This is a genomic window from Pseudomonas sp. S34 (assembly GCF_009866745.1).
Lineage (GTDB): Bacteria > Pseudomonadota > Gammaproteobacteria > Pseudomonadales > Pseudomonadaceae > Aquipseudomonas > Aquipseudomonas jessenii.
Genome location: NZ_CP019398.1, coordinates 4,562,869 through 4,620,539, shown reverse-complemented (window position 1 = coordinate 4,620,539; position 57,671 = coordinate 4,562,869). Strand labels below are relative to the sequence as shown.

General features: G+C 55.2%; 49 protein-coding genes and 6 pseudogenes (2 of these 55 only partly in view). 40 read left to right on the top strand and 15 right to left on the bottom strand.

The window, feature by feature from the left end; translation table 11 throughout:
* The 8 genes from rfbB to PspS34_RS20480 all read left to right on the top strand — a co-directional run.
* A protein-coding gene (gene rfbB, locus PspS34_RS20515) for a dTDP-glucose 4,6-dehydratase (protein ID WP_159390325.1) crosses the window boundary here: on the top strand, positions 1-863 show its 3' portion. The gene continues 214 nt to the left of window position 1, outside the view; the window shows 863 of its 1,077 coding nt (coding positions 215-1,077); its start codon lies beyond the left edge, outside the window; it ends in the stop codon at positions 861-863.
* The gene (gene rfbD / locus PspS34_RS20510) at positions 860-1,753 is read left to right on the top strand and encodes a dTDP-4-dehydrorhamnose reductase (protein ID WP_159390324.1); all 894 of its coding nucleotides are present in this window, start codon (positions 860-862) and stop codon (positions 1,751-1,753) included. The genes rfbB and rfbD overlap by 4 nt, the downstream gene beginning before the upstream one ends.
* The gene (gene rfbA, locus PspS34_RS20505; RefSeq protein ID WP_159390323.1) at positions 1,750-2,640 is read left to right on the top strand and encodes a glucose-1-phosphate thymidylyltransferase RfbA; all 891 of its coding nucleotides are present in this window, start codon (positions 1,750-1,752) and stop codon (positions 2,638-2,640) included. Before rfbD ends, rfbA begins: the two co-directional genes overlap by 4 nt.
* A gap of 171 nt (positions 2,641-2,811) precedes the next feature.
* Positions 2,812-3,861, top strand: a complete 1,050-nt coding sequence (locus PspS34_RS20500) for a Wzz/FepE/Etk N-terminal domain-containing protein (RefSeq protein WP_159390322.1) — start codon at positions 2,812-2,814, stop codon at positions 3,859-3,861.
* A 760-nt stretch (positions 3,862-4,621) separates the two neighbouring features.
* A complete protein-coding gene (locus tag PspS34_RS20495) occupies positions 4,622-5,767 on the top strand; it encodes a hypothetical protein (RefSeq protein WP_159390321.1) in 1,146 nt (381 codons plus the stop codon).
* Between the two features lie 414 nt (positions 5,768-6,181).
* Complete coding sequence (locus PspS34_RS20490; RefSeq protein WP_159390320.1) at positions 6,182-6,895, top strand: glycosyltransferase; 714 nt, start codon at positions 6,182-6,184, stop codon at positions 6,893-6,895.
* A gap of 15 nt (positions 6,896-6,910) precedes the next feature.
* Complete coding sequence (locus PspS34_RS20485) at positions 6,911-7,945, top strand: polysaccharide biosynthesis protein (RefSeq protein WP_159390319.1); 1,035 nt, start codon at positions 6,911-6,913, stop codon at positions 7,943-7,945.
* Positions 7,946-7,948: 3 nt separating this feature from the next.
* On the top strand, positions 7,949-9,067 hold the full coding sequence (locus tag PspS34_RS20480; protein WP_159390318.1) for an NAD-dependent epimerase/dehydratase family protein: 1,119 nt from the start codon (positions 7,949-7,951) through the stop codon (positions 9,065-9,067).
* 5 nt (positions 9,068-9,072) lie between these two features.
* On the opposite strand, the pseudogene PspS34_RS20475 reads toward PspS34_RS20480, so the two are convergent.
* Positions 9,073-9,246: pseudogene (locus tag PspS34_RS20475) on the bottom strand (transposase); the annotation flags it as partial.
* 85 nt (positions 9,247-9,331) lie between these two features.
* On the opposite strand from PspS34_RS20475, the gene tnpB reads away from it, so the two are divergent.
* The 3 genes and pseudogenes from tnpB to PspS34_RS20460 all read left to right on the top strand — a co-directional run bounded on the left by tnpB (position 9,332) and on the right by PspS34_RS20460 (position 11,549).
* Complete coding sequence (gene tnpB / locus PspS34_RS20470; protein ID WP_238786587.1) at positions 9,332-9,559, top strand: IS66 family insertion sequence element accessory protein TnpB; 228 nt, start codon at positions 9,332-9,334, stop codon at positions 9,557-9,559.
* A gap of 150 nt (positions 9,560-9,709) precedes the next feature.
* Positions 9,710-11,221: pseudogene (locus PspS34_RS20465) on the top strand (IS66 family transposase).
* Between the two features lie 67 nt (positions 11,222-11,288).
* Complete coding sequence (locus PspS34_RS20460) at positions 11,289-11,549, top strand: DUF6429 family protein (protein WP_159390317.1); 261 nt, start codon at positions 11,289-11,291, stop codon at positions 11,547-11,549.
* 47 nt (positions 11,550-11,596) lie between these two features.
* Here PspS34_RS20460 and PspS34_RS20455 read toward each other — a convergent pair.
* Both PspS34_RS20455 and PspS34_RS20450 read right to left on the bottom strand, forming a co-directional pair.
* Positions 11,597-11,803, bottom strand: a pseudogene (locus PspS34_RS20455) (transposase); the annotation flags it as partial.
* 285 nt (positions 11,804-12,088) lie between these two features.
* Entirely contained in the window at positions 12,089-15,073 is a 2,985-nt protein-coding gene (locus PspS34_RS20450) for a glycoside hydrolase family 78 protein (protein WP_159390316.1), read from the bottom strand.
* Between the two features lie 92 nt (positions 15,074-15,165).
* Here PspS34_RS20450 and PspS34_RS20445 point away from each other — a divergent pair, with 92 nt between their 5' ends.
* Positions 15,166-15,399 carry an IS3 family transposase gene (locus PspS34_RS20445; protein WP_275113812.1) on the top strand — a complete coding sequence of 78 codons (234 nt, stop codon included), beginning with the start codon at positions 15,166-15,168 and terminating at the stop codon, positions 15,397-15,399.
* Positions 15,400-15,598: 199 nt separating this feature from the next.
* On the opposite strand, the gene PspS34_RS20440 is transcribed toward PspS34_RS20445, so the two are convergent.
* A protein-coding gene (locus PspS34_RS20440; RefSeq protein WP_159390314.1) for an IS5 family transposase occupies positions 15,599-16,452 on the bottom strand; the annotation gives its coding sequence in 2 pieces (ribosomal slippage) (positions 15,599-16,108 and positions 16,111-16,452; 852 coding nt in all).
* Between the two features lie 89 nt (positions 16,453-16,541).
* Positions 16,542-16,709: pseudogene (locus tag PspS34_RS20435) on the bottom strand (integrase core domain-containing protein); the annotation flags it as partial.
* Positions 16,710-17,278: 569 nt separating this feature from the next.
* On the opposite strand from PspS34_RS20435, the pseudogene PspS34_RS28710 reads away from it, so the two are divergent.
* From PspS34_RS28710 to fabF, 16 genes and pseudogenes are all read left to right on the top strand, one after another.
* Positions 17,279-17,605, top strand: a pseudogene (locus PspS34_RS28710) (MBL fold metallo-hydrolase); the annotation flags it as partial.
* A gap of 295 nt (positions 17,606-17,900) precedes the next feature.
* On the top strand, positions 17,901-18,992 hold the full coding sequence (locus PspS34_RS20420; protein ID WP_159390312.1) for an EpsG family protein: 1,092 nt from the start codon (positions 17,901-17,903) through the stop codon (positions 18,990-18,992).
* A gap of 148 nt (positions 18,993-19,140) precedes the next feature.
* A pseudogene (locus tag PspS34_RS20415) lies at positions 19,141-19,987 on the top strand (IS5 family transposase).
* 285 nt (positions 19,988-20,272) lie between these two features.
* The gene (wecB, locus tag PspS34_RS20410) at positions 20,273-21,403 is read left to right on the top strand and encodes a UDP-N-acetylglucosamine 2-epimerase (non-hydrolyzing) (protein WP_159390311.1); all 1,131 of its coding nucleotides are present in this window, start codon (positions 20,273-20,275) and stop codon (positions 21,401-21,403) included.
* Between the two features lie 5 nt (positions 21,404-21,408).
* Entirely contained in the window at positions 21,409-22,629 is a 1,221-nt protein-coding gene (locus PspS34_RS20405; protein WP_159390310.1) for a glycosyltransferase family 4 protein, read from the top strand.
* A 47-nt stretch (positions 22,630-22,676) separates the two neighbouring features.
* Positions 22,677-23,273, top strand: a complete 597-nt coding sequence (locus PspS34_RS20400; protein ID WP_159390309.1) for a sugar transferase — start codon at positions 22,677-22,679, stop codon at positions 23,271-23,273.
* The gene (locus PspS34_RS20395; RefSeq protein WP_159390308.1) at positions 23,270-23,896 is read left to right on the top strand and encodes an acetyltransferase; all 627 of its coding nucleotides are present in this window, start codon (positions 23,270-23,272) and stop codon (positions 23,894-23,896) included. The genes PspS34_RS20400 and PspS34_RS20395 overlap by 4 nt, the downstream gene beginning before the upstream one ends.
* Positions 23,897-23,982: 86 nt before the next feature.
* Positions 23,983-25,161, top strand: a complete 1,179-nt coding sequence (locus PspS34_RS20390) for a DegT/DnrJ/EryC1/StrS aminotransferase family protein (RefSeq protein ID WP_159390307.1) — start codon at positions 23,983-23,985, stop codon at positions 25,159-25,161.
* A gap of 314 nt (positions 25,162-25,475) precedes the next feature.
* On the top strand, positions 25,476-27,470 hold the full coding sequence (locus tag PspS34_RS20385; RefSeq protein WP_159390306.1) for a nucleoside-diphosphate sugar epimerase/dehydratase: 1,995 nt from the start codon (positions 25,476-25,478) through the stop codon (positions 27,468-27,470).
* Positions 27,471-27,704: 234 nt separating this feature from the next.
* On the top strand, positions 27,705-28,958 hold the full coding sequence (locus PspS34_RS20380) for a glycosyltransferase family 4 protein (protein ID WP_159390305.1): 1,254 nt from the start codon (positions 27,705-27,707) through the stop codon (positions 28,956-28,958).
* Positions 28,958-29,917, top strand: a complete 960-nt coding sequence (locus PspS34_RS20375; RefSeq protein WP_159390304.1) for an SDR family oxidoreductase — start codon at positions 28,958-28,960, stop codon at positions 29,915-29,917. Before PspS34_RS20380 ends, PspS34_RS20375 begins: the two co-directional genes overlap by 1 nt.
* A gap of 2 nt (positions 29,918-29,919) precedes the next feature.
* Positions 29,920-30,957, top strand: a complete 1,038-nt coding sequence (locus tag PspS34_RS20370) for a glycosyltransferase family 4 protein (protein ID WP_159390303.1) — start codon at positions 29,920-29,922, stop codon at positions 30,955-30,957.
* 83 nt (positions 30,958-31,040) lie between these two features.
* Positions 31,041-33,035, top strand: a complete 1,995-nt coding sequence (locus tag PspS34_RS20365) for a nucleoside-diphosphate sugar epimerase/dehydratase (protein WP_159390302.1) — start codon at positions 31,041-31,043, stop codon at positions 33,033-33,035.
* A 112-nt stretch (positions 33,036-33,147) separates the two neighbouring features.
* Entirely contained in the window at positions 33,148-33,483 is a 336-nt protein-coding gene (locus PspS34_RS20360) for a helix-hairpin-helix domain-containing protein (protein ID WP_159390301.1), read from the top strand.
* A 462-nt stretch (positions 33,484-33,945) separates the two neighbouring features.
* Positions 33,946-34,740 (top strand): SDR family oxidoreductase, encoded by a 795-nt coding sequence (locus tag PspS34_RS20350; protein ID WP_159390299.1) that lies wholly within the window; start codon positions 33,946-33,948, stop codon positions 34,738-34,740.
* Positions 34,741-34,771: 31 nt separating this feature from the next.
* Positions 34,772-36,046 carry a beta-ketoacyl-ACP synthase II gene (gene fabF, locus PspS34_RS20345; protein WP_159390298.1) on the top strand — a complete coding sequence of 425 codons (1,275 nt, stop codon included), beginning with the start codon at positions 34,772-34,774 and terminating at the stop codon, positions 36,044-36,046.
* Here fabF and PspS34_RS20340 read toward each other — a convergent pair.
* The 4 genes from PspS34_RS20340 to rfbC form a co-directional block, all read right to left on the bottom strand.
* Positions 36,043-36,600, bottom strand: coding sequence for a TetR/AcrR family transcriptional regulator (locus PspS34_RS20340; RefSeq protein WP_159390297.1), 558 nt, complete (start codon positions 36,598-36,600; stop codon positions 36,043-36,045). The genes fabF and PspS34_RS20340 overlap by 4 nt on opposite strands.
* 167 nt (positions 36,601-36,767) lie before the next feature.
* The gene (locus PspS34_RS20335; protein WP_159390296.1) at positions 36,768-36,935 is read right to left on the bottom strand and encodes a DUF2897 family protein; all 168 of its coding nucleotides are present in this window, start codon (positions 36,933-36,935) and stop codon (positions 36,768-36,770) included.
* Between the two features lie 124 nt (positions 36,936-37,059).
* A complete protein-coding gene (gene eat, locus PspS34_RS20330; protein WP_159390295.1) occupies positions 37,060-38,424 on the bottom strand; it encodes an ethanolamine permease in 1,365 nt (454 codons plus the stop codon).
* A 301-nt stretch (positions 38,425-38,725) separates the two neighbouring features.
* The gene (gene rfbC / locus PspS34_RS20325) at positions 38,726-39,271 is read right to left on the bottom strand and encodes a dTDP-4-dehydrorhamnose 3,5-epimerase (RefSeq protein WP_008017830.1); all 546 of its coding nucleotides are present in this window, start codon (positions 39,269-39,271) and stop codon (positions 38,726-38,728) included.
* A 265-nt stretch (positions 39,272-39,536) separates the two neighbouring features.
* On the opposite strand from rfbC, the gene kdpF reads away from it, so the two are divergent.
* From kdpF to PspS34_RS20295, 6 genes are all read left to right on the top strand, one after another.
* Complete coding sequence (gene kdpF, locus PspS34_RS20320) at positions 39,537-39,626, top strand: K(+)-transporting ATPase subunit F (RefSeq protein ID WP_007963673.1); 90 nt, start codon at positions 39,537-39,539, stop codon at positions 39,624-39,626.
* Positions 39,627-39,634: 8 nt separating this feature from the next.
* Positions 39,635-41,332 carry a potassium-transporting ATPase subunit KdpA gene (gene kdpA / locus PspS34_RS20315; protein ID WP_159390294.1) on the top strand — a complete coding sequence of 566 codons (1,698 nt, stop codon included), beginning with the start codon at positions 39,635-39,637 and terminating at the stop codon, positions 41,330-41,332.
* 22 nt (positions 41,333-41,354) lie between these two features.
* Positions 41,355-43,415 carry a potassium-transporting ATPase subunit KdpB gene (kdpB, locus tag PspS34_RS20310; RefSeq protein WP_159390293.1) on the top strand — a complete coding sequence of 687 codons (2,061 nt, stop codon included), beginning with the start codon at positions 41,355-41,357 and terminating at the stop codon, positions 43,413-43,415.
* Positions 43,416-43,559: 144 nt separating this feature from the next.
* Positions 43,560-44,105 (top strand): potassium-transporting ATPase subunit KdpC, encoded by a 546-nt coding sequence (gene kdpC / locus PspS34_RS20305; RefSeq protein ID WP_159390292.1) that lies wholly within the window; start codon positions 43,560-43,562, stop codon positions 44,103-44,105.
* A gap of 50 nt (positions 44,106-44,155) precedes the next feature.
* Entirely contained in the window at positions 44,156-46,807 is a 2,652-nt protein-coding gene (locus PspS34_RS20300) for a sensor histidine kinase KdpD (RefSeq protein ID WP_159390291.1), read from the top strand.
* Between the two features lie 48 nt (positions 46,808-46,855).
* Positions 46,856-47,554: a response regulator gene (locus tag PspS34_RS20295; RefSeq protein ID WP_159390290.1), complete on the top strand. Its 699-nt coding sequence runs from the start codon at positions 46,856-46,858 to the stop codon at positions 47,552-47,554.
* Between the two features lie 152 nt (positions 47,555-47,706).
* Here the strand turns inward: PspS34_RS20295 and PspS34_RS20290 are convergent, their stop codons facing one another.
* Positions 47,707-48,744, bottom strand: a complete 1,038-nt coding sequence (locus PspS34_RS20290) for a patatin-like phospholipase family protein (protein WP_154910829.1) — start codon at positions 48,742-48,744, stop codon at positions 47,707-47,709.
* 219 nt (positions 48,745-48,963) lie between these two features.
* Here PspS34_RS20290 and PspS34_RS20285 point away from each other — a divergent pair, with 219 nt between their 5' ends.
* The 3 genes from PspS34_RS20285 (at position 48,964) to PspS34_RS20275 (ending at position 51,122) form a co-directional block, all read left to right on the top strand.
* Positions 48,964-49,242 (top strand): hypothetical protein, encoded by a 279-nt coding sequence (locus tag PspS34_RS20285; RefSeq protein ID WP_159390289.1) that lies wholly within the window; start codon positions 48,964-48,966, stop codon positions 49,240-49,242.
* 92 nt (positions 49,243-49,334) lie between these two features.
* The gene (locus tag PspS34_RS20280; protein ID WP_154860257.1) at positions 49,335-50,093 is read left to right on the top strand and encodes a CHAD domain-containing protein; all 759 of its coding nucleotides are present in this window, start codon (positions 49,335-49,337) and stop codon (positions 50,091-50,093) included.
* A gap of 231 nt (positions 50,094-50,324) precedes the next feature.
* Positions 50,325-51,122, top strand: coding sequence for an acyl-CoA thioesterase domain-containing protein (locus PspS34_RS20275; protein ID WP_159390288.1), 798 nt, complete (start codon positions 50,325-50,327; stop codon positions 51,120-51,122).
* Here PspS34_RS20275 and PspS34_RS20270 read toward each other — a convergent pair whose 3' ends face one another.
* The 3 genes from PspS34_RS20270 to PspS34_RS20260 all read right to left on the bottom strand — a co-directional run bounded on the left by PspS34_RS20270 (position 51,123) and on the right by PspS34_RS20260 (position 54,189).
* Positions 51,123-51,488 (bottom strand): Mpo1-like protein, encoded by a 366-nt coding sequence (locus PspS34_RS20270; RefSeq protein WP_057713798.1) that lies wholly within the window; start codon positions 51,486-51,488, stop codon positions 51,123-51,125.
* Between the two features lie 221 nt (positions 51,489-51,709).
* On the bottom strand, positions 51,710-53,191 hold the full coding sequence (locus PspS34_RS20265; RefSeq protein ID WP_159390287.1) for a methyl-accepting chemotaxis protein: 1,482 nt from the start codon (positions 53,189-53,191) through the stop codon (positions 51,710-51,712).
* 188 nt (positions 53,192-53,379) lie between these two features.
* Positions 53,380-54,189, bottom strand: a complete 810-nt coding sequence (locus PspS34_RS20260) for a TatD family hydrolase (RefSeq protein ID WP_159390286.1) — start codon at positions 54,187-54,189, stop codon at positions 53,380-53,382.
* 237 nt (positions 54,190-54,426) lie between these two features.
* Between PspS34_RS20260 and PspS34_RS20255 the strand changes: the two genes are divergently transcribed.
* The 3 genes from PspS34_RS20255 (at position 54,427) to PspS34_RS20245 (ending at position 56,942) form a co-directional block, all read left to right on the top strand.
* Positions 54,427-55,848 (top strand): transglycosylase SLT domain-containing protein, encoded by a 1,422-nt coding sequence (locus PspS34_RS20255; RefSeq protein ID WP_159390285.1) that lies wholly within the window; start codon positions 54,427-54,429, stop codon positions 55,846-55,848.
* A gap of 103 nt (positions 55,849-55,951) precedes the next feature.
* Positions 55,952-56,386, top strand: a complete 435-nt coding sequence (locus tag PspS34_RS20250; RefSeq protein ID WP_008049052.1) for a DoxX family protein — start codon at positions 55,952-55,954, stop codon at positions 56,384-56,386.
* A gap of 247 nt (positions 56,387-56,633) precedes the next feature.
* Positions 56,634-56,942 (top strand): class I SAM-dependent methyltransferase, encoded by a 309-nt coding sequence (locus PspS34_RS20245; protein WP_150812277.1) that lies wholly within the window; start codon positions 56,634-56,636, stop codon positions 56,940-56,942.
* 3 nt (positions 56,943-56,945) lie between these two features.
* Here the strand turns inward: PspS34_RS20245 and greB are convergent, their stop codons facing one another.
* Both greB and PspS34_RS20235 read right to left on the bottom strand, forming a co-directional pair.
* Positions 56,946-57,443 carry a transcription elongation factor GreB gene (gene greB / locus PspS34_RS20240; RefSeq protein WP_057713804.1) on the bottom strand — a complete coding sequence of 166 codons (498 nt, stop codon included), beginning with the start codon at positions 57,441-57,443 and terminating at the stop codon, positions 56,946-56,948.
* Positions 57,444-57,477: 34 nt separating this feature from the next.
* Positions 57,478-57,671: the 3' end of an ABC transporter permease gene (locus tag PspS34_RS20235; RefSeq protein ID WP_159390284.1), read on the bottom strand. The gene runs 2,311 nt beyond the window's last position; only the last 194 of its 2,505 coding nucleotides appear in the window; its start codon lies off the right edge, out of view; the stop codon is at positions 57,478-57,480.

Sequence of the window (57,671 nt, the reverse complement as noted above, 5' to 3'; positions counted from 1 at the left end):
ACCAGCCGGACTCCATCATGCACTTGGCTGCAGAGTCTCATGTCGATCGCTCCATCTCTGGTCCGTCTGAATTCATCCAGACCAATATCATCGGCACCTATACTTTGCTGGAAGCTGCTCGTCACTATTGGTTGGCGCTCGACGATACGCGTAAAGCCGGTTTCCGATTCCATCATATTTCGACTGATGAAGTTTATGGAGACCTTGAAGGTCCCGAAGAGCTTTTCACTGAAACCACCCCCTACCAGCCAAGTTCGCCTTACTCCGCCAGCAAGGCCAGTTCCGACCACTTGGTTCGCGCCTGGGCTCGCACCTATGGCTTGCCGACACTAGTAACCAATTGCTCGAACAACTACGGCCCTTGCCACTTCCCCGAGAAGCTGATCCCGCTGATCATCCTCAATGCTTTGGAAGGCAAGCCGCTTCCTGTCTACGGTCAAGGTAACCAGGTTCGTGACTGGCTTTACGTCGAGGATCACGCCCGGGCACTCTACAAGGTTGTCACCGAAGGCGTGATTGGCGAGACGTACAACATCGGCGGCCACAACGAAAAGCAAAACATCGAAGTGGTTCACGCCCTGTGCGCATTGCTTGATGAACTGCGTCCAGATTCCGCGCACCGTCCGCACGCCAGCCTGATCACCTACGTTCAAGATCGACCTGGCCATGATCAGCGCTACGCGATCGATGCCAGAAAAATCCAGCGCGAGCTAGGCTGGACTCCGGAAGAAACCTTCGAAACCGGCATCCGCAAGACGGTTGAATGGTATCTGGACAATACCGAGTGGGTAGAGCACGTCAAGAGCGGCAGCTATCAGCAGTGGATCGACCAGAACTACGCGGATCGCTCGAGCAAAGCATGAAAATCCTTCTGTTGGGAAAAAATGGTCAAGTGGGCTGGGAGCTGCAACGCTCCCTTACGCCTTTGGGTGAGCTGATCGCATTGGACCGTCGTGCGATTGATGGTTTGACGGGAGATATTTCCGATCTCGATGCCTTGCGCGCCACAATCCGCAAGATCAAACCTGATGTCATCGTCAATGCGGCGGCCTACACTGCCGTGGACAAGGCCGAGTCCGAAACCGAGTTGGCAGACAGAGTGAACAGTCTGGCAACCCAAGTCATGGCTGAAGAGGCCGCCTCCTCGGGTGCATGGCTGATTCACTATTCTACCGATTATGTTTTCAACGGGCAGGGCTCCACCCCTTGGCGGGAGACAGATGCTGTCGCCCCCGTGAATCACTACGGTGCCACCAAGCTCGCGGGAGAGCAGGCAGTAATTGCATCCGGATGTAAGCACCTGATTTTCCGTACCAGCTGGGTCTACGGAGCTCGCGGTAACAACTTCGCCAAGACCATGCTGCGTCTGGCCAAGGATCGAGAAACACTGAGCGTCATTGCAGACCAGATCGGAGCACCCACTGGTGCCGACCTGATTGCAGATGTGACGGCGTTGGCCATCCAGCAAGCCGTCCAGCGTCCGGAGCTGTCAGGTCTATATCACTTGGCAGCAAGCGGTGAGGTTTCCTGGCATGGTTATGCCCGCTATGTGATCGAATTTGCCAAGGCCAATGCCGAGCAACTCGCCGTCACAGCTGTAGATCCTATAGAAACCACCGCGTATCCAACGCCTGCACGCCGTCCTTTGAATTCGAGGCTGAATACCCGGAAACTGCGTGATAATTTTTCTCTGCACTTACCGGATTGGCAAAGTGGTGTAACCCGAATGCTTATGGAAGTTCTGAACAAATGACAACGACAAATCGTAAAGGCATCATTCTAGCCGGTGGTTCGGGAACTCGGTTGCATCCGTTGACGCTCGGTGTTTCCAAGCAAATGCTACCGATATACGACAAGCCAATGATTTTTTATCCGCTGTCGGTGCTCATGCTTGCCGGGATGCGTGAAATTCTGATCATTTCCACCCCAGAAGACTTACCGTGCTTCCGCAAGCTGTTGGGGGATGGCAGCCTTTATGGCATCAAGCTTACTTACGCGGAACAACCAAGCCCGGATGGTCTTGCGCAAGCATTCATCATAGGTGAAGAGTTCATCGGCAAAGATCCATGCTGCCTCATCTTGGGTGATAACATTTTTTACGGCCAGCACTTTTCGGACAAACTCCGCTCCGCTAGTGCTCAAACTCATGGTGCGACAGTTTTCGGGTATCACGTTTCCGATCCCGAGCGATTCGGCGTGGTGGAATTTGATTCCTCAGGCCGAGCCTTGAGTATTGAAGAAAAACCGCTCAGGCCTAAATCCAGCTACGCGGTGACTGGTTTGTATTTCTTCGACAACCAGGTTGTCGAGATAGCAAAAAGTATCAAGCCGTCCGAACGTGGCGAATTGGAGATTACCGATGTCAACCGTGTCTATCTCGAAAAAAAGACCCTCAACGTTGAAATGCTCGGGCGCGGGTTTGCATGGTTGGATACCGGTACTCATGATTCGCTGCTTGAGGCCAGCCATTTTGTGCATACCATCGAGCAGCGTCAGGGGTTGAAGGTAGCTTGTCTGGAAGAAATTGCTTACAACAGTGGCTGGATTACTGCTGAGCAGTTGGGATCTCAAGCTGATGCACTGAAGAAGACTGGCTATGGTCAGTACCTGCAAAGATTGTTGGTCTTGCCTTCCCTGTGAGCTGGTCGCGAATCGTTCGCTCCAGCCCGCGCTCGTAGAGAGTTTCAGTCGCTACTAATAGCTGGTAGCTCTGCGGGTCGCCTGGTTATTGTGATGATTCGTGTCGATAGGATGCGAAAGAAATAAAACTCGCATCCTGTCTACAATTAAAATGAATAGGCGAAATTTTATATGGCGAACACCCCGGCATCCACACAGCGCCCCGATGGGACTGACCTGTTTGAACTGTTTGCGGAGTTATGGGCTCAGAAGCTTTTGATATTTGGTGTCGCTTTAGTCGGAGTATTGGCAGCAGCGACTTATGCATTTTTGAGTAAGCCGGTGTATGAGGCGCGTGTTTACCTGCAGCCACCTACCATGAACGATATCGCCGATTTCAACTATGGCCGAACTTTCGGTACAGAACTGACACCCTTTACGATTAAAGATGTATACGAAGTATTCACCCGCAATTTGCAGAGTGAATCATTACGACGTGCTTTCTTCAATCAAGTATATCTACCTTCATTGTCGCCGTCCGAGCGCAGTGGATCGCAAGATCTGCTGTACTCTGATTTTTTAAAATTATTGACTATAGGCCTACCAACCAAGGAACAGCCAGATCGTTATTCCGTTGTAGCTAAAGGTGAGGATCCTGCAAGTGCCGTCGTGTGGGTGAAGGATTTTGCAGCGCGGGCGGGTGCCGCAGCGGAAAAAGAAATGATCAGTAATATCACCCGTGAAGCTGAAGTGCGAGTACGCAATCTTGGCCAGCAGATCACTACACTGCAAGAAGCTGAAAAGCGGATTCGCCAGGATTCCATCACACGATTGCGCGAGGCGCTAGCGGTTGCCGAGGCCGTTGGGCTAGAGAATCCACCTATCATCTCGGGCGATCTTTCCGCTGAGGTCTCCGCTGGTATGGATGGACAGCTGACATATATGCGCGGTAGTAAAGCTCTAAAGGCGGAAATTCAGAACCTTGAATCACGAAAATCTGATGATCCTTTCATAGGGCAACTAAGAACGCTTCAAAACAAGCAAAGTTTTTACAAGGATCTACAGGTTAACCCGGACACTGTCTCTGTCTATCGTCAGGATGGTCCAATCGAGCAGCCCGACCTCCCTATCAAACCGAAAAAGGGACTCATAATATTGCTGGGGCTATTCCTGGGTTGTGTACTTGGTTTCATGATCGCGCTGGTCCGCCATTTTGTCATTGTCAGGAAAAGTCGTGCTTGAGCCTTCACCTATTTACTTGTTTGTCGCCACATAAAGAAGCTGTAGAGATGGCGGGTAGTCAAATATCACGCAAGCCTGCGCAGTATCGTCGGTCCAGGTTTGCGGCGGGTGGCATTTATTGCTATGAGCGCCTCTGTAAGTGTCCCTTTATATTGGTGATTGGTGGGAGCTGAATATTGAATCTCTGATCAGCTATCAGCAAAGCACTGGAAAGCCGGAGGAGGGGCGTTACCGTGAGCCGCTATTTAAAACATTTTCAGCAAAGGTCAGCATTCGACGTCAAATCAGAACGCATGGTGCCGCTAACAACGAATCGTTGATGTGATAGGGTTGTTGATGCCCCTTCAATCCTCGGCAGGTGGGCTTGGGGACAAGGAGCATCGGCGGTAGGTGTCTTGGCCTTGATATCAGGACTGATCAGGCCGGTGGTTATGGTGTTCTCAGGAAGCCAGCGGTAAATTCTGAGGAGGTACCGTGTTGTAATTTATTGCTAACCTCTTCTGACAGCGGGTCGGGAACTGAAAGGCCGGTGTGACGTATGTTATTCCTTTGCTTTTGGTGTCGATTTTAGTGGCTTGGGATATTTTGCGTGCTTGGGTCATGAATCGGAGTGCTTGAAAAGCAATGAGTTACTACCTGGAAATAGCTTGTGAATCAATTTTTAAGGGGGAATTGATTTTGGATGCCCAACAGCTTAAGACATCGCGCGGCATGAGTGACAAAAAAAATCCTGCAGTAAGTTTTAGTGCGGCCGTATCAAATGATTAATTTTGTTTTTGTATTTTTGGCTAACGTTTTTTTTAGTGCGCCCTCTATATTTTTAGTGGTGGCCAGTTCCCACTTAGGAAGCTTCAATGATGCGGCAATGCTAGGAGCCGCGTTCTCCATTTGTGCCCCGGTGCAGCTATTTTTTTCCATGCAGCACAATATTTCCATTTTGAGCGGAAAATTAAGTTACAGAGATTCATTGCGTACGAGGATTTGGCTGGTCATACCGTTTTTACTTTTTGGCTTTCTTGGTGCGCTTTTGTTTTCCTCGCAAATTGTATTTTGGTTTTTTCTATATAGATGTGCGGAGTTTTTATACGAGCCTATCCTTTGCGAAGGGATCAGAGCGGGCGATTATCGCAATATTTTTGCGTCGACATTGTTTAGATTTGTTCTATTTTCTCTAATTGTCTTTATTTTGTTATACGTTGGGGCTGGTCTGAGTATCGCGCTGATGGTGGTAGGTCTTGTGTTCTTGCTACTCACTCTAAAGTTCATCTCTGTTGCCTTTGACACAGGGGTGGTGTCATGGGGTGGATTTGTTTTAGGTGCGGCCGCTTTTTTTTCGAGTCTCATCGTAAACATCCCCAGATACTTTGTTGTTGGTGAAGATGCTTCATTTGCAGCTTTCTATTCAAGTATGTTGACATTAGTCCTGGGGGGAGGGCTGCTATACGGAGCTTTTAATAACTATTTTTTTCCTAAGTTCATTGCTTCGGGTAGAGATGGAGCCTTGAAATTTCTTAATGTATCGATGGGCGTATTTCTCGGCGGCTTCTTATTATCGTATTTGTTGTTTTCGGGCGCTGTCATACCTAAGCTGTTTCTGGGGGTGTTTCTAGGCGCTAAGTATTTGGTTTATTTTGAACTTGTTATCGGTTTTGCATTTTTTTATTTTGTGCTTTACTTTCATGCTGTGTTGAATTTTATATTCGTGTTCCTTGGCTTGGCAAGGACATATATGGCTTCTCTGATCGTTTATGGTGTATGCATGGCCTGCTTCATCTTTGTCGTGAGGAGTTCTTCTGCAGGTGATTTTAGTCGTTTGATTTGGATCGTTGTTTGTTTTGGGGTGGTCTATGCGGTAGTTTGTTATCTTTTTCTTATGTTCAAGCTGTTGAGAGGGCATGAGGGATGATATTTCTAAGTATGTTTTTAATTTTCGTTCTTTCGATAATTTAAAGCCGAACCTCCTACCCTGGTGCTGCGCTTTTTTAGTGGTGGGAGTATGCCCTTGTTTTTGTCATACGTTTCAGTGGTTTTCTACGGTTTAAAATTTTTCTTTGTGGGCGGTAAGAGGGGGCAGGTGCTTGGGTTCTGGGGTTAATGGCGTTTCTGCTCCCAGGAGCAGGAAACCCCTTGCTATTGGCTCCTGTATTTGTGTTCATGCATTTTATAGCTATAATGTTGGTAATTGGTGAGCTTTCCCCCGGTAGCGAATTTGATCAGAACAGTGAGGCCCAGTTTAAAAAGGGTAACTCTTCCGACCCGGCTTGTTAAAGGTGATGGGTGGGTTTTCTGGTTTTTTATTGGGTGTTAACTAGGAATAAATATGTTTTCGGTTAGCGTTTGTGTAGCTACTTATAATGGGGCTGAATTCATCAGGGATCAGCTGAGTTCAATACTCGAGCAAATCCCGGAAGATTCTGAGGTTTTGATCGGTGATGATGGTTCGAGCGATGAGACAATTCGTATTGTTGAGGGGTTTCACGATGTCAGAATCAGGATTATCAGAAACACCACGAATCTTGGGTATATAGGTAATTTTGAGAATTTAATTAGTGAAGCATCGGGTACTTATATTTTTTTAAGTGATCAAGATGATCTCTGGCCAGCGGGCAGAGTCGACAAGATGATTTCTGCAATGGAGCTTTCGAATAGCTTGTTGGTAGTGGGCTCTATGGAGTCATTTGTCGATGATGTTGACTCTCGTAAGTTTTTCTGTGGTTTTGACCATACAAGGAATGCTACTCCTTACAAGAATATATTTGACATTTTTATTGGGCGTAGCGTTCCTTACTTTGGCTGTGCCATGCTGTTGTCGAAGAAGATAAAATCCTGTCTGATCCCTTTTCACTCGAAGGTGATTAGCCATGATATATGGATCTCCTTCGTCGCAAATAGACGTAATTCGGTTGTTCATTTGAACGACACGGTTACGTTAAGACGTATTCATGGTAGTAATCTGACCAATAATAACCGTGGTTTTTTCGATAAAATCAAAACCCGGTTTGTCTGGTCGTTGGCTATTTTTCATATTATTTAATAAAGAGGGTAGGCCGTGTTTGATAATAAAACTCTACTGATCACTGGGGGGACAGGTTCTTTTGGCAACGCTGTGCTCAAGCGTTTTTTAGATACTGACATCACTGAAATTCGTATTTTCAGCCGCGACGAGAAAAAGCAGGATGACATGCGCAAGCGCTATGCCAGTCCGAAACTGAAATTTTACATAGGGGATGTGCGGGATTATCAGAGCATATTGAATGCTAGTCGTGGTGTGGACTTCATTTTTCATGCCGCAGCGCTCAAGCAAGTCCCATCCTGTGAGTTTCACCCGATGGAGGCTGTCAAAACCAATGTTCTTGGTACCGAGAATGTTCTTGAGGCGGCGATACAGAATCAAGTCAAACGGGTAGTTTGTCTGAGTACCGACAAGGCTGTGTACCCGATCAATGCCATGGGTATTTCCAAAGCCATGATGGAAAAGGTCATGGTTGCCAAATCCCGTAATGTGGATGAAACCAAGACGGTGATTTGCGGTACGCGCTACGGCAATGTCATGGCTTCGCGTGGATCCGTTATTCCTTTGTTCATTGGTCAGATTCGAGCTGGCCAACCGCTGTCGATTACAGATCCAAACATGACACGTTTCATGATGACTCTCGCGGATGCTGTTGATTTGGTTCTGTATGCTTTTGAGCATGGCAACAACGGTGATCTATTCGTCCAGAAGGCCCCTGCCGCGACTGTGGAGACTCTTGCTCTCGCCCTGACATCGATGCTAGGGCAGCCTGAGCATCCTATTCAGGTTATCGGCACACGCCACGGCGAGAAACTCTACGAGGCGCTTTTGAGCCGAGAAGAAATGGCCTGCGCAGAGGACATGGGCGATTATTTCCGAGTGCCGCCGGATCTTCGAGATTTGAATTACAGTAAATTTGTCGAGCAAGGCGAAGAAAAAATTTCCACCATGGTGGACTACAACTCGCACAACACCGAGCGCCTGGATGTTCAGGGGATGCAGGATTTGCTACTGAAACTTGACTTTATGCGTGCAATTCAGCGCGGCGAATATGCGACACCCGAGGAATAAAGCATGAAAGTATTGATCACCGGTGCTAACGGATTCGTTGGTAAAAACCTTATAGCTCATCTGCGTGAGCGAAAAGACGTCGAGGTGCTGCGATTCTGTCGTGAAGATAATATCGCCAGTCTGCATTCGCTCGTATCTGAAGTGGATTTCGTTTTCCACTTGGCCGGTGTCAATCGTCCTCAGGATGTCGAAGAGTTTAAGATCGGTAACGCCGATTTGACTCAAGCGTTATGTGCAGCGGTCGCGGCGAGTGGACGTAAAATTCCAATACTTTATACTTCTTCAATTCAAGCTGAGTTGGCTAATGCTTACGGCGACAGTAAGCGCGAAGCTGAAGATGCTCTGCTGAACCTTTCTACGACATTTGGCAATAGTGTGCATTTGTTCAGGCTGCCAAACGTATTTGGGAAGTGGGCTCGACCTAACTACAATTCGGCTGTAGCGACTTTCTGTCATAATATAGCAAATAATTTGCCTGTCAGTATCAACGACGCCAACGCTAAAATTTCACTTGTTTACATCGACGACGTCATAAGCAGTTTTATTTCTGTAATGGACGGTAAGCAGGCAGGTAATCCGTTTGTAAAAATAGAACAAAATTACTCGATAACTGTAGGCGATCTATCGGCACAACTGTATGCCTTTAAAGAGAGTCGGCAGTCTATGATTTCCGAACGGGTCGGCACTGGCCTCGTGCGGGCTTTGTATTCGACCTATCTCAGCTACTTGCCACCCGAAGAGTTCACTTACGAAGTTCCTAAGTATGGAGATGCTCGCGGCGTTTTCGTGGAGATGCTCAAGACCAAGGATTCAGGTCAGTTTTCATACTTCACTGCGCACCCGGGTATTACTCGTGGCGGTCATTATCATCATACGAAAACAGAGAAGTTTCTGGTTATTTCCGGCAAGGCATGCTTCCGATTTCGCCATATAACATCGGGTGAGTTCTATGAATTATTCACAGATGGAGACGCCCCGAAAATCGTAGAGACCGTGCCCGGCTGGAGTCATGACATTACCAACGTTGGTGAAAGTGAAATGATCGTCATGCTGTGGGCGAACGAGATTTTTGATCGTGAGCTTCCGGACACCTACACTATGCCAGTGGGCACCGAAGCCTGATCGTATTAGGCTCTGTACGAAAAGTAATATAGTAAACACCGTATGGCACAGGCCAGTGAAACCATCGCCGCATAACTTTTCGCGAGCTTGTCGAAGCGCGTCACGATGCGGCGATTTTCCTTCAGCTATCCAAACATGCGCTCGATGATGTTGCGCTGCCAGTACTTGGGGCGATCAAACGTAAGCGCCCCATGAACCCCACATTCAAAGCGCTTAGTTGATCCCGGGTGCTGTGCTCCTGATTCTCTCAGGAGCCAGCCCGCCATGATGCGACCTTATGCCAAAGTCGAAAAAGTCTATCTCTACCCCAAACCCGTGGACTTTCGAAAATCCATTGATGGCCTGGCTGCGCTGGTCGAACTGGATATCAAAGTCGCGGTATTCGACCCTGTGCTTTTCGTCTTCCTCAACAAGCCACGCAACCGCGTGAAGATATTGTATTGGGAACGCAACGGCTTCTGCCTTTGGCTCAAGCGCCTCGAATCCGAATAATTTAAAACATCGCCTGATGCCAACGATGAAGCGATCATCCTGACCGTCCAGGAACTGAACTGGCTACTGGATGGTTTTGATCTGTGGCGCAACCGCCCTCATCAGGTTTTGACGCCTCGATACGTGGCCTGATTCGGTATAATCCAGGGCATGATTTCCATGTCCGAAAACCTCCCCGATGATCCTGAATTGCTCAAGCAGATGCTTGCGAAGATGCAGTCCAGAGTCGGTTTCCTCGAAGAAGAAAATGCGCTGTAGCGTCAGCGCCTGTTCGGACGCAAGTCCGAGCAAACGGCTGATCCGGCAACGCCGCAGTTGACCCTGTTCAATAAGGCGGAAAGCGTCGTCGAGCCCATTGATGAAGCTGCTGAAGAAGAGACTGTTGCGCCGACCCCGCGGCGTGGCAAGCGCAAGCCGCTGCCGGCCGATCTCCCCCGCATCGAAATCATCCACGAACTGCCCGAGCGTGAACTGACCTGTGCCTGCGGCTGCCGCAAACACGCCATCGGCGAGGAGGTCAGCGAGCAGCTTGAAATCGTGCCGATGCAAATCCGCGTGATCAAACACGTCCGTACGATCTACGGTTGCCGTGCCTGTGAAACGGCACCGGTCACTGCGGACAAGCCCGCTCAGTTGATTGAAAAAAGTATGGCCAACTCAAGCGTGCTGGCGATGCTGCTGACCGCCGAATACGTGGACGGTTTACCGCTTCACCGTTTCGAAAAAGTGCTAGGCCGCCATGGCATCGATATCCCGCGCCAGACCTTGGCCCGCAGGGTTATCCAGTGCGGCGAACACTTGCAACCGCTGCTGAATTTAATGCGCGGCCAGTTATTGGAAAGCCGCTTCATCCACTGCGATGAAACCCGCGTGCAGGTGTTGAAAGAGCAGGATCGGGAGCCCAGCAGCCAGTCCTGGATGTGGGTGCAAACCGGCGGCCCACCCGACAAACCAGTGATCCTTTTCGACTACTCCACCAGTCGGGCTCAGGAGGTGCCGACGCGTCTGCTTGATGGCTATTGCGGCTACGTGATGACCGATGATTATGCCGGTTACAACGCGCTGGGCGCGCAGGCGGGGGGTGAGCGTTTAGGCTGCTGGGCGCATGCACGACGCAAATTCTTGGAAGCGCAAAAAGTGCAGCCCAAAGGCAAGAGGGGCCATACCGACATCGCGCTGAACCTGATCAACAAGCTGTATGGCATCGAGCGCGACCTAAAGGCCGGCAACGAGGGCGAGCGTAAAACCGGTCGTCACGCGCACAGCCTGCGGGTGCTGGCTCAGTTGAAAAGCTGGATGGAAAAGACCCAACCCCAGGTCACCGCTCAGAACGCCCTGGGCAAAGCCATCAGCTACCTGGCGAGCAATTGGAACAAACTTGAACGGTATGTCGAGGAAGGTTACTTGTCGATCGACAACAACCCTGCCGAACGCGCCATCAGGCCCTTCGTGATCGGAAGGAAGAACCGGTTGTTCAGCGACACGTCCAAAGGTGCGACGGCCAGCGCTCAACTTTACAGCTTGGTCGAGACTGCCAAAGCCAACGGCCAAGAGCCCTCTGCGTGGCTGCACCACGCACTTGAGCGCCTGCCAACGGCTTCTTCGGTTGAGGATTACGAAGCTTTACTGCCCTGGAACTGCTCGCCGGTATCGCGTAGTTAAACGCGCTATCCATCTTGATGGCTGGGGGGGTACGGTGAGCTTAAAGAGTACGAGCGGAGCAACGATCATGGAGTACGACGATAAACTGATTGAGGAAGCCGTGCTTGCCCTGTTGGCAACCTTCAGTTTTGATAACGGCAATGCTTGGAAAGGGTTCGACTTCGAGACTATGAACCGATTACATGAACATGGTTTTATCAGTAATCCGGTGAACAAGAACAAATCGATTTGGTTGACGGCTGAAGGGCTGGAGCGGGGTCGGCAGATAGCCGACCGGTTGTTTGGGGTAAGAACTCAAGTGGAGCATGTATCCGACTCGGATACCTGACTTCATACCACGGCCATACGGTAGGTGGGGTTTATGGATCGCATACAATCGTCGGTCAGCAAGTAGTCGCGATAACTTTCCAGCAAGCGCAGCGGCACCTCCTGCGCACGGCTGGAGGTGTAGTCGAACAGCATGACTTTTCGATCCGGCGGGCCGCTGGCCTGCACCCACATCCAGGACTGACTGGTCGGATCTCGATCCGGTTTTTTGAGTACCCGGACGAGTGTCTCATCACAGTGGATGACGGGACTTTCGTAAGGGATCCATGAACCCACATTCAAAGCCGTCATCTGATCTCCGATGCTGTGCTCCCGAATTCTCTCAGGAGCCAGCACGTCATGATGCGACCCGACACCAACGTCGAGAACCGCGCTCAGATAGATGAAGTCCCGGCGCATCGGGATGTAGGTTGTATCCATGGCCCAGACCTGATTCGGCCGGTTGGTACTTGCCTGGCAGCGGCTTACTCATGCGGCAAGCCTAATCAAGCTTGCTGGACAAAGGAGTTCTGAAACAGCACCTATTGAAGCTCTGGCGATTCAATGAATGGTAAAACGGTAGTTCCCAGAACCGGCCTCATAGACCGAATATCCTGGCTCGGTACGGACGAAATTTGCGCCGTCGCTTTGAACGCTACCTCCCCTATTTGGTACCCAGATTTCCGCGCTCGTGTTCACCGGGATACTGACAAAAAGCTCCCCTTGATCGCTTCCTTCATTCCAGCGCACGGCAATTGTCCCGTAACCCGATCTATAACGGGCATTGGCCGAGTGCACCTCGCCCCCTGGGATAGGTCTGACGACAAATCGTCGAAATCCGGGCGCCACGGGACGGATACCGGCAATGTTTTGGTACATCCATTCTCCAATCGCCCCGTAGGCGTAGTGGTTGAATGAATTCATCACCTTGTCTTGAAAGCTCCCATCTGGCCGAATTCCGTCCCAACGTTCCCACATCGTCGTTGCACCTTTGCTGATCTGATAGCCCCAGGATGGATAGCTATTTTGAAGCAGCAGGCGGTACGCCACGTCTGCATGACCCGCTTCCGATAGTGCGGGTAGCAGACGAGGTGTGCCGAGGAATCCTGTGGACAGGTGCCAGTTCTTGTCCTTGATCAGTTGAACCAATCGATCTGCGGCTGACTTGCGTGATGCCGCCGGCAAGAGATCCATAGTCAGCGCAAGTGCATAGGCAGTTTGCGTGTCAGTCTTCAATCTGCCATCCGAAAGGACAAACGCACGATTAAATGCATTTCGAATATTCGCATAAAGATCTGCATAACGGCGGGAATCCTTATTGAGCGCGCGAGCAACTTTTTCGAGGGTGCGGGCGCTGTCCGCGAAGAATGCTGTCGCAATTAGATCTTTTGGCGTTTCATCATTCACGTTCATCCAGTCACCGTACCCGCTACTGGGACGAAGATAGTCCGTACTATTCTTTTCAAGATACGAAAGCCAACTGTCCATTGCATTGAAGTTTTGCTCGAGTATGCGCAGGTCTCCATATCGCTCATACAAGGTCCAAGGCACGGATACACCGGCGTCACCCCAGCCAGCGTCAGCGTTTCTGATTCCCTGAAGTGTGGGTGCAATATCAGCAAAGGCCCCGATTGGCGATTGAGTATCACGAAGATCAGTCAGCCATTTTTCCAGGAAGGATAATGCATGCATATTGTATGCAGCTGTACCCGCAAATGCTGCGAGGTCCCCCGTCCACCCCAAGCGCTCATCTCGCGCAGGTGTGTCCATTGGAACCGAGAGAAAGTTCCCGCGCTGACTCCATAATATATTCTGCTGCAACTGATTCAGCATCGGCACATTGGTATCAAAGGAGAGAGTCAATGGCATAGCTGTCCGCAATACACGACCGACGACTTCAGGTTGAGACGTTGCCCCGCTAACTTCGACATATCGGAAGCCATGAAACGTGAATGTGGGCTCAAATTGCTCCGTTCCCTGCCCGTTCATGATGTATTGATCCGTTGCTTTTGCAGTGCGAAGGTTTTCCGTATACAACGAGCCGTCCGTGTTTAAAACTTCACCGTGCCGAAGCGTAATGACTTGCCCTGCCTTCCCTCGGGCGCGCAATCTTACGACTCCCACCATGTTTTGACCCATATCGTAAATGTATGTGCCGGGCTTGATTTGCGTAACCTTTACGGGCTTGATCTCATGGTCAACGCGAATTGGAGGGTCGACTTGCGCAACCAGGGCGGCTTCCACATTCGGACCTACCAGTACCTGCTTCCAGTCTTTATCATCGTAGTTGGGTAAATTCCAGCCTGGTGTTGTCAATCGGGCATCGTATTGTTCACCCATTATCAGATCGGAACTGACAATTGGCCCAAGTGCGCTCTTCCAACTGCCATCCGTAGCGATCTGTTCACTGCTGCCATCCGTATAGCGCAATTCGAGTTGCGCGAGCAGGTAAGGCAACTGGCCATACTGGTTCGGACCTAATGATCCAACATTCCCGGCGTACCAACCGGGGCCCAAATCGACTGCAATCGCATTCCGGCCCGTGTGGATCAGTTTTGTCACGTCGTAGGTCTGGTATTGAATCCGCTTCCGATAGTCGGTCCAACCCGGTGCGAAATAGTCAGTACTTACAGTTTTGCCATTAATTTGAGCTCGATACAGCCCGAGGGCGGTGATATATAGCCTGGCTTGTTTAATTTTCTTGCTGGCATCAAAGTCTCGGCGTAATTGGGATGTCAGTCCATCGGGTTCTCGCGAACCGCTGATTTCCCATTTTGTCTTGCGGTCTCCCGAAATTTCCATCGCATTGGCGTAGGCTTCTCCAAACGTATAAGTGCTGTCAGGGTATGTGTACCATCCCGCGTCGCCGACGACCTCAGATTGTTCGAGATAATATTTTCCAGGTGGGAGGGGGCTGTCGAGCTTCAGGGTTGCCCATTCATTATCCGTGTGGTTCTCGATGCGCCGTTTTGCCACTAGTTCACCGTCGGGCCCGTTTTTTCTTAACGAGAGGGTAAAGCTGGTATTTCTAGTCTTGAAGGTCGGAACCTCTGCGCTGACTGACGCGATAGAGTGATCGGTAGTGAAGCTCTGACCTTGACTTTCACCTGGCTTGAGTTGGGCCGGAGTGGCGGGAAGTTGCGATTTGATAAGATCCGGAGGCATGGGCACCACGCCACCACGGCCGATCCATTGTGCTTTCCAATCGGTAGCGGTCAACAATCCCATTTCCCACGAGGAAGGTTTGCTCCAGGCAGATGGTTGGCCCTGAGCATCCCAGACGCGGACCGTCCAAAAATACCTTGTACGTGAACGTAGAGGCGCACCGGCATACGGAACAAATTGCGATCGCTCGTCGGCGATCTTGCCACTATCCCAAACATCCGCGTCACGAAGTTTCTCTGGACGTGATGCAACTCGGATTTGATAGAAGGTCTGTTTCTGGTTGCGCTCGTTCGATGCAATCACCCAACTGAATCTTGGGGTCGGAGTGTCAATGCCTAGCGAAGTTTTGGCATTTTCGATAGAAACGCTTTCAACTTTCACGGTCTCCGTGGCACTTGATGTAACAGTACAGAACCACAGAATGGCCGCGAGAAGAAAGACGGAAATAAGTCCTCGATTTTTCATTTGTTAAGATTTTTATCTCGACCACCGACCTAGTAGATACGCCTGGATTCCAGACGCGCGATGGAATGCGGGCCGTGGCCTTCGAGTACATTGAGGTTTTCTACAACCGCAAGCGCCTGCATTCGACCTTGGACTACCGCTCTCCCTGTCAGTTGCTCAGTGACTGGCACCTTGAGCAACAAGCGGTGAAAAGAGTAGCACAACCACCACCCTTTGGAAGGCGGAAACCCGAGGGAACCTAAAATGGGCCAAACGAGACGGCCCTGGGGGAGGGGAAATAAGAATGCTTTGATCCTGGTAGGGAATGAGCTTGTATAGCTATGGTAAATTTTCAAAGTAGAGGTATCCATTTATACGTGGGCAACTCGCTCTAAATATACAATATGCCTATCAATCAAGATGTAGTGGTCAACTAATCCCGGACACTGCGTTAAGTTTTTCCTAGGCTCTGTACGAAAAGTAATGTCGTAAACACCGCATGGCGCAGGCCAGCGAGACCATCGCTGCATAACTTTTCGCGAGCTTGTCGAAACGCGTAACGATGCGACGGTTCTCTTTCAGCCAGCCGAACATACGCTCGATGATATTGCGCTGTCGGTACTTGGGACGATCAAACAGTCTCGGCAGCCCCGGCTTGGGTTTGCGCTTCATGCTGCGCAGAGGAATTACCGGCTGCATCCGATACCGGTCGCAGTAGCGACGCAACGCTTCGGCGTCATAACCTTTATCCGCCAGCAACCATCGGCAGCGTTTGCGGGGGCGACCGCGCAAGCTGGGTATGTACGCTTCATCGAGCAACGGCTGAGCATAAGCGATGTCGCTGGCTTGTCCGCCCGACAATAGAAACTTCAGGGGTACGCCGTTGGCATCGCACAGCATGTGAATTTTGGTCGTCAGGCCGCCCCGGCTGCGTCCGAGCGCGTGATCTTGTGGTTCTTCAGGCCCCCTTTTTTCCCGGCACCAGAAGAGGTCCGGGTTGCTCGTACTGCCGTGGAGTCAATCATCCAGGTCTCCAGATCAATTAATCCTTGCTCGTTGAGCTTGATGTGAAGACGCTTGAGCATCTGGTCAAACGCTCCGCGATTGCGCCAGTCACGAAAACGTTGATAAACCGTTGACCAGGGGCCGAAACGCTCGGGCATGTCGCGCCAGGCAGCGCCAGAACAAAGCACCCAAAGGACACCGTTGAGCATCAAGCGATCATCTGTTCGTGGGCGCCCGCTACGGCGAGGCTCATCGAAGATATCCGCAACCAAGTCCCAGGCTGCGTCGGGAAGTTCGTACCGTTTGGCCATCGTGGGCTCCTGCCTTTGATGGACGCGGACTTTACTGAATCGCGACGCCAGTGGAATTCAAATTGTTTTCGGCGGATTTCGTACAGAGCCTAGGCAACAGCGGGCGGCAGCCCGCCGTTGAATTGATGTGGCCGTTTCCAGTTGTAGCGTTGCATCAAAAACCGACCAATATCCTGCTGTGCCAGCGAAGCATTCATGTAGCCCACGGCCGGTACCCATTCCGTTTTCAGGCTGCGAAACAACCGCTCCACCGTCGCCTATTTATAGGCGTGTGAGCCGGGTTGCTTATACTTCAATCACCACGCGGTGCCGGGAAACCTGATCCGTCCTGGTGGTTTTCGTCTGGCGGTATGCCTTCTATGGCGGCAAGCCCTCAAACGTCGCAGCCAGCGTAATCGGCTTCAATGGTCACGCTACGGACGCCTTGCTGACCTCTATATTCCAAGTCCCAAGCATGTACGCCCATACCCGGAGGATCGCTTCGCGTTATATACCCGAGGTAGGAGCCGTATGCGTTAGTTCCGCACGTACGGATCCATGCGGGGGGGGGGGGGGGGGGGGGGCAGGTAACTGCCATTCCTGCCGCGACCAAAGGACTAACTCAATGTCATACCCCGACATCCTGCACCATCATGACGCCAAGGATTGGCTCCTGCCACCAACTCCTATTGATGCCCGGCCTGTAGATCGACTACGGCCGTTCCAGGGCGCGGAAACCTCCGCTAAAGGCAGATCCGGCGTCGATCGTCTGTCCATCGAATTTCACCTGGATACGGTCAAGGCACTGATCGCTACCCATGCCCGAATTGACCACGTCGGGCCTATACCCTTTTGGGGTAAAGAAGCGCCAAAGTGGGTCAAACAAGGCCGTTGCCGGCTGGGCTTCGAGCAACTGCTAACCGTCGATAGCCATCAAGCACATTTGAAGAAGGTTCGCCTTCTGACGGAAACCGCTCGTCCGGCCATCGTCATTGCAGGGAACGGAATGTGCAGCAGCGGTCGAATCGTCAATTATCTGATAGCCATGCTGCACGACCTGCGACACAATGTTCTCTTCGTCGGTTACCGAGCCTAAGTCACACTGGGTCGGGCCATTCAAGCCAACGGCCTGCGCGGTGGTTACGTGGAACTGCATAAACAACGCTATGACATCTGAGCACAAGTCCATACCATAGGCGGCTATTCGGCCCATGTGAATCATAAAGGCGTAGTGAATTAGGCAGTAAATACTTGGGTTACTATTCTCTGGTTGTTGGGTTTTTAGTGGTTTATTTAATTTTGTATATGCAGAGCTCCTTAAGTTTTGAGAGCTTGAATTGATGATCTGGCTTGTTTAATTGCTCTATTTTTTATTTTGTTTTTTTGATGTTTATTGTTAAGTTTAAGGCGGGGCGAGTGAAGTGATTGCATATTTTTCAGTTAGCTTGGCGTTGTGGATTTTGTTTCTTATGTCTATAAGCTTGGGCCAGGATAGTCGAGATAGTCGGGCTCTGGATTTGTGTGCGTTGTTATTGTTTGTTTTATTTTCGGGTCTCAGGTTTGAGACTGGTAATGATTGGCTTATATACAAGCAGGATTACGAGAGTATTGAGTTTTCTGATTTTTTTGCATTTGTTCATGATTCGTCATTTGAGCCGCTATATTTGGCCGTCACATTTATAAGTAGTCAGGTTGTAAGCTTTCAGGTGTTTTTATTTTTGGTGTCTGTTTTTAATGGCTTTATTCTTTACAGGTTTTGTAGGTTTTTTGACGCAGGGTTTTCTGGTGTTGGAGCTGTTTGTTTTTGTTGGACGTACTTGGCAACAAATATGGCGACGATAAGGTTTTCGCTTTCGATTTCGTTGGTGTTGCTTGCGGTGTTGTTTTGGATTGAAAAGGATAGGTTTAAGTCTATATTTTACACTTGCTTGTCTGTGGGCTTTCATTCCTTTTCGCTTGTTTTTATGCCTTTATTGCTACTGTCGGGGGTTGAGTTAAAAGCGCGCATGGCTTTTCTGATCTTGTCGGCCGGCGTTGTTTTTGGTTTGAGCTTTAATTATTTGTTAGATTCGGGGCTCTTTGCTTACATTCCTTTCTCTGAGAAGTTGTTATTTTATTCTGAAAAATCTGTTCAGTCTGGTATATCTATCGGTTCTTTGTTTTATGTGGTGTTAAATGGTTTTTTTATGATTTGCTTGTTTAGGGATCGACTTGAATCACTGTTGTTGAATCTTGCCAGGTGGAGTACGCTTATACTGCTTGCCCTTCAAGTTGGTATGTGGTTTTTACCTGTTTTTTGGAATAGATATCAAGTTATCACGGTTTTAATTCAGGCTGTTTATATTTCATTTAATTTTGTAAGGCGTGGGTTTATGTTGGAAACCTTGGTCCTTATGCTTATTTCGTTATCGGTTTTGGCGAAATTTTTGTTGGATCCTGCTTTTATCTCATATGTGCCATATCAAAATGTGATTTCCCAAGCGTTGGGTACCGATAGTGGAGATGGAGAGCGAAGATTTTATGAGGCTCTCGATGCTCATATAGATCGGAATGTCAAATGATAGTGGCAGAGAAGCAATGTAATTCTGCATTTTTGTTCTAGATGGGGTCTTCATGATTAGGCTCTGTACGAAATCCGCCGAAACTCATTTGACTCCCGCAAGCGTCAGAATCAGTAGAGTCCGCGTCCATCAAAGACAGGAGCCCACAATGGCTAAACGGTACGAACTTCCCGACGCAGTCTGGGATTTGGTTGCAGACATCTTCAGTGAACCCCGCCGCAACGGACGCCCACGGGCACAGATGATCGGCTGATGCTCAATGGCATGCTATGGGTGCTCTGTTCAGGAGCCGCCTGGCGTGACATGCCCGAGCGCTTCGGCCCGTGGTCAACGGTGTATCAACGCTTTCTCGACTGACGTAATCGCGGGACTTTCGATCAGATGCTAAAACGACTTCACATTCGGTTGAACGAGCAAGGCCTGATCGACTTGGAAACCAGGATGATCGACTCCACTGCCGTTCGTGCAACCCGAGCCGCATCAGGCGCCGGGAAAAAGGGGGCCTGAAGAACCACAAGTCCATGCACTCGGGCGCAGTCGGGGCGGCCTGACGACCAAGATTCACATGTTGTGCGATGCCAGTGGCGTGCCGCTGCGCTTTCTATTATCAGGTGGGCAAGCAAGTGATATCGCTTATGCCCAACCGCTGCTGGATGAGGCTTACATTCCAGTTCTGCGCAGTCTTCCCCGTGAGTGCTGCCGATGGTTGCTGGCCGACAAGGGCTATGACGTCGACGCCCTACGCCGCTCGTTACCGGATGCAGTCGGTAATCCCGCTACGCCGCATGAAGCGCAAGCCTTGGCCGGGCTTGCCAAGACTGTTTGATCGCCCCAAGTACCGGCAGCGCAACATCATCGAGTGCATGTTTGGATGGCTGAAGGAACATCGCCGCATCATGACGCGCTTCGACAAGCTCGCGAAAAGTAATGCGGCGATGGTTTCACTGGCTTGTGCCATGCGGTGTTTACGGTATTACTTTTCGTGCAGAGCCTAGGGTGCTGTCTACTGACGACGTGCTGGTGTCGGGGTCGTGGCGCGATGCTAAAATGGTCGTTTTTGGATGGTGCGCCGACGATACTCAAAGAATTGGACTCAAATGTGTCATCATGTCCAGTGATCGCGCAGTCCTTTGTCAGGCTTGGTCAGCAGTTTTGACAAAAGTAAAGGTTACACAGGGTTGCCGACGAGTTAACCGCTTTTATCGTGCTGGCTGATGATGAAAGCACTGGCTAGTGTTAATTATTTATCTACCACTTTTTGAAATGTGACGTTTAAAATTATGAAAAAATTAAAAGTCGTAACCGTAGTGGGAACCCGTCCGGAAATCATTCGTCTGTCACGCGTAATGGCTGCTCTGGATCAGTATTGTGATCATGTACTTGTTCATACTGGGCAGAATTACGATTACGAACTGAATGAAATTTTCTTTCAGGACTTAGGGATTCGCAAGCCTGATTATTTTCTTAACGCTGCGGGTGCCACTGGCGCCGAAACTATCGGTAACGTGATTATTAGTGTGGACCGCGTCCTGGCCGAGATTGAACCAGAGGCTCTGTTGGTCTTGGGAGACACAAATAGCTGCATGGCAGTCATTCCTGCCAAGCGCCGCAAGATCCCAACCTTCCATATGGAAGCTGGTAATCGCTGTTTCGACATGCGTGTTCCCGAAGAAATCAATCGTCGTATTGTCGATCATACTGCGGATATCAATCTGACTTACAGTACGATCGCTCGTGATTACTTGCTGCGCGAAGGCCTTTCGCCTGACATGGTAATCAAGACCGGTAGCCCGATGTTTGAAGTGCTCAATTATTACCGTGAAGGCATCGATGCGTCGGATGTCCTTGCTCGTCTCGGTCTGGAGAAGGGTAAGTTTTTCGTCGTTAGCGCACACCGCGAAGAGAATATCGATTCCGATAAAAACTTCGGCAAGCTCGTCGAGGTTCTGAATACGGTCGCCGAGCATTATGGCTATCCCGTTATTGTTTCAACCCACCCACGTACCCAGAAGCGGGTTGACGCCATGGGTGTGAAGTTCCATGAAAATGTTCGCTTGCTCAAACCGTTGGGGTTCAAGGACTACAACAAGTTGCAGCTTGATTCCAAGGCAGTCCTTTCTGACAGCGGTACGATCAACGAAGAATCTTCCATTCTTAACTTCCCTGCATTGAATATTCGGGAAGCTCATGAGCGTCCAGAGGGTATGGAAGAGGCCGCGGTAATGATGGTTGGTCTCGAGGTCGAGCGGGTGATGCAGGGCTTGCAAGTGCTGGAAGGGCAGGATCGTGACGAAGAGCGTACGCTGCGACTTGTAGCTGACTACAGCATGCCTAACGTGGCTGAGAAAGTGGTTCGAATCATTCATAGCTATCGTGATTATGTCCTGCGGACCGTTTGGAGAAGGTACTAATACGAATGGCCACTCGTGTTTTACTGTTCACTCAGTGGTTTGATCCTGAGCCAACGTTCAAAGGGCTGGTTTTTGCTCGTGAGTTAGTTGCACAGGGTTTTGAAGTCGAGGTTGTCACCGGGTTTCCAAACTATCCCGGTGGTAAATTGTATCCTGGCTATAGGATCAAACCCTTGCAGCGCGAAGTCATCGACGGCGTCCATGTGACGCGTGTACCACTCTACCCAAGCCATGGGCAGAGTGGTGTCGGCCGACTTTTTAACTACATCAGCTTTGCAGCCAGTATTTTGCTGTATGGCCTTTTTCGAGCGAAAAAACCGGATGTCATTTATGCCTACCATCCTCCATTGACGGTAGGTATTGCGGCTGCACTCGTTCGTTTTTTTCGGCGTGTGCCCGTGGTATACGATATTCAGGATATGTGGCCTGACACGCTCAAGGCCACAGGGATGTTTTCCAACGAAAAGCTCTTGAAAATTGTCTCTCGCGTCTGCGATTGGGTATACGGTCACGTAGACCAGATTGTCGTATTGTCTCCTGGTTTCAAGCATCTATTGATCGAGCGGGGAGTGCCTTCGCAAAAAATCGATGTCATCTACAACTGGTGTGCCGAAGATATGGTTCGTTCCACTTCGAGTAATCCACCGGCCAATTTTCCAGTGACTTCGAAGTTTCGAATTCTGTTCGCTGGGAATATGGGCAAGGCGCAGTCGCTTGATACAGTCATTGCAGCTGCGCAGTTGTTGCAGGAAAAAGCCAGTCAAGTAGCGTTTATCTTCCTAGGCGGGGGAGTTGAGGCTTCCAGGCTGGAAGCACTTTCGAAAAGCAGACAGCTCGACAATGTATTCTTCCTACCTGCTGTTCCGATGTCTGAGGTGGGAGCCTATCTGTCTAGCGCCGATGCCTTGCTTGTACATTTGAAGAAGGATCCGTTGTTCACCATCACTATTCCTTCTAAAACCCAGGCGTATATGGCGGCCGGTAAGCCGATCTTGATGGCGGTAGACGGTGATGCTGCCGATCTTGTGCGCGACGCTGGTTGTGGAGTTGTCAGCGAGTCAGACAATCCGCAGGCTCTTGCGGACGCGGTCCTGGCTTTGATAGATGTCTCGGTACAAGGGAATAAGGACATGGCTGAAAACGGATTGGCGTTCTATCACAGAGAGCTGTCCTTGCATGTCGGTGTCAAGCGTTTTGGTGAGCACTTCAAGCGTTTGTCGAAATGAACTCCAACGCTTTTCCCCACCAATAATTTGTCTTTCAAGGATCTCCGATGTCAAAACGCTTCTTCGATATTGTAGCTTCCGTAGCCGGGTTGATTGTCTTGTCTCCCGTGATCGCGATTGTCGCATACCTGATTCGCAAGCGATTGGGATCTCCGATTTTGTTTCGACAAGTCAGACCGGGTCTCGGTGGTAAACCCTTTGAGATGGTTAAGTTTCGCACTATGCGGGATGCGTTGGACGCCGACGGTAATCCGTTACCTGATTCTGAGCGAATGACAGATTTTGGCAGATTTCTTCGATCCAGCAGCTTGGATGAGTTGCCGGAGTTGTGGAACGTCATCAAGGGAGATATGAGTTTGGTAGGGCCTCGCCCGCTATTGATGGAGTATCTGCCTCTGTACGATGAAGTGCAGGTTCGCAGGCATGATGCGCGACCCGGGGTGACCGGGTGGGCACAGATAAATGGTCGAAATGCGTTGTCCTGGGAAGAAAAATTCAAACTTGATGTTTGGTACGTAGACAATCAGTCGCTGTGGCTCGACCTGAAAATTATTTTTCTTACTATCAAAAAAGTTTTGATCAGAGATGGGATCAGCGCTGAGGGTGAAGTAACAATGACCAAGTTCACCGGGTCAAAAAAATGAAGAGGTTGGCAATTCTTGGCGCAAGTGGACATGGAAAAGTTGTCGCTGACACGGCGGAGTGTTGTGGATGGCAAGTCATAGAGTTCTTTGATGACGCATGGCCACAAGTGTCTTCCGTCGGGTTTTGGCCGGTCGTTGGTAACACCGGCGACTTGCTCAGCCGTGTAGGGGAGTTTGATGGAGTTCTGGTTGCTATTGGCAACAATAGTGTCCGTCGACGTAAAATGGACGAACTGAAGGCCTCAGGTGCACAACTTCCTGTTTTGATGCACCCTTCTTCGATCATAAGCCGATACGCTAAGATCGGGGCCGGAACCGTCGTGTTTGCATCAGCAGTAGTCAATGCCTATGCGATCGTGGGTGAAGGGTCAATTCTGAACACCGGCTGCAGCGTTGATCACGACTGTTTTCTTGGGGTGTGCGTGCATGTCAGTCCAGGTGCGCGGCTGGCTGGTGCAGTAACCGTCGGCGACGGAAGCTGGATTGGTATCGGTGCCTGTGTCAGGCAGGTGCTCAGCATAGGTTCTAACGTGATGGTGGGGGCCGGAGCCGCGGTGATCTGCGATATCTCTGATAACATGACGGTCGCAGGAGTGCCCGCTCGAGCGATTGCAAGATCCTGAGTGTTTAACCATCGGATACACGTGACTGATTGGCTGTCCTGTATCATCGGCAGTTCTTTATTAATTATGGTTGACAGGTAAAAACCGTGTTGAATACCCCATTTTCTCCTTGGCCTTCGTTCTCTGAGGAGGAGGCCGATGCCGCTCGCGACGTAGTGCTTTCCAATAAGGTCAACTACTGGACCGGGCAGGAATGCCGCGAGTTTGAGAAAGAGTTCGCCACATGGGCAGGCACTGAATATGCCGTCGCCCTGGCGAACGGCACTGTAGCACTTGACCTTGCACTGGTTGCGCTGGGTATTGGGCGTGGAGACGAAGTCATCGTCACGCCTCGCACCTTCCTCGCCTCAGTTTCCAGCATTGTCAATGCCGGTGCGATTCCGGTCTTCGCCGAGGTCGACCGCGATACCCAGAACATTACCGCACAGACAATCCAGGCCGTCTTAACCCCTCGTACCCGGGGTATTATCTGTGTGCATTTGGCTGGCTGGCCGTGTGATATGGATCCGATCATGGAGTTGGCAGCACTTCATGATGTCAAGGTAATCGAAGATTGCGCCCAGGCACATGGTGCGAAGTATAAGGGACGCCCCGTAGGCTCCATTGGTCATATAGGCGCCTGGTCGTTTTGCCAGGACAAAATCATGACCACTGGGGGGGAGGGTGGGATGGTCACGACGAATGACCGCACCCTCTGGTTGAAAATGTGGGCATTCAAGGATCATGGCAAGAGCTGGGAAGCCATTTACGAACGAGACCATCAACCAGGCTTCCGGTGGTTGCATGAGAGCTTTGGTACGAACTGGCGGATGCTGGAAGTGCAAGCGGTCATAGGCCGGATTCAGCTTCGTCGCATGGCGCAGTGGCGTGCTAGCCGAATCAATTATGCGGAACGTATTTGGTCGCAGGCTCGTGAGCTTAAAGGTTTGCGTGTTCCAGTGGTTTCCGAAAACTATGCTCACGCTGCCTATAAATGTTATGTGTTCGTAGAGCAGCAGCAGTTGAAGGCTGACTGGAACCGAGACCGTATTCTGTCCGAGATTTCTGCTCTGGGCGTTCCTTGCTTTTCGGGTTCTTGCTCTGAGGTGTACCTCGAGAAAGCGTTCGACGATACGGGCTGGCGTCCAGAAGAACGACTATCTATTGCGAAAGAGCTGGGTGAGACAAGCTTGATGTTCTTGGTACACCCGACGTTGACTGAAGCCGAAATCGAAAAGACCTGCAAGGTGATTCGCAGCGTTATGCAGCAAGCGGTGAAGCCTTAGATCTGTTTGGAGCCTCACAATTTCCTTTTGGTGCGAGTCGGTTCTTGTTGGTGGGGAAAAGGGGGTGGCGAAAAACCGCCTGATATTTGCAATATCTGATCCCCTTTTCCTCACGGTTTTCAGCTCTTGCCGGTAGTATCGGTCGAGGCCTGCATTCCTTGCACGCGCCCCGTGCTGGTGATTTAGCTCCCTTTTGGCGCTACCGGTTTCAATGTTTTGAACCAGACTGGTTATTTCAAAGTTACGAGAGCGTCGGAGACGTACACTCGTCAGCATGATCAATAGGGGAGTGGTTCGAGGTGTACGACGGGGTTATGGATAAAATGCGCAAACTGTTGCTTGAACTGCCACGCCGTCAAAAACGGCTCATTCAGGTTGTGGCCGACGTCGTTCTTGTGTGGGTAGCCTTATGGATGGCGTTTATTGTGCGTCTGGGACCAGACGAGATGGTCAACCCGTTTATTCAGCATGTCTGGCTATTTATTAGCGCTCCTGTGATTGCTATTCCTCTTTTCATTCGCTTTGGCATGTACCGTGCGGTTATGCGCTACTTCGGCAACGATGCGTTGATCGCGATCATCAAGGCGGTCAGCTTGTCGTCGCTGATTCTTGGTGTAGTTGTTTATTGGTACAGCAATCACCAAAACGTCGTCCCACGCTCCATCATTTTCAACTACTGGTGGTTGAGTCTGATCATGATCGGCGGGCTTCGCCTGGCCATGCGTCAGTACTTCCTGGGCGACTGGTTCAGTGCGGCCCAGCATGTCCCGTTTACCAATCGGGACGATGGCTTGCCGAAAGTCGCCATTTACGGTGCGGGGGCAGCCGGTAACCAGCTGGTTGCTGCCTTGCGGATGGGGCGCGCCATGCGTCCGGTGGCGTTTATCGATGACGATGGCGGGATTGCCGACAGGGTGATCTCCGGATTGCAGGTGTACAAGCCCAAGCATATTCAGGAGATGATCGACAACACGGGCGCGCAGGAAATTCTCCTCGCCATTCCATCGTCCAACCGTGGACGCCGTCGCGAGATTCTCGGGTTTCTCGAAGGCTTCCCGTTGCACGTACGGAGTGTCCCGGGTTTCATGGACCTGGCCAGCGGCCGGGTCAAGGTCGACGATATCCAGGAAGTAGACATTGCCGACCTGCTTGGGCGTGACGCAGTCCCGGCCCAGGCTGACTTGCTCGAACATTGCATCACGGGGCAGTCCGTGTTGGTTACGGGCGCCGGGGGCTCCATTGGCTCCGAGCTTTGCCGACAGATTCTGGCGCTGCGCCCGACAACGCTTCTACTGTTTGAACACAGTGAATTCAATCTTTATTCCATCTTGTCCGAGCTGGAGCAGCGAGTCGCTCGAGAGTCGCTGTCCATCCGCCTTTTGCCGATTCTCGGGTCGGTTCGCAATCAGGACAAGTTGCTGGATGTCATGAAAACCTGGCGAGTAGACACGGTGTATCACGCCGCCGCCTACAAGCATGTCCCCATGGTCGAACACAACATCGCCGAAGGTGTGCTCAATAATGTGATAGGCACGCTTAATACGGCCCAGGCCGCCCTTCAGGCAGGAGTGGCCAACTTCGTCCTGATTTCGACGGACAAGGCCGTGCGACCGACCAATGTCATGGGTAGCACCAAACGCCTTGCCGAGTTGACGTTGCAAGCGCTGAGTCGTGAGTTGGCTCCAGTGTTGTTCGGTGATACGAGCAAAGTTTCGCGCGTGAACAAAACGCGGTTCACGATGGTGCGGTTTGGTAATGTCCTGGGATCGTCGGGTTCGGTCATTCCGTTGTTTCACAAACAGATCAAGTCGGGCGGTCCGCTGACTGTCACGCATCCGAAGATCACTCGATACTTCATGACCATCCCTGAAGCGGCGCAGTTGGTGATTCAGGCGGGCTCCATGGGGCAGGGCGGCGATGTTTTTGTCCTGGACATGGGCGAGCCGGTGAGGATCGTCGAGCTGGCCGAGAAGATGATCCATTTGTCCGGTCTGAGCGTGCGCTCGGAAAAAAACCCGCATGGCGACATCGCTATCGAGTTCACCGGACTGCGTCCGGGTGAGAAGCTTTACGAGGAACTTCTGATCGGTGACAACGTGGCGGCCACTCGGCACCCGATGATCATGACAGCCAACGAGGACCACCTGTCCTGGGATGTGCTGAAGGTCAAACTGACTGAGTTGCTTGCCGCGGTGGATCAGGACGACTATGCGCGCGTCCGCCAGCTGTTGCGCGACACTGTCAGCGGCTACACCCCGGACGGTGAGATTGTCGACTGGATCTACCAGCAGCGCCGCCTCGAACCATGATTGTTTCACATTCCAAAACTGACATATTTTTGACAGGATCCACATATCGTCTAACTTGAGGCAGGGGGCAACGTGGGGAAAACAGCTTTCTCAAATCGTTGCCATGGAGCTCCGACGTTGCGTGAGGGCTACTGTCGCTGAGTACCGTATGCCGAATATTGCTGATAAAATAATTGGGGTTGTTTGCAATAGCTTGATTGTATAAACGGATAAATGCTGAGTTGAGCTGCAGGAATGAATGAAAATAAATTAAAGATCCTGATAGTTACACAGTATTTTTGGCCGGAGAATATGCGTATCAATGACCTGGTTCGTGCCTTCTCGGAAAATGGTCATGAGGTCAGTGTGTTGACCGGATGGCCAAATTACCCTGAGGGTTCGGTTTATTCGGAATTTAGTGCCAGTCCTGAGCGTTTCAAAAACTACTTCGGCGCGCGCATAGTTAGAGTTCCATTAGTTTCGCGTGGAAAGCGCAGTATCAGCCTGATATTCAATTACGTTTCTTTTTTTCTTAGCGCTTCCACACTCGGCGCTTTCAAGCTGCGAAATGAAAAGTTTGATGCGGTTTTCGTATATGCAGTTTCTCCTATTATGGCTGCCATTCCCGCAGTTGTGTTAGGGCGGATAAAAAAGGTCCCAGTATTTGTCTGGGTCCTTGATCTTTGGCCGGAAACTCTGAGGGCTGTAGGGGTACTCCGTCAGCCTGCCTTGTTGGCTTTGGTCGGACGTATGGTCAGTGCAATCTACAATCGTGCTGATTATTTACTTTTACAATCCAAAGGTTTTGCCGACAACGTAAAACAATATTGCACCAAGGAAATCCCTCCAGAGCGTTTGATTTATTTCCCAAGTTGGGCTGAGGATGACTTTTCAGCGTCCACTCCACTCACTTCAAATTTGCTAGAGCGAGATGACTCGGTCTTCACCATTGTTTTTGCAGGAAATTTAGGCGATGCGCAGGATTTCCCCGCGATCCTGGAGGCCGCAGAAGCATTGAAGAACAAAGTGGCCGTGCGTTGGGTGATCGTGGGGGATGGGCGTATAAGCAAATGGTTGAATGAACAAGTAACGACAAGAAACTTGAGCAATGTATTGCTGCTGGGACGACACCCTCTGAGCGAGATGCCAGGGGTGTTTGCTTGTGCCGATGCGTTGCTGGTTTCATTGAAAACCAATGATGTATTCGAGAAAACGATTCCCGGGAAGGTCCAGGCTTATATGGCTTCGAGCAAGCCGATCCTGGGTATGATCAATGGGGAGGCTGCACGGGTAATCGAAGAGTCTGGCGGAGGATTTTCCTGCCCCTCAGGTGATATCCAGGGACTTGTGCGAATTACTCTGGAGTTGGCTACCAAATCCCCTGCTCAACGTGAAACTATGGGGCGTGCCGGTCGGTCCTACTATTTGAACCACTTTTCCAAGCCTGCACTTATGGGCCGTTTGGAAGAGTTGTTTCGCATTGCTACATTGCGAAGGACCACCCAATAATGTCGAAGACTGTATTTTTAACCGGTGCAACAGGGTTTGTTGGTGGCGCGACGCTAAGGTGTCTGATCGCAAGAAACTACACTGTCATTGCCGCGCTGCGTAATGGGTCGCAATTACTTCAGAATAAAGTCACGACGATTCACGTTGACAGTATCGATGGTGCTACGTCCTGGAAAAACGGTCTCACCGGCGTAGACGTTGTCATACATGCCGCGGCTCGCGTTCATGTGATGAATGATACCGAAACCGATCCCTTGGCGGCATTCAGGCGAGTCAATGTTGAAGGTACAGTGAATCTCGCGCGTCAGGCTGCGTCTGCAGGCGTCCGACGCTTCGTATTCATCAGCTCCATCAAGGTGAACGGCGAAAGTACCGATTTGGGTATCACGTATTCTCCCGAGGACACGCCAGCCCCGGCGGATCCCTATGGAGTATCCAAGATGGAAGCCGAAGAGCAGCTGCGCGAATTGGCCGTGGAGACCGGAATGGAGGTCGTGATCATAAGGCCAGTGTTGGTTTACGGCCCCGGGGTCAAGGCTAACTTTCAAAGCATGATGCGATGGCTCGATAAAGGTATTCCCCTGCCATTTGGGGCAATTCACAACAGCCGCAGTCTCGTAGCATTGGACAATCTGGTGGATTTGATTGTCACCTGTATCAGTCATCCGGCGGCCGCTAATCAGACCTTTCTGGTCAGTGATGGCGAGGATCTTTCCACCACTCAATTGCTGCGTAAGATAGCGCTTGCCCTTGGGCGTACAGCTCGGCTTGTACCAATACCCGCCAGCGTCCTGCGCGGTGTCGCAACATTGCTCGGAAGGAAAGCCCTGTCAAACCGGTTATGCGGATCCTTGCAGGTAGACATCAGCAAAACTCGCTCATTGCTGGGGTGGGCACCTCCGGTCTCGGCAGATGACGCACTGAAGGCTACAGCACAATATTTTCAAGAAAGTAAATAACAATGATCTATTGGTGGTTAATTCCTGCGGTAGCGGTTGTTTCCTTAATATTGACAGCTGTATTACGTCGTTATGCATTAGCGCGAAGTATTGTCGACGTCCCCAATGCTCGCAGTTCCCATTCGGTACCCACTCCCAGGGGCGGCGGTGTCGCCATCGTCATCGCATTTTTGTTGGCGCTGCCATTTCTGGCATTGGCGCAGTTGGCAACCATGCCACTGTTGATCGCTATCGGGGGGGCGGGGGGGCTGATCGCAATTATCGGCTTTATAGATGATCACGGTCATATAGCAGCACGTTGGCGCTTGTTAGGCCATTTCTGTGCGGCCGCCTGGGCCTTGTTCTGTCTGGGAGGTTTGCCTCCGATTACCTTGTTTGGATGGGCTATGGATCTTGGTTGGCTGGGATGCATCCTGGCGGCGGTCTATCTTGTCTGGATGCTCAATCTTTACAATTTCATGGACGGAATCGATGGTATAGCCAGTGTTGAAGCGATTTCGGCGTGCCTGGGTGCTTGCCTGCTTTATTGGCTGAATGGATTCGAAAGCCAGATGTGGGTTCCTGGACTGTTGGCGATGGCGGTTGGAGGATTTCTGTTCTGGAATTTTCCCCCTGCACGCATCTTCATGGGAGACGCTGGAAGCGGATTCATCGGCATGGTGCTCGGTGTCATCTCGATTCAGGCTGCCTGGATTGCACCGCAGTTGCTCTGGGCCTGGCTGATCCTGTTGGGGGTGTTTGTTGTAGACGCAACCTTTACCTTGATTCGTCGCCTGGTTCGCGGTGACAAAATTTATGAGGCTCATCGTAGCCACGCCTATCAGTTTGCGTCACGCCGGTATCGCAAGCATTTGCCAGTCACTCTTGCTGTCGGAGCGATCAATGTCGGCTGGTTGCTACCCGTTGCGGTTTGCGTGACTTCCTTTGGAGTGGATGGGGGGCTGGGTCTGATAGTCGCCTACCTCCCTCTCGTGATTCTGGCGATCAAGTTTCACGCGGGTGAAATCGAAAAAACCAGGCCCTCAATAGCTGATTTGTGATTATTTGAGATAGCCAGTGCGTCTGGGGATGTACACTGATCAAGCAAGGTCATGGGGAGCGGTTCGAGGTGTACGACGGGGTTATGGATAAATTGCGCAAACTGTTGCTTGAGCTGTCACGCCGTCAAAAACGGCTCATTCAGGTTACAGCCGACGTCGTTCTCGTGTGGGCAGCGTTGTGGTTGGCTTTTCTGGTTCGCCTCGGCATTGATGATATGGTCAATCCACTGATAGCCCATTCTTGGCTTTTTTTCAGTGCCCCGGTAGTTGCAATCCCGTTGTTCATCCGATTTGGCATGTATCGCGCAGTCATGCGCTACTTCGGCAACGATGCGTTGATCGCGATCATCAAGGCGGTCAGCTTGTCGTCGCTGATTCTTGGTGTAGTTGTTTATTGGTACAGCAATCACCAAAACGTCGTCCCACGCTCCATCATTTTCAACTACTGGTGGTTGAGTCTGATCATGATCGGCGGGCTTCGCCTGGCCATGCGTCAGTACTTCCTGGGCGACTGGTTCAGTGCGGCCCAGCATGTCCCGTTTACCAATCGGGACGATGGCTTGCCGAAAGTCGCCATTTACGGTGCGGGGGCAGCCGGTAACCAGCTGGTTGCTGCCTTGCGGATGGGGCGCGCCATGCGTCCGGTGGCGTTTATCGATGACGATAGCGGGATTGCCGACAGGGTGATCTCCGGATTGCAGGTGTACAAGCCCAAGCATATTCAGGAGATGATCGACAACACGGGCGCGCAGGAAATTCTCCTCGCCATTCCATCGTCCAACCGTGGACGCCGTCGCGAGATTCTCGGGTTTCTCGAAGGCTTCCCGTTGCACGTACGGAGTGTCCCGGGTTTCATGGACCTGGCCAGCGGCCGGGTCAAGGTCGACGATATCCAGGAAGTAGACATTGCCGACCTGCTTGGGCGTGACGCAGTCCCGGCCCAGGCTGACTTGCTCGAACATTGCATCACGGGGCAGTCCGTGTTGGTTACGGGCGCCGGGGGCTCCATTGGCTCCGAGCTTTGCCGACAGATTCTGGCGCTGCGCCCGACAACGCTTCTACTGTTTGAACACAGTGAATTCAATCTTTATTCCATCTTGTCCGAGCTGGAGCAGCGAGTCGCTCGAGAGTCGCTGTCCATCCGCCTTTTGCCGATTCTCGGGTCGGTTCGCAATCAGGACAAGTTGCTGGATGTCATGAAAACCTGGCGAGTAGACACGGTGTATCACGCCGCCGCCTACAAGCATGTCCCCATGGTCGAACACAACATCGCCGAAGGTGTGCTCAATAATGTGATAGGCACGCTTAATACGGCCCAGGCCGCCCTTCAGGCAGGAGTGGCCAACTTCGTCCTGATTTCGACGGACAAGGCCGTGCGACCGACCAATGTCATGGGTAGCACCAAACGCCTTGCCGAGTTGACGTTGCAAGCGCTGAGTCGTGAGTTGGCTCCAGTGTTGTTCGGTGATACGAGCAAAGTTTCGCGCGTGAACAAAACGCGGTTCACGATGGTGCGGTTTGGTAATGTCCTGGGATCGTCGGGTTCGGTCATTCCGTTGTTTCACAAACAGATCAAGTCGGGCGGTCCGCTGACTGTCACGCATCCGAAGATCACTCGATACTTCATGACCATCCCTGAAGCGGCGCAGTTGGTGATTCAGGCGGGCTCCATGGGGCAGGGCGGCGATGTTTTTGTCCTGGACATGGGCGAGCCGGTGAGGATCGTCGAGCTGGCCGAGAAGATGATCCATTTGTCCGGTCTGAGCGTGCGCTCGGAAAAAAACCCGCATGGCGACATCGCTATCGAGTTCACCGGACTGCGTCCGGGTGAGAAGCTTTACGAGGAACTTCTGATCGGTGACAACGTGGCGGCCACTCGGCACCCGATGATCATGACAGCCAACGAGGACCACCTGTCCTGGGATGTGCTGAAGGTCAAGCTGACCGAGTTGCTTGCCGCGGTGGATCAGGACGACTATGCGCGCGTCCGCCAGCTGTTGCGCGACACTGTCAGCGGCTACACCCCGGACGGTGAGATTGTCGACTGGATCTACCAGCAGCGCCGCCTCGAACCATGATTGTTTCATATCCAGTAACGTACACATTTTTGACAGTCCCATGGCATAGCCTACGTTTGGAGAGCAGCTTCGGAAAAGCTGCTTTCTCAAACGATGGCATGGAGCTTCTCTAATGCGTACAAGCAGTTTCTACTCTCTGGTTTTCGCCCTTCTCAGCAGCATCTCTCTTACGGCAAACGCCGCGCCTGGTAACGCAACTGAGGTGATGAGTCCGCCTCTGGTGCGGGATGTGGCCGCCAAGGCGCAAACCGGCAAAGTCGATCTGAATAGTGCTGATGCACCTACGCTGCAACGTGAGTTGGCTGGAGTGGGCGAGGCAAAAGCCAAGGCGATTGTTGCTTATCGTGAAAGTAATGGCGCATTTGCGTCAGTTGACGAATTGCTGGAAGTGAAGGGAATCGGCAAAGCGATTCTGGATGGAAACCGGGACAGGATCGAGGTGAACTGAGGGTGTGAGTGAACGACAAAGGCCGATCATTGATCGGCCTTTTTCTGTAGCGAGACTTATGCCGGGAGGGTGTCCGAGCCTGAGCCTGCATTGAATACGAAGATGTCCCGCCCATTTCTGCCAATCAACAGATCGTTGTCGGTGCCTGCGACAATGAAGTCGCTACCGTTTCCTCCAACCAATACGTCGTCGCCATCGTGACCGTACAGCGAGCGGCTTACACCCACCCCACAATTTACTGGTCGGTTCGCAATACCGTTCATACCATCGCAGAGGTCCGGCGCAGTTATGCGTTTATTCTGGGTCTACTCTCATTCTGGTCGGAGCACTGACGAGAACCAACCGTTCCCCGGGGAAAATTACGACTATCATATTGAGCTTGAATTATGCCTATAATAAAAACCGCTTGCGCCGGATTGCTTTGGCGTCAGGCGTCCCTCGGCATCCTTCAGGAGCGCATTCATGAGTTCGGTTCAGTCACAAGGTACGGCCCTCGTCACCGGTGCTTCTTCCGGTATCGGGGCGGTTTACGCTGAGCGGTTGGCAGCCCGTGGTTTTGATTTGTTGCTGGTGGCTCGCGACGAGCAGCGACTGGAGGCGGCGGCGAGCACACTGCGCTCGGAGCATGGGATCAAGGTCGAAGTGTTGAAGGCGGATCTGACCCAAAAACAAGACGTACTGCAGCTCGAACAGCGGTTACGCAGCGATTCGAGTATCAGTTTGTTGCTCAATAACGCTGGCGTCGCGGCGGACGGGCTATTGGCCAATGCCGATACCGATCAACTGGAGCGAATGATTCAGTTGAACATCACGGCTGTCACGCGATTGGCCGCGGCGGCTGCAGCCAGTTTTACCAAGGCCGGGCGCGGCACGATCATCAATATTGCATCGGTGGTGGCGTTGTTTCCCGAGCGTTTCAACGCAACGTACAGCGCCAGCAAGGCCTATGTATTGAGCTTGACTCAATCGTTGAGCGCCGAGCTGGATGGCACCGGTGTGAAGATCCAGGCGGTCTTGCCCGGTGTGACCCGCACCGAGATCTGGGAGCGCTCCGGTATCGATGCGTCACAGATTCCTGCGGACATGGTGATGGAGGCGGGCGAGATGGTCGATGCGGCGTTGTCGGGTCTGGACCAGGGTGAGCTGATCACCATTCCTTCGTTACCGGATGCGGGCGATTGGGATGCCTTTGTGGCGGCGCGTCTTGTGATGGCGCCTAACCTTTCCAAAAGCAAAGCCGCTACCCGTTATCGGTAAGCGCCATCAACCGGCTTGAGGTATGTGTGGTATGAGTGATTGTCGCGTGGTTGTAACAGGTATGGGCCTGGTGTCGCCTCTGGGAAGCGGTGTCGAAGCGGTCTGGGAGCGGCTGCTGGCCGGGCGTTCCGGGCTGCGCAATCTGCCGCAGGAGGTGGTTGCCGATCTGCCGGCCACGGTCGGTGGTGCCGTGCCTACGCTCGCTGATGATCCGGAGGCGGGGTTTGATCCGGACCGGGCAACCCCGCCCAAGGAACAGAAGAAGATGGACCGCTTTATTCTGTTCGCCATGGAAGCGGCGCGTCAGGCACTGGAGCAAGCCGGCTGGCAAGCGCTAGACGCCAAGGCCCAGGAGCGTACGGCTACCATCATCGGCTCAGGTGTGGGCGGGTTCGGCGCGATTGCCGACGCGGTGCGCACCACCGATAGTCGTGGTCCGAGACGTCTGTCTCCATTCACTATCCCTTCATTTCTGGTCAACCTGGCGGCTGGTCATGTGTCGATCCAGCATGGCTTCAAGGGACCATTGGGCGCGCCGGTCACGGCATGCGCCGCCGGGGTTCAGGCAATTGGCGACGCAGCGCGGCTGATTCGCGCGGGCGAGGCGGATATCGCGGTGTGCGGCGGAGCGGAAGCGGCGATCGATCGGGTCAGCCTTGCCGGGTTTGCGGCTGCTCGCGCCTTGTCCAGTGCTTACAACGACACACCCGAGCGCGCCTCACGACCTTTCGACAGTGGTCGCGACGGCTTTGTCATGGGAGAAGGGGCCGGGCTGCTGGTCATCGAGTCTCTGGACCATGCACTGGCCCGGGGCGCCCAGCCCCTGGCGGAGCTGGTCGGCTACGGCACCAGCGCCGATGCCTTTCACCTGACCGCCGGCCCCGAGGACGGCAGCGGTGCGCGGCGAGCGATGTCGTTGGCATTGGCACAGGCAGGTGTGTCACCGGCTCAGGTTCAGCATCTGAATGCTCATGCAACCTCGACTCCGGTGGGGGATCTGGGTGAGCTGGCGGCGATCAAGGCATTGTTCGGTGCGCAAAATGGCATCGCTGTGACATCAACCAAATCGGCGACCGGGCATTTGCTCGGAGCCGCGGGTGGGCTCGAAGCGATCTTTACGCTGCTGGCGATCCGCGACCAGATTGTGCCGGCGACCCTCAATTTCGAGAGCCCGGACCCTGCCACTGAAGGTGTGGACATCGTTCATGGCGCCGCACGGCCGATGGCCATCGAATATGCGTTGTCCAACGGTTTCGGATTTGGCGGGGTCAATGCCAGTGTGCTGTTCAAGCGTTGGCAGGGTTAATCCTGTGAGTGTTTGAGGTGTTCGCGTGCGACGTCGAGAATCCGTTGGGCAAACTCGGCGTCGGCCACGCTGCGCGATAACAGCAAGGCACCGACCAGCGTGGACATGATGACGATGCTGCGGTCGGCGGTGTGCTCGCCGCCAAGGGTGTGCTGGATCTGATCGAGTCGCGCCTGGAGCACGACGTCGCTGGTTGGACTCGGCTGACCACGCAGCCCCAGTTCCGAGGAAATGGTCAGCAGCGGGCAACCTTCGTGAGGCGAGGTTTGATGCCATTCGGACAGGTAGGTGTTGATGAAAGCTTCGAGTGGTTGCTCCTCGGCGAAGATTTGCGCGCACAATTCATCGACTTGTACACCAGCCTCCTGCAAGGCTTTCTCTACCAGTTCGTCCTTGGACTTGAAGTGCGAGTAAAAGCCACCGTGGGTCAAGCCCAGAGCTTTCATCAGGGGTTGCAGCCCGGTCGCGCCGATACCGTCGCGTCGAAATCGTGCTGAAGCTTCCTTGATTATGCGTTGGTGGGTCTGGGCTTTATGGTCCTGCGAGTAACGCATCTGATATCTCCGCATCAATGCGGCCCATATTAACCAATGAAAATTGCATGGTGACTGTACTTCTACTTCTAAAAAGCATGCAGATGCTTCGATATGGGTACAAAGCGGCATGATTCCAGGCGCTTTCGCGCAAAAACAAACCCCGCCGGTCAAGGCGGGGTTTTCAGTCAGCGGTCCCGCGCTTCCTTGGCGTCCATTTCCGCATTGCGTTCGGCGACGCGCTTACGTTGCTCTTCGGTCAGTTCGACCTTGTTGGCGGTGTCGCGCAGCAGCATCAGACCACCAACGATCGAGCCGATTGCAACGACCAGAATCAACCAGGCATACCAGGGCATAGGGCTCTCCTTGAGGGCACGCCGATTGACGGAGTTCGCCAATCGATCGTGCATACCACTTTGAGCGATGGATTTTCGCAGTGGTTCCATTCTATGCCTGATAGCCCAAACGTACCTGAGCTGTTTATAGCCCGGTCAACATTGCGTCCGCCGGCGCATCCGCGCGCAACTGCGCGGTCAGCAGAAAGTACACGAAACCCACTGCCATGAAGCCGAGGAAGATCAGCCCGATCAAGGTGTTGAACCAGGCCATCGCCACCAGGCAGACCACTGCCAGCAGCAACGCGATCATCGGCACCAGCGGATAGCATGGCGCACGGAACGTACGCTCCAGGTTCGGTTCGGTTTTACGCAGTTTGAACAGGCTGAGCATGCTCATGATGTACATCACGATGGCGCCGAACACCGCTATGGTGATCATTGCCGCTGTCAACGTCATACCGCCGAGGTTGATCAAGCCGTCACTGTAAATCGCCGCGATACCGATCACACCGCCAACGATGATTGCCCGGTGCGGCGTCTGGAAGCGCGACAGTTTGGCCAGGGAGGCCGGCAGATAACCGGCCCGGGCCAGCGCGAAGAACTGCCGTGAGTAGCCGAGAATAATCCCGTGGAAACTGGCCACTAGGCCGAACAGGCCGATCCACACCAGCATGTGCAACCACCTGGAGCTTTCGCCGACCACGGTTTTCATCGCTTGGGGCAATGGGTCGTTGATGTTCGACAGGGTGCGCCAGTCGCCCACGCCGCCGGCAAAGAACATCACGCCCATGGCCAGCAATACCAGGGTCAGAATCCCGCTGATGTATGCTTTGGGAATCGTCCGTTTCGGGTCCTTGGCTTCTTCGGCGGCCATGGCGGCCCCTTCGATGGCGAGGAAGAACCAGATGGCGAACGGAATGGCCGCGAACATCCCGGCAATCGCCGGGGCACCGAATACATCGGAGCCGGCCCAGCCATTCAATGCGAAGTTGCTGAAGCTGAACGCTGGTGCAACCACGCCCATGAACACCAACAGTTCGGCCACTGCCAGTACGCAAACTACCAATTCGAACGTCGCTGCGAGTTTCACCCCGAGAATGTTCAGGCCCATGAACACTATGTAGGCACCGACCGCTGCGTGTTTTGGATCGAGAGCGGGAAACTGCACGTTCAAGTAAGCACCAATCGCCAGAGCAATCGCTGGCGGCGCGAAGACGAATTCGATCAGTGTCGCCAACCCGGCGATCAGCCCGCCTTTTTCGCCAAACGCGCGGCGACTGTAGGCAAAGGGACCGCCGGCATGGGGAATCGCCGTGGTCAGTTCGGTGAAGCTGAAGATGAAGCAGGTGTACATGGTGGCGACCATAAACGAGGTCACCAGAAAACCCAATGTGCCCGCGACGCCCCAGCCGTAACTCCAGCCGAAATACTCACCGGAAATCACTAGCCCGACGGCAATGCCCCACAGGTGCAACGTGCCGAGTGTGGGTTTGAGTTGTGTGTTCATGCCGTTGCTCCCTGAACGGTTTGGAATGCTCGGGAGGAGGGCGTGTGCAGTGGGCGTGCCAGTGTTGTGATGGCAGTCGTAAAGGGTAAAAACGTGTCGTATCTGGGGGTGTTTCCTGGCAGAAGTATGCTTTTTGTGAGTCAGTTGAGGGCGTTGCTGTCTGTTGTGCCGCCTTCGCGAGCAGGCTCGCTCCCATCATGGAAAGGGTTTGCGCAGACGACAACGGTCCCTTGGGGGGAGCGAGCCTGCTCAAGATGACGGCGATATCATTACCGAGCCTGACAGGCGCAAATGCCCGGCTTCAGGAAAAAACCTCAGCCTCCTTGAAGTACGCCGCCGCCTGGTCCTTTGCCGACAGTTGAGGTGCTTCGCTCAATTGCCATTCGATAGCCAGGTCCGGGTCATTCCAACGGATGCTGCGTTCGGCTGACGGGGTGTAGTAGTCGGTAGTTTTGTAGAGAAACTCGGCGAAATCACTCAACACCACGAAACCATGGGCGAAACCTTCCGGAACCCAAAGCTGACGATGGTTCTCGGCGGACAGGCGCACAGCAACCCATTTGCCGAAATGCGGCGAGCTTCGGCGGATATCCACGGCAACGTCGAGTACTTCACCAACGGTTACACGAACCAATTTGCCTTGGGTGTTTTCCAGTTGGTAGTGCAGGCCACGCAATACGCCTTTTTGCGAGCGCGAATGATTGTCCTGAACGAATTTGGTGTTCAGGCCAGTCGCATCTTCAAAAGCCTTGGCATTGAAGCTCTCATAAAAGAAACCTCGTTCATCACCAAATACCTTCGGCTCGATGATCAGAACACCGGGCAGGTCGGTGGTGATTACATTCATGGGGGGATTCTCCAGTTGTAGGCGTCAAAAACCGACATTCTTGCTCAAAGTGCACACCGAAGCGAGTGGCAGGTTTGGAAACTCATCCAGCATGTCGAGTTTGATTGGTCATTCGCGCAATAGGTGTTATTGCCGTAACGAAGCCACCAACCCACTCTTTACGCTTTCTTTATGCCCCGCGCGCACCCTCGGTCTCGTTCCTTTACAGCCTCCTTTCCGACAATGACTCCACACGCGGCAATACGCCGTAACACGGAGAATTTCCATGAGCGTTCTGGACGGGGTGTCACTGCTGTTGGCAGCGGGGCTGTTCATTTATCTGTTGGTTGCGCTGTTGCGCGCGGACCGGAACTAGGAGCGGCTATGCACAGTCATGATTATTGGCTGATCCTCGCGTTTTTCGTGGTGGTATTGGTCCCGGCACCGTTTCTCGGGCGCTTCTACTACAAGGTGATGGAAGGACAGCGCACCTGGCTGACGCCGATTCTCGGCCCGGTCGAACGCGGTTGTTATCGTCTGGCCGGCGTCGATCCGCAGACCGAACAGAGCTGGCAGAAGTACACGCTGGCGCTGCTTGCGTTCAACCTCGCGGGTTTCCTGCTGCTGTTCGCGATTCTGTTGTTCCAGGACCACTTGCCGCTGAACCCGCAAAACCTGCCGGGCCAGGAGTGGACGCTGGCGTTCAACACCGCCGTCAGTTTCATGACCAACACTAACTGGCAGGCCTACAGCGGCGAGGCGTCCTTGAGCTATCTGAGCCAGATGGTCGGCCTTACCGTGCAGAACTTCGTCAGTGCCGCCACCGGCCTGGCAGTTTTGGTTGCGCTGTGCCGCGGCATCGGTCGCAGATCCACGGCATCGCTTGGCAACTTCTGGGTCGACATGACCCGCGCCACCCTCTACGGCCTGTTGCCGCTGTGCCTGCTGCTGGCGCTGTATCTGGTCTGGCAGGGCGTGCCGCAAACCTTCGCGCAATACGTGAATGCGGTGACCGTGCAGGGCGTTGATCAAGTGATCCCGCTGGGCCCGGCCGCCAGCCAGATTGCGATCAAGCAATTGGGCACCAACGGTGGCGGTTTCTTCGGCGTGAACTCGGCGCATCCGTTCGAGAACCCGACCGCCTGGTCCAACCTGTTCGAGTTGGCATCGATCATCCTGATCCCGGTGGCGCTGGTGTTTACCTTCGGCCACTACGTGAAGGACCTGCGTCAGAGTCGCGCAATCATCGCCTGCATGCTGGCGCTGTTCCTGATCGGCGGCGCGACCTCGCTGTGGGCTGAATACCAACCGAACCCGGCCCTGAACAACGTCGCCGTCGAACAGACTGCGCCGCTGGAAGGCAAGGAGGCTCGCTTCGGTACCACCGCCACCGTGTTGTGGTCGGTGACCACCACAGCCGCGTCCAACGGTTCGGTGAACGGCATGCACGACAGCCTCAACCCACTCAGCGGCATGGTGGCGATGGTCAACATGATGGTCGGTGAAGTGATTTTCGGCGGCGTCGGTGCCGGGCTCTACGGCATGTTGCTCAACGTGCTGATCGCGGTGTTTCTCGCCGGCCTGATGATTGGCCGTACTCCGGAATACCTCGGCAAGAAACTGCAGGCCAAAGAGGTGCAATTGCTGGTGGTGACCCTGATGGTCATGCCGATTGGCGTACTGGTGCTCGGCGCGATCGCCGCCAGCCTGCCAGGCCCGGTGGCTGCCGTGAGCAATCCAGGCGCCCACGGTTTCAGTCAACTGCTCTACGCCTACACCTCGGCCAGTGCCAACAACGGCTCCGCGTTCGGCGGCTTTGGTGCCAACACCCAATACCACAACCTGATGCTCGGGCTTGGCATGTTGATCGGTCGTTTCGGTTACATCCTCCCGGTCCTAGCCCTGGCCGGCAGCCTGGCGATGAAGAAAACCGCACCGATCGGCCAGAACAGCTTCCCGACCCACGGCCCGCTGTTCGTGACCCTGCTGACCGTGACCATTTTGCTGGTGGGTGGTTTGACCTTCTTGCCGGCGCTGGCGTTGGGCCCGATTGCTGAACACTTGAGCATGGCTGCCTTTTAAATAAGGAGCTGAGGATTATTTGATGAATATGCCCGTAACTAAACCGGTCGCCACCGCCAAGGCGCCGGAACAACCGAAAACCGCAATCTCGGCCCTCTGGCGCCCGGCGCTGCTGCAAGCTTTCGTCAAGCTCGACCCACGGCAATTGCAACGTGCGCCGGTGATGCTGGTAGTCGAACTGACCGCGATCCTGACCACCGTGTTGTGCTTCGTGCCGGACACGGCAGTGCCGACGTTCGTCGCGGCGCAGATCGCGGTGTGGCTGTGGTTCACCGTACTGTTCGCCAACTTCGCCGAGGCCCTGGCCGAAGGTCGCGGCAAGGCCCGCGCCGACAGTCTCAAGGCTGGCAGCGAAGGTTTGAGCGCCCGCCGCAAAACCAGCAATGGCACCTTTCAGGTAGTGCCGGCCACCAGCCTGCGCAAGGGCGATGTGGTACGCGTCGAAGCAGGGGAGATGATTCCCGGTGACGGCGAAGTGATCGAAGGCATCGCGGCGGTCAACGAAGCGGCGATTACCGGTGAATCGGCACCGGTGATTCGCGAGTCCGGCGGCGACCGCTCGGCCGTCACCGGCAACACAAGGCTGGTGTCCGACTGGCTGCTGGTGAAGATCACCACCAACCCTGGCGAATCGACCCTGGACCGCATGATCGCTCTGGTCGAAGGCGCCAAACGCCAGAAAACCCCGAACGAAGTGGCACTGGACATCCTGCTGATCGGCCTGACCCTGATCTTCCTGATAGTGGTCGTGACCCTGCAACCGTTCGCCCACTTCGCTAATGGCAACCTGCCGCTGGTGTTCCTGGTAGCGTTGTTGGTCACGCTGATTCCGACCACCATCGGCGGTTTGCTGTCGGCCATCGGTATCGCCGGCATGGATCGGCTGGTACGCCTGAACGTGATCGCCAAGTCCGGTCGTGCGGTGGAAGCGGCGGGCGACGTGCACGTCCTGCTGCTCGACAAGACCGGTACCATCACCTTCGGTAACCGTCGTTGCTCGGCGGTGTATGCCGCCCCGGGTGTGACGGCCGGGGAACTGGCCGAAGGCGCATTGCTGGCTTCGCTGGCCGACGACACCGCTGAAGGCAAGTCGATCGTCGAATACCTGCGTGGCACTCATCCGCAACCGGAGCCGTCCGCCGATGTGCTGACAGCCGTGCCCTTCAGTGCCGAAACCCGCTTGTCCGGTGTCGACTATCAGGGGCGCGTGTACCGCAAAGGCGCGGTGGATTCGTTGCTGGCGTTCGTTGGCCTGAAGCGGGCTGATCTGGCCGCACCGTTGTCCCGTGAAATCGACCGGATCGCCCAAAGCGGCGGCACGCCGTTGCTGGTGTGTGCCGACGGCCGGCTACTCGGTGCGATCCACCTCAAGGACGTGGTCAAACCGGGCATCCGCGAGCGTTTCGCCGAGCTGCGCAAACTGGGCATTCGCACCGTCATGGTCACCGGCGACAACCCGTTGACCGCCGCCGCCATCGCCGCCGAAGCGGGTGTGGATGACGTGCTGGCGGAAGCCACACCGGAGAAAAAACTGGCGCGCATTCGTCACGAGCAAAACGACGGTCGTCTGGTCGCCATGTGCGGCGACGGCGCCAACGACGCCCCGGCACTGGCCCAGGCAGACGTCGGCATGGCGATGAACGACGGCACGCAAGCGGCACGTGAAGCGGCCAACATGGTCGACCTCGACAGCGACCCGACCAAGCTGCTGGACGTGGTGCAGATCGGCAAGGAATTGCTGGTGACCCGCGGTGCGCTGACGACCTTTTCCATCGCCAACGACGTGGCCAAGTACTTCGCGATTCTGCCGGCGCTGTTCGCCGCGATCTACCCGCAACTGGGTGTGCTCAACGTGATGCACCTGAGCAGTCCGCAGAGCGCGATTCTTTCGGCGATCGTATTCAACGCCCTGATCATTGTGGTGCTGATCCCTCTGGCATTGCGCGGTGTGCGCGTGCAGGCGGCGAGTGCGGCGGCGTTGTTGCGACGCAATCTGCTGATCTATGGACTGGGCGGGATTCTGGTGCCGTTCGTGGGCATCAAGGCGATCGACATGCTGTTGACGGCGTTGCATCTGGTTTGACTGAACACCCCCCTGTAGGAGCGAGCTCGCTCGCGATGGTGGTTAACGATAACGAGTGCTTCCTGACTGTACGCGGCGCTCTCAATTGCATCGCGAGCAAGCTCGCTCCTACAGGTTTTTTCCTGTGAATTCGAGGATTTTGAAATGTCCACATTGATACGCCCGGCCCTGAGCCTGCTGGTCCTGATGACGCTGGTCACCGGCGTCGCTTATCCATTGGTGGTCACCGGCGTGGCCCAGGTCGCGTTCCCGGATCAGGCCAACGGCAGCCTGGTGCGTGATGCCGAGGGCAAGGTCCGCGGTTCCTCGCTGATCGCCCAGGACTTCGTCGGTGACGCCTGGTTTCACCCGCGCCCTTCGGCCGGTGCCTTTGCCACCGTGTCGAGCAGTGCCAGCAACCTGTCGCCGAGCAACCCCGCCCTGGCCACTCGCGTGATCGACGATGCCAACAAACTGCTGGTGCCAGGCCAGGGGCCGGTGCCATTGGCGCTGGTCACTACGTCCGGCAGCGGTCTCGATCCGCACTTGCCACCAGCGGCGATTGCCTATCAACTGGCGCGAGTTGCGGCGGCGCGCAATCTGCCGGTAGCGACACTGCAACAACTGCTGGACGCCCACATAGAGCAGCCATTGGTAGGCCCGCCGGTGGTGAATGTGCTTGAGTTGAATCTGGCGCTGGAAAAACTGTAAACCGGCAGAACAGTCACTACATCAATCCCGGTAAAAAGAGATCCCCAAGCATGAGCAACTCCGGCCGCGCCGACGCGCTGTTAGCAGACCTGCCCCGCGATGGCCGTGGCCGGCTCAAGGTCTTTCTCGGCGCCGCGCCGGGGGTGGGCAAGACCTACGCCATGTTGCAAGCGGCCCACACCCAGTTGCGCCAAGGGGTGAAAGTCATTGCCGGCGTCGTCGAAACCCACGGCCGGGCCGAAACTGAAGCACTGCTCGGCGGCTTGTCGCAGCAGCCGTTGGTACGCTCCGAATACCGTGGCGTGTTGCTCGAAGAAATGGACCTCGACGGTCTGCTCCTCGCCAAACCCAAGCTGGTGCTGGTCGACGAACTGGCGCACACCAACGCACCCGGCAGTCGTCACGAAAAACGCTGGCAGGACATTCAGGAACTGCTCGCCGCCGGCATCGATGTGTACACCACGGTCAACGTCCAGCATCTGGAAAGCCTCAACGATCAGGTGCGCGGCATCACCGGCGTGCAGGTCCGCGAAACCCTGCCGGACTGGGTATTGCAGGAAGCCTACGAACTGCTGCTGATCGACTTGCCACCACGGGAACTGCTGGAGCGATTGCGCGATGGCAAGGTCTATGTGCCGGAGCAGGCGCGGGCGGCCATCGATGCGTTCTTTTCCCAGACCAACCTGACGGCCCTGCGCGAACTGGCGATGCAAACCGCGGCGGCTCAAGTCGATAACGATCTGGCCCAAGGGTATCGTCAGTTGGGGCAAGCGGCGCCGGCCGTGCGCGGGCGTTTGCTGGTAGGGGTCGACGGCGATGCCCAGGCCGAGCGCCTGGTGCGTCATGCCAGTCGCGTGGCCCAGCGGCGGCACCTGCCCTGGAGCCTGGTGCACGTGGACAACGGCAGCGTGCGTGACGAGCAGTTCCGCCTGCGTCTGCAAAGCGCCCAGCAACTGGCCGAGCGCCTCGGCGGCGAAGTGGTGTTGCTGCGCGCCGGTGAAGTGGCGAAAACCCTGATCCAGCATGCCGCCGAACGCCGCGCCAGCCTGGTGCTGGTGGGCCAGTCCCGGCCGCGTTTGCGCCGACGTCTGTTCGGTGGCGGGCTGGCGGCGCGTCTGCTGCGTAATGCGCGCGGGCTGGAAATCAACGTTCTCGACAGCGATCACCAACCGCATCAACCCCATCGGCGGTCGATGCATTCACTGGTCTGGTTCGACTACGCATTGGCCGTGGTGGCGACGATTCTGGCCAGCGCTCTGGCCTGGGCCGTGGCGAGCGTACTGCCACTGCCGAACATCTCCCTGGTGTTCCTTGCGGCGGTATTGCTGGTGGCGGTGCGCAGCAGTCTCGGGCCGGCGCTGGCCTGTGCGGTGCTGTCGTTCCTGACCTATGACTTCCTGTTCATTCCGCCGAATTTCTCTTTCAGCATCCAGCGCGAAGAAGACGTGCTGACCTTGCTGTTTTTCCTGCTGATGGCGGCCCTCACCGGCAACCTTGCGGCGCGCCAGCGCAGGCAATTGCAGGCACTGCGCGATACCCAGGAAGAGACCACCGAACTGCTCGACCTGTCACGCAAACTGACCGCCGCCACCGACCGCCAGGCCGTGGTCAGCGCGGCTGCCCAGCACCTCAACGGTTGGAGCGACGTGCAACTGTGCCTGCTCAATCGCGACGGGCAAAACGGCTGGAAAGTCGAAACCGGTGGCCCCCTGGAGTTCACCGAAGCTGAGCGCGCCGCCGCCGATTGGGCCTGGCAGCACGATCAACCCGCGGGTGCGGGCACCGGCACCTTGCCGTTCGGTCGCTGGTGGTGGTGGTCATTGTCGGTGGAAGACGGCCCGCTGGCGTTGCTTGGCGTGTGCGCCAGGGAAGGCCAGGCCCTGAGCGGCCAACGCCGACGCTTGTTGACCGCGCTGACCCAACCGCTGGCCCAGGCGCTGGCCCGGGCGCAACTGGCCGATGATCTGGAAGCGGCGCGGCTGCACGGCGAAACCGAGCAACTGCGCAGCGCCTTGCTGGCTTCGGTGTCCCACGATTTACGCACACCGTTGACATCCATGCGCGGCAGTATCGATAGCCTGCTGGCCCTGGGTGAAGCGATCCCGCTGGAGGATCGACGTGAACTGCTCGAAGGCACCCGCGATGAAGCCGAGCGCCTGGACCGGTACATTCAAAACCTGCTCGACATGACCCGGCTCGGCCACGGCGCCCTGAAGCTGGCGCGGGACTGGGTATCGCCGGCAGACATCGTCGGCAGTGCGCTCAACCGTCTGCGGACAGTCCTTGCGCCGTTGCAGGTCAGCACCGACGTGCCGGCCGAGTTACCGTTGCTTTATGTGCATGCCGCGCTGATCGAACAGGCGCTGATCAACGTGCTGGAAAACGCCGCGCGGTTTTCGCCGTCCCACGGGCGTTTGCAATTGTGCGCAGGGGCTGATGACAGTGAGCTGTTTTTCTCGGTCAGCGACGAGGGGCCGGGGATTCCGGAGGAGGATCGGGCGAAGATTTTCGACATGTTCTACACCGCGGCGCGGGGTGATCGCGGCGGGCAGGGTACCGGGCTGGGGCTGGCGATTTGTCAGGGCATGGTCGGTGCCCATGGCGGGCATATCAGCGTCGCCGACGGCATCGAGGGGCGCGGCACCTGCATCACGTTGCACCTGCCGCTACAGGCTCAGCCGGGATACGAAAGTGAAGCCTGATCGCGCTTGCGCTACTCTCTTGCCACTTCTTTGTGTTGATGTGAATTCATGAGCCAGACCGCGACCATTTTGGTCATTGACGACGAACCGCAGATCCGTAAATTCCTGCGCATCAGCCTCGCTTCCCAGGGCTACAAAGTGCTGGAGGCGGGCACCGGCAGTGAAGGATTGGCGCAAGCTGCGTTGAACAAACCGGACTTGCTGGTGCTCGATCTCGGCTTGCCGGACATGGACGGCCAACAGGTATTGCGCGATTTTCGCGAATGGTCGACGGTGCCGGTACTGGTGCTCTCCGTGCGCGCCAGTGAAGGGCAGAAAGTCGAGGCCCTGGATGGCGGCGCCAATGACTATGTGACCAAGCCATTCGGCATTCAGGAGTTCCTGGCGCGGATCCGTGCGTTATTGCGCCAGGCGCCCGCAGGCGAGGTGCAACAAGCGGAGCTGAACTTCGGTCCGTTGACGGTCGACCTGGCGTATCGCCGGGTGCTGCTCGACGATGTTGAAGTCGCGCTGACTCGCAAGGAGTACGCCGTGCTGGCGCAACTGGCGAGGCATCCCGGGCGGGTGATCACCCAGCAGCAATTGCTCAAGGACATCTGGGGGCCGACCCATACCGAAGACACTCACTACCTGCGCATCGTGGTCGGGCATTTGCGCCAGAAACTGGCGGATGACCCGACCCGGCCACGGTTCATCGTCACTGAGGCTGGGGTGGGGTATCGGTTGTTGAGTGAAGGCAGCCTTTAGATCTTCGTTGCCTGATCTGACGTCATCGCGAGCAAGCTCGCTCCCACATGGGATCCTGGTCAGACACACATTTTGTGAACGCCAAAGATCCACTGTGGGAGCGAGCTTGCTCGCGATGAGGCCCTTGCATTCAATCGAGAGTTTTCAGACGTTCAGTTCTGCTCATTCTCATACCGGTCCAGCGTATCCCGCGCAATCTCCCGTCCCAGCGCGATCAACTCCGGCGCCTTGTAGAACTCGAAAAACCGACACACGCGCTTGGGCACGTTGATCAGGATGTCCGGCGGATACCCGGCAATCTTGTACTGTGCCAGCGACGTCTGCATCACCTCGAAACTCTGGTTGATCAAATCCAGCAAGGACGCCGGCCCGACGTTGTCGATGATGAACGAACCGGTGGCGGAGCGGGGGGCGCCACTGGTTTCCGGAGCGGCCGCGGGTTGCTGCGCCTGGGGCTCGGCGGATTCGATCCACGGGTTGAGTTCCGCACCTTCGGCCTTCAAGGCTTCCTGTTCCAGAATCAACAATTGCTCGGCTTGCTTGCGCCGGAACGGCAACTTCGAGCCGACGGAGTTGATCAGGCTGTCGAAGCGGGTCTTGAAGGCGGCGGGACGCTGGATGACCGGCAATTGATAGTGGCGCTGGTTGGTGGAGTTGAGGTTGACCGCGATGATCAAGTCGCAATGGCTCGACACCACCGGCACGATCGGCAGCGGGTTGAGAATGCCGCCGTCCACCAGCATGCGGTTGCCTTGCATCACCGGGGTAAACAGGCTGGGAATCGCTGCCGAGGCGCGCATGGCCTGATGCAGGCAACCTTCCTGGAACCAGATTTCCTGCTGGTTGGTCAGGTCGGTGGCAACCGCGGTGTAGGGGATGCGCAAATCTTCGATGTTGATCTCGCCGACGATCTTGCGGATCTGTCCGAAGACTTTCTCGCCACGGATCGCGCCCAGACGAAAACTGACGTCCACCAGGCGCAACACGTCGAGATAATCCAGGCTCTCGATCCAGTCGCGGTAGTCATTGAGTTTGCCGGCGGCGTAGATCCCGCCCACCACCGCGCCCATGGAGCATCCGGCGATACAGGCAATGTCATAGCCGCGCCGTTCGATCTCTTCAATGACACCGATATGTGCATAACCCCGGGCTCCACCCGAGCCCAATACCAGTGCGACACGCTTTTTCATGGATCGCCCTCGTTTGAATGATTCAACAATGCACCCATCGAGGGCCATGCTTCAATCGCCATGGTCGTTCGAGGGGACAAGAGCGTCGTATTTTCGACACTCCATGGCGGCACATGGTTATTCTTGTCGGCGCTATAGTTGCACGGCGACCAACGGCACTTTTCAGGTGCCACAACGTCTTACCTGCATGACTGTTGACCTATTTTTGAGGAGTGAGTGATGAAAGCCTGGATCTGCGTGCCATTGATTGCCCTGGCGCTGGCCGGTTGTGCCGGCAAAACCGCTTATCGCGACCGCTGCGGTAGTAACCTGGATGCGGCATGGCATGAACTGGACCTGGCCAAAGCCGAAGGTTTCGCCGGGACCGTCAGCTACTCCAAGGCCCTGTCGCTGTTGACCGCGGCCAAGACCCAGCAGCAATTCGAGGGGTTCGAAGGCTGTACCAAGAAAGCCGAGAAGGCTCGCTTCTATATTCGTGAATCGCGCGCAGGGCGTTAAAAGCAAAAGCGGTGACAAGCTCTAAACTGCAAGAGTCTTCGAGCTTGCAGCCTGGAGCTTGCAACCTGGCGCTGTTTACGGAGTAAACCCCCATGATCGATCGGTTGGTGGCTCAGGTTCTGGGCCTGGAAGTTCGTCTGCTGGCCTGTCAGGCCCGCTTGAAAGAGCGTACAGACCCTGAAGCGTTACATGATCTGCGTACAACCATGCGACGGTTACGCAGTCTGTTGCGACCCTTGCGCGGGTTGCCCGGCGTCGAACAACTGGAAGCGGCGGCCTCCCGGGTGGGCGATCTGACCACACCATTGCGTGATCGCGAAGTGCTGGCGGCGTACCTGCTCCAGCACCATCAACCCCAAGCCGCACAGTGGCGCATGGCGCAAATGGCCGAGGCTTACCCGGCCGTGGCGACCAGTCCCGAACTCGCGCAAATGCTGATCGTCCTCGATGCGTTTCCGCGTTTTCTGCGTGCCGCTCAGCGCCAGGGATTGCTCAAGGGCCTGCGCAAGCGCATCGAAAAACGCCTGGGCAAGCAATGGAAAAAACTCGACGAGGCACTGCACGATCCGACCCACGACCGTCATCGGCTGCGCCTGCTGATCAAGCGCGTGCGCTATGGCATCGATGCTTACCCCGAACTGGACCGTTTGCCGAAAGCGGCCATGCCCCGGCTGAAATCGGCCCAGGGGGCGCTGGGCGACTGGCACGATTGCGTGCAATGGCTGGCGATGGCTGAACGGGAAGCGGATTTGCAACCCTGTGTTGCCGTGTGGGAAGCCACTATGGCCGAGGCCGAAACCCGAGCGGACCGCGTTCTGGAAAAATTCAGCAAGGCCTGTTTCAAATCCTGAGACCACTCGAGATCCTTTGTGGGAGCGAGCTTGCTCGCGATGAGGTCGTGACATTCAACATTGATGTTGGCTGTCCGGGCGCTATCGCGAGCAGGCTCGCTCCTGCAGGTTACATGTCCGGCACGAGCCTTGTGCGACTTATCTGTCAGTCAATTTGGCCGGAATAGGCGATGTATCAACGTCGCCAGATGGTTAAGATCCCTTCATCTTTTTCCATTCCCAGAGGTTTTCATGCGTTTTTCCGAACTGCTCAACGCTGTCCGCAGCCAGCCGATGGAGCTGTCTATCCCGGCCTCATGGGCCCAGGGGCGAGCCAGTTTCGGTGGCCTGGTGGCCGCTTTGCAGTACGAAGCCATGCGCGCCCGGGTTCCGGCGGATCGACCGGTGCGTTCGTTGGCATTCACCTTTGTCGGCCCGGTTGAGCCCGAGGTGCCGGTCAGTTTTGACGTCGAGGTGCTGCGCGAAGGCAAGGCCGTCAGCCAAGTGCTGGGCCGGGTGATGCAGAAGGGCCAGGTGGTGACGTTGATCCAGGGCAGCTTCGGCGCCTCGCGACCTTCGGAAGTGGCGGTGGCCGCTGAACCGGCACCTGAAATGAAGCACTGGGACGAATGCCAGGAATTGCCTTTCGTCGAAGGCGTCATTCCGGAGTTCATGCGGCATCTGGCGATGCGCTGGAGTGTCGGCGGGCTGCCGTTCAGCGGTAGCACATCCCGGCAAATGGGTGGCTGGGTACGTTTGCGCGGCGACGTAAAGGAAGAGGCTATCGGCGAGGCGCATATCCTGGCGCTGGTGGACGCCTGGCCGCCGGCCCTGATGCCGTTTTTGAAGAAGCCGGCGATGGGCAGCACGCTGACCTGGACCATCGAATTCGTGCAGCCGCTGCTGGAACTGAGCACCCTGGACTGGTGCAAATACCTCGTCGAAACCGAATACGCCGCCGATGGCTACGGGCATGCCGCCGCAAAAATGTGGAGCGCGGATGGCCGGTTGATCGCCATGAGCCGGCAGACCGTGACTGTGTTCGCCTGATCAGTGACGGCGGTGGCGCTCACGCCAGGCGCGCCACCAGCCGCCGCTGAGGAAGAACCGTGGAAACGTCAGGAACTGCTCGACCAACAGGCGTGATACCGCATCCTTGCGATCACTGAAGGGTTCGGAGGCTTGGGTCTCCAGGTTGTGGCCGTGGCGTTGCAAGGCCAGCGCCGCAATCACACCGATTACGCCGATGGCGATATTTGCCAGGCTCAAGCTGAACACCCCGGTCACAATCAGCAGAAATGCCACGATGAACAGCGGCACCGCGATCAGGTGCAGCACCAGATTGGTCGGGTGCTGATGATTGTTCGGGTAGGCTCGCCATTGCCAGGCGGGTAGGTTGGGGTGACGTTTGCCCATGATGCCGATCCTCGATCCATGTTGAACACATGTGATTAAGAATAGGCCCGGTCTATGCTGGCGGCGAATCAAGGCTGGCTATTGGCTTGATAGGTGCCATGACTGGAATAGATGGTGCCAGTTCTGAAGCCTTCGCGAGCAAGCCCGTTCCTACATTTTGACCGTATTCCAATGAAAGAACGCGGTCACCTGTGGGAGCGGGCTTGCCCGCGAAGAGGCCCTCAAAGTTTGAGCTGACCTATCGCCTTGCTTAATTCCCCGGCCAACGCCGCCAGCTCATTGCTGGTGATCGCCGAAGTCACCGTCTGCTGCACCGTGTTCTCGGTCACGTCACGGATGCTCACCACCGCCCGGTTCATCTCCTCCGCCACCTGGCTCTGCTGCTCGGCCGCCACCGCGATCTGCGTGTTGCTTTCACGCATCTGCGCCACCGCTCCGGTGATCTCGGCCAATGCCGCGCCGGCCTCTTGGGCCTGTTGTACGCAGTCGTCGGCCTTGAACGAGCTCTCTTGCATGAAGTCCACGGCGTCCCGGGTGCCGGCCTGTAACGCCGAAACCATGAGGGTGATCTCATCCGTGGAGGTCTGCACGCGTTTGGCGAGGTTGCGTACTTCATCGGCGACTACCGCGAAACCGCGACCCATCTCGCCGGCCCGGGCCGCTTCGATGGCGGCGTTCAGCGCCAACAGGTTGGTTTGCTCGGCGATGCTGTGAATCACGTTGACCACGCCGTTGATTTTCTGGCTGTCCTCGGCCAGGCGTTGAATCATCTCGGCAGTCTGCTGGACGCCGGCGGACAGTCCGGCAATCGACCGCTGCACCCGTGTCACAACCGCCTGCCCGCTGCCGGCCAGGGTATCGGCCGATTGCGAAAGGTCACGGGTGGCACCGGCGTGTTGAGCGATGTGATAGACCGTGGCGGTCATTTCATTGATCGCTGTGGCGGCCTGATCGGTTTCGCTTTGCTGGCCCAGCATGCCGTGGCGCACTTCATTCATGCTGGCCGCCAGCCGTGCGGCACCGATGTCCAGTTGCCGGGCGGTGCTGGCGACGGTGTTGACCACCCGTTGATAACCGGCCTGCATGGCGTTGAAGGCGTTGGCCATTTGCCCGACTTCGTCGCTGCAAGCCAATGGCACGCGGGCCGACAGGTCGCCGGTTTTCTCCACGTGCAACATGACGTCTTTCAAGGTGTTTAGCTGGCTGAGCAGGAAGCGGATCAATAACTGCGATGCACCGAGCATTGCCAGCATCAGGATGAACACCGCCGACGCGTAGTTGGTGAAGCGCTCGCTGAACACCTGGCTCAGGCTCGGACCATGGGCAATCACGGCGACCTGCTGGCCGTCGGCACGCGAGAACACTTCGGCACCCATCAACGGATTGTCACCGAACAGCGGCATTGAGTTGATCTCGACCCAGCCGTTGGCATGGGTGAATTGCGGTATGGGTTGTCCATTGAGCGACGGCGCCTGTCCGCGATTGAACGTCAGCACGTTATCGGTCTCGGGCAGCGGTTGCCCGGCAGGCCAGGCGCCAAGCAATCGCGCCTGTGACTGAGCAGAAGCCCGGGATGCATGACTGCGGGCCTGTTGTTCGAGCTGCACGGCGTACAGCACCAGCAAAAGCGTGGTGATGAAGGCGACAGCGTTGACCGCCCAGAATTTGTATTTCAGCGAGATATTGCTAAGCCAGGCACCCATGGAGGTCTTCTCTGATAGCGGAAACAGTTTTGGCAAGGTGCCAGCATTGTGCCGCTACTCAGAAATTCGAACCTTGATACACGTCAATGTGGGAGCGGGCTTGCTCGCGAAAGCAGGGTATCAGTCGACATCAATGGTGTTTGATAGTCCCCCTTCGCGAGCAAGCCCGCTCCCACAAGGGGCAGTGTTTACAAGGCGATGGTGGGCAGCCGATAAAACGCTCGTGCGCAGGCTGTCGTGTGTGTCGCCAGATCCTCCTGGCTTTCCCCGCGATGCAGTGCCACTTCGCGCAGCACTTCGGTCAGGTACGCCGGCTCGTTTCGCCCGTTTTTCGGCTTGGGGCGCAGGCTGCGCGGCAGCAGATACGGTGCATCGCTTTCGAGCATCAGGCGTCCGCGCTTGATCTCCTTGACCAGTGGGTGCAAATGCGTGCCCCGGCGCTCGTCACAGATCCAGCCGGTAATGCCGATGTGCAAGTCCAGGTCGAGATAGCTGAACAGTGCCTTCTGCTCTCCAGTGAAGCAGTGCACTACGGCGGCCGGCAGTCGGTCGCGGAAGTCGCGCAGGATTTCCAGCAGACGCTGGCTGGCGTCGCGTTCGTGCAGAAAAACCGGCAGCTGCAATTCGACGGCCATGGCCAGGTGTTCTTCGAGGACCTTCTCCTGTTGCGGGCGCGGCGAGAAATCACGGTTGAAATCCAGCCCGCATTCGCCCACGGCCACCACATTCGGCTCCAAGAGCAAGCTGCGCAAACGTCGGGCGCTGTCGGCGTTCCAGTCGCTGGCGCAGTGAGGGTGAATGCCGGCGGTGGCGAACAGGCGCTGGGCGCTTTCGTCCAGTTGCTGGCACAGCTCAAGGGCCTGTTCACTGCCCTCGACACTGGTGCCGGTCAGCACCAGTTGGCACACGCCAGCCGCGTAGGCGCGGTCAAGTACGGCCTGGTGTTTGTTGGCAAAACTGGCGTTGGTCAGGTTGACGCCGATATCGATGAGTTGCATGGTGCTACCTCGGCCCAAAGGCCGGAAAGCATATCAGAGCCGTGGATTTATAAGAAAAACCAAGAACTACAACGGGTTAACGCTGTCTCTTGAGCCGCGGACCAGGCCTGGTTGGTAGTTTTGCCATCATTGTGCCAGTCTTTCGCACGTTGCCAGCGCCTTGGGCGCTCTGTTTTTGTCGCCGCGCTTGATGGTTTTGGTCATTGAAGCGGGCCTCATTTTCTTTCCGGAGAGTGGATGATTCGTCCCTCGGTTTTGCTACTGCTGTGTTGTTCGCTGCTACTGCCGATGACGGCGGTCGCGCGTCTGCCCGGGCCGCTGCAAGCCGTACCGGCCAGCAAGGTGCGCGATCTTGCGGAAATACGCAGCAGTCGTGTGCTGCGGGTGTTGGTCAACCAGAGCCGCAACAGTTCCGGTGAAGTCCAGGGGCAGGCGATCGGGGTCGAATACCATCGCCTGAAAGCGTTCGAGCAATACCTCAACGGCTACGCCCGTGACGGTCAGGAAATCACCCTCAAAATCATTCCCAAGGCCAAGGATCAACTGCTTGGCGCATTGCAGCGCGGGGAGGGCGATCTGGTGGCGCCAGGCGAGTTGCTCGATCTGCAACCCGGCTTCGCCGTCAGCACCAGTGAGCCGATTGCCAGCAACATCCCGTTGGTCCTGGTGGGCATCAAGGGCGAACGCCGCTACACCAGGCTTGAACAGCTTTCCGGCAAGACCCTGGCATTACCCGCAGGCAGCGCCGCCGGGGATGCCGTCAGCCAGATCAATCAAAAGCTCGCCTTGCACAAACTGCCACCGGTCACGATCGAATGGGTCGATCCGAGCCTTGCCGTCGAGGACGTACTGGAGATGGTGCAGGGCGGGATCTTCCACCTGACCATCGTCGAGCAACCGATCGCCGAACGCTGGGGCAAGATCCTGCCCAGGCTGCGTTTCGACAAACAGGTACTCGTCAGTGATCCGGGAGAGGAATTCTGGTTCGTGCGCCGTGATGCCTCGATGCTGCGGGCCAGCATTGATCGCTTCCTCACCGTCTACAAAAAACCATCGGATCAGGACGCCGCGTTCCTGCGGATCTATCGTCGTCTCTATCAAGTGCACTATCCACTGGCCAAGGCGGACCGACAGCGCCTGGAAAAACTTCGCCCAGTGTTGCAAAAACACGCCGACGCCCAGGGCATGGACTGGCTGAACCTGGCGGCGCTGGCCTTCAAGGAGTCATCCCTGCAACCCGCCGCCCGCAGTGGCGGTGGCCCCACCGGTCTGATGCAGATCACGCCTTCTGCGGCGCAGCGGGTGGGGGTCAACAATATTCAGGACCTTGATGGCAATGTGCAGGCCGGGGCCAAGTACCTGGCGATGATCCGGCGCAAATTCTTTGCCAGTCCGAAACTCAACGAGCGCGAACGCATGGCCTTCGTGCTGGCGGCCTACAACATCGGGCCGGAGCGGGTGCAAGGAATGCGCGCCGAAGCCCGCCGGCGAGGCTTGAATCCCAACCAGTGGTTCTTCCAGGTCGAACGCATTGCCATGGAGCAAGTGGGTATGGGGCCTGTCAGTTATGTTAATAGCGTGAACAAGTATTACTTGGCGTTCGACCGGGAGCGGGAGTCGTTGGAGCCCCAGGGGCAAAAGGTTGTCTCACGCAAATGATCAACAAATCTGATTGTTATTACGGGTTTTTTGCGCTTTTAGAATGTGAATTACTGATTAATATAGCGGCCAACCAACACACACTGACAAGGAATGAAACAGCATGAGCACACTGATCAATAAGGTACTGTCTACACGCGCTGGCTACGGCCTGACCGTTCTGCGCATCGTGGTCGGCATTATTTTCGCCGCTCACGGTTCGCAGAAGCTCTTCGGGGCATTCGGTGGCTATGGTCTGGCTGGAACCGCGCAGTACATGGAAAGCATCGGACTGACGCCGGGTTACCTGATGGCGGCACTGGCGGGCGGCACCGAATTCTTCGCAGGCCTGGCCCTGATCATCGGCTTGCTGGTTCGCCCGGCCGCACTGGGCCTGATCTTCCTGTCGCTGGTCGCGATTTTCTCGGTGCACATCAGCAACGGTCTGTTCATGGCCAACAACGGTTATGAGTTCGCCCTGGCGTTGCTCGGTGGCAGTATCGCGGTATTGATCGAAGGTGCGGGCAAGCTCTCGGCGGACCGTGCCATCGCCGGTTGACCGCTCTGGTTCAACGAAAAGGCCCGCATTGTGCGGGCCTTTTTTGTTGAGCGTCATTCTTGACACTGTCCAGTCAGCTTCTCTAGGATGTTGCTCATGCGCCGATTTAAACAGCTACTTGCGGGGCGCCAGGTGACTCATCCAGTTGCCGATAGAAGCCGGAACAGGCTTCGAAATACCGCTAAAGCGCTGGTTCGGTGTTGCCTCTCACCTGCCATGCAGACTTTTGAGGCAGAGACACGACACAATGAATGCACTAAACCCCGTTGTACGTCCCGCGCCGATCACGGCACACCTGACCCAGCGCAATCCAAAAATCCTGCTTGGCGGCAAACATCAGCCGACGCTCTTGCGTTATCTCGATGGCTGGCCACGTCGTACCGGCGGTCCCGCTGCCTTCCTGATCCAGTTTGTCGAAGACGGTGAGTCGCTCGCTCGTTTCGCCGATGACAGTTTCGATCTGGCAGTGATTCAGTCCCCCAGCCTCGAAGATGCGCCTGAAGTGATCCGGCAACTGACCCGCGTTGCCCGGCAAGGGCTGATTACCCGGCTTTAACGCTCACGGGTACTCGATTGCCACGATGTACACACACTGCTCACCCGTCGGTGTCTGGACCCGGACTTCGGCGTCCAGTGCCTTGCCGATCAATGCGCGGGCCAGGGGCGAGTCGATGCTGATCAGGCCCTGTTTGAGGTCCAGTTCATCCGGCCCGACAATGCGGTAGCGCGACTCTTTGCCATCCTCGTCCTCGATCGTGACCCAGGCGCCGAAATAGACCTTGTTCGGATCGCTGGGTTTTTCGCTGACAACCTTGAGCGCTTCCAGGCGTTTGGTGAGAAAACGCACGCGGCTGTCGATCTCTCGCAGCATCTTTTTGCCATAGGTGTATTCGGCGTTCTCCGAGCGATCACCCTGGGCCGCGGCTTCGCTGACAGCCTGGGTAACCTGGGGCCGACGTACATGCCACAACTCATGGAACTCGGCGCGCATCCGCGCTTCACCCTCGGGGGTGATCAGCGCGGTGCCAGCGGTGCGGGGAGGGCGGTAACGGCTCATGACAGCTTCTTGTGGTGAGGATGGCAGGAGTCTATCAACCCTCGCGCAGAACTGTCAGCGGGCTGGCGTTCAATGCCCGACGGGTGCCGAACACCCCTGCACCACCAATGAGCACGGCGCCCACCAGTGGGAGCAACAACAGCCATGGATGTGGATGCCACGGCAGGTCAAAGGCGTAGCGGTAGAGCACCCAGCTCACCACTTCCGAACCCAGCGCCGCCAGCAGGC

Coding starts and splice junctions, on each gene's coding strand:
- rfbD (WP_159390324.1), top strand. CDS start 860: ATGAAAATCCTTCTGTTGGGAAAAAATGGTCAAGTGGGCTGGGAGCTG.
- rfbA (WP_159390323.1), top strand. CDS start 1,750: ATGACAACGACAAATCGTAAAGGCATCATTCTAGCCGGTGGTTCGGGA.
- PspS34_RS20500 (WP_159390322.1), top strand. CDS start 2,812: ATGGCGAACACCCCGGCATCCACACAGCGCCCCGATGGGACTGACCTG.
- PspS34_RS20495 (WP_159390321.1), top strand. CDS start 4,622: ATGATTAATTTTGTTTTTGTATTTTTGGCTAACGTTTTTTTTAGTGCG.
- PspS34_RS20490 (WP_159390320.1), top strand. CDS start 6,182: ATGTTTTCGGTTAGCGTTTGTGTAGCTACTTATAATGGGGCTGAATTC.
- PspS34_RS20480 (WP_159390318.1), top strand. CDS start 7,949: ATGAAAGTATTGATCACCGGTGCTAACGGATTCGTTGGTAAAAACCTT.
- tnpB (WP_238786587.1), top strand. CDS start 9,332: ATGATGCGACCTTATGCCAAAGTCGAAAAAGTCTATCTCTACCCCAAA.
- PspS34_RS20460 (WP_159390317.1), top strand. CDS start 11,289: ATGGAGTACGACGATAAACTGATTGAGGAAGCCGTGCTTGCCCTGTTG.
- PspS34_RS20420 (WP_159390312.1), top strand. CDS start 17,901: ATGTCTATAAGCTTGGGCCAGGATAGTCGAGATAGTCGGGCTCTGGAT.
- wecB (WP_159390311.1), top strand. CDS start 20,273: ATGAAAAAATTAAAAGTCGTAACCGTAGTGGGAACCCGTCCGGAAATC.
- PspS34_RS20405 (WP_159390310.1), top strand. CDS start 21,409: ATGGCCACTCGTGTTTTACTGTTCACTCAGTGGTTTGATCCTGAGCCA.
- PspS34_RS20400 (WP_159390309.1), top strand. CDS start 22,677: ATGTCAAAACGCTTCTTCGATATTGTAGCTTCCGTAGCCGGGTTGATT.
- PspS34_RS20395 (WP_159390308.1), top strand. CDS start 23,270: ATGAAGAGGTTGGCAATTCTTGGCGCAAGTGGACATGGAAAAGTTGTC.
- PspS34_RS20385 (WP_159390306.1), top strand. CDS start 25,476: ATGGATAAAATGCGCAAACTGTTGCTTGAACTGCCACGCCGTCAAAAA.
- PspS34_RS20380 (WP_159390305.1), top strand. CDS start 27,705: ATGAATGAAAATAAATTAAAGATCCTGATAGTTACACAGTATTTTTGG.
- PspS34_RS20375 (WP_159390304.1), top strand. CDS start 28,958: ATGTCGAAGACTGTATTTTTAACCGGTGCAACAGGGTTTGTTGGTGGC.
- PspS34_RS20370 (WP_159390303.1), top strand. CDS start 29,920: ATGATCTATTGGTGGTTAATTCCTGCGGTAGCGGTTGTTTCCTTAATA.
- PspS34_RS20365 (WP_159390302.1), top strand. CDS start 31,041: ATGGATAAATTGCGCAAACTGTTGCTTGAGCTGTCACGCCGTCAAAAA.
- PspS34_RS20360 (WP_159390301.1), top strand. CDS start 33,148: ATGCGTACAAGCAGTTTCTACTCTCTGGTTTTCGCCCTTCTCAGCAGC.
- PspS34_RS20350 (WP_159390299.1), top strand. CDS start 33,946: ATGAGTTCGGTTCAGTCACAAGGTACGGCCCTCGTCACCGGTGCTTCT.
- fabF (WP_159390298.1), top strand. CDS start 34,772: ATGAGTGATTGTCGCGTGGTTGTAACAGGTATGGGCCTGGTGTCGCCT.
- PspS34_RS20340 (WP_159390297.1), bottom strand. CDS start 36,600: ATGCGTTACTCGCAGGACCATAAAGCCCAGACCCACCAACGCATAATC.
- PspS34_RS20335 (WP_159390296.1), bottom strand. CDS start 36,935: ATGCCCTGGTATGCCTGGTTGATTCTGGTCGTTGCAATCGGCTCGATC.
- eat (WP_159390295.1), bottom strand. CDS start 38,424: ATGAACACACAACTCAAACCCACACTCGGCACGTTGCACCTGTGGGGC.
- rfbC (WP_008017830.1), bottom strand. CDS start 39,271: ATGAATGTAATCACCACCGACCTGCCCGGTGTTCTGATCATCGAGCCG.
- kdpF (WP_007963673.1), top strand. CDS start 39,537: ATGAGCGTTCTGGACGGGGTGTCACTGCTGTTGGCAGCGGGGCTGTTC.
- kdpA (WP_159390294.1), top strand. CDS start 39,635: ATGCACAGTCATGATTATTGGCTGATCCTCGCGTTTTTCGTGGTGGTA.
- kdpB (WP_159390293.1), top strand. CDS start 41,355: ATGAATATGCCCGTAACTAAACCGGTCGCCACCGCCAAGGCGCCGGAA.
- kdpC (WP_159390292.1), top strand. CDS start 43,560: ATGTCCACATTGATACGCCCGGCCCTGAGCCTGCTGGTCCTGATGACG.
- PspS34_RS20300 (WP_159390291.1), top strand. CDS start 44,156: ATGAGCAACTCCGGCCGCGCCGACGCGCTGTTAGCAGACCTGCCCCGC.
- PspS34_RS20295 (WP_159390290.1), top strand. CDS start 46,856: ATGAGCCAGACCGCGACCATTTTGGTCATTGACGACGAACCGCAGATC.
- PspS34_RS20290 (WP_154910829.1), bottom strand. CDS start 48,744: ATGAAAAAGCGTGTCGCACTGGTATTGGGCTCGGGTGGAGCCCGGGGT.
- PspS34_RS20285 (WP_159390289.1), top strand. CDS start 48,964: ATGAAAGCCTGGATCTGCGTGCCATTGATTGCCCTGGCGCTGGCCGGT.
- PspS34_RS20280 (WP_154860257.1), top strand. CDS start 49,335: ATGATCGATCGGTTGGTGGCTCAGGTTCTGGGCCTGGAAGTTCGTCTG.
- PspS34_RS20275 (WP_159390288.1), top strand. CDS start 50,325: ATGCGTTTTTCCGAACTGCTCAACGCTGTCCGCAGCCAGCCGATGGAG.
- PspS34_RS20270 (WP_057713798.1), bottom strand. CDS start 51,488: ATGGGCAAACGTCACCCCAACCTACCCGCCTGGCAATGGCGAGCCTAC.
- PspS34_RS20265 (WP_159390287.1), bottom strand. CDS start 53,191: ATGGGTGCCTGGCTTAGCAATATCTCGCTGAAATACAAATTCTGGGCG.
- PspS34_RS20260 (WP_159390286.1), bottom strand. CDS start 54,189: ATGCAACTCATCGATATCGGCGTCAACCTGACCAACGCCAGTTTTGCC.
- PspS34_RS20255 (WP_159390285.1), top strand. CDS start 54,427: ATGATTCGTCCCTCGGTTTTGCTACTGCTGTGTTGTTCGCTGCTACTG.
- PspS34_RS20250 (WP_008049052.1), top strand. CDS start 55,952: ATGAGCACACTGATCAATAAGGTACTGTCTACACGCGCTGGCTACGGC.
- PspS34_RS20245 (WP_150812277.1), top strand. CDS start 56,634: ATGAATGCACTAAACCCCGTTGTACGTCCCGCGCCGATCACGGCACAC.
- greB (WP_057713804.1), bottom strand. CDS start 57,443: ATGAGCCGTTACCGCCCTCCCCGCACCGCTGGCACCGCGCTGATCACC.